Annotated in this window: 47 protein-coding genes and 3 pseudogenes; 22 read left to right on the top strand and 28 right to left on the bottom strand. The window is 62.8% G+C overall.

Translation table 11 applies throughout. From position 1 onward, the window contains the following. Positions 1 to 103: 103 nt before the first annotated feature. Positions 104 to 397 (bottom strand): hypothetical protein, encoded by a 294-nt coding sequence (locus tag X738_RS83920; RefSeq protein ID WP_084833955.1) that lies wholly within the window; start codon positions 395 to 397, stop codon positions 104 to 106. 154 nt (positions 398 to 551) lie between these two features. Next, entirely contained in the window at positions 552 to 1019 is a 468-nt protein-coding gene (locus tag X738_RS85570; RefSeq protein ID WP_156942748.1) for a hypothetical protein, read from the bottom strand. A 731-nt stretch (positions 1020 to 1750) separates the two neighbouring features. On the opposite strand from X738_RS85570, the gene X738_RS77845 reads away from it, so the two are divergent. Next, positions 1751 to 2296 (top strand): group I truncated hemoglobin, encoded by a 546-nt coding sequence (locus X738_RS77845; RefSeq protein WP_023803636.1) that lies wholly within the window; start codon positions 1751 to 1753, stop codon positions 2294 to 2296. 607 nt (positions 2297 to 2903) lie between these two features. On the opposite strand, the gene X738_RS77840 is transcribed toward X738_RS77845, so the two are convergent. The 3 genes from X738_RS77840 to X738_RS77830 form a co-directional block, all read right to left on the bottom strand. Then, complete coding sequence (locus X738_RS77840) at positions 2904 to 3797, bottom strand: LysR family transcriptional regulator (protein ID WP_023803634.1); 894 nt, start codon at positions 3795 to 3797, stop codon at positions 2904 to 2906. A 230-nt stretch (positions 3798 to 4027) separates the two neighbouring features. Next, complete coding sequence (locus X738_RS77835) at positions 4028 to 6274, bottom strand: xanthine dehydrogenase family protein molybdopterin-binding subunit (RefSeq protein WP_023803633.1); 2247 nt, start codon at positions 6272 to 6274, stop codon at positions 4028 to 4030. An 11-nt stretch (positions 6275 to 6285) separates the two neighbouring features. Continuing rightward, positions 6286 to 6759 carry a (2Fe-2S)-binding protein gene (locus X738_RS77830; RefSeq protein WP_023803632.1) on the bottom strand — a complete coding sequence of 158 codons (474 nt, stop codon included), beginning with the start codon at positions 6757 to 6759 and terminating at the stop codon, positions 6286 to 6288. 634 nt (positions 6760 to 7393) lie between these two features. Here X738_RS77830 and X738_RS77825 point away from each other — a divergent pair. Next, on the top strand, positions 7394 to 8041 hold the full coding sequence (locus X738_RS77825) for a glycine-rich domain-containing protein (protein WP_023803629.1): 648 nt from the start codon (positions 7394 to 7396) through the stop codon (positions 8039 to 8041). 328 nt (positions 8042 to 8369) lie between these two features. Here X738_RS77825 and X738_RS77820 read toward each other — a convergent pair whose 3' ends face one another. After that, the gene (locus X738_RS77820; protein ID WP_023803628.1) at positions 8370 to 8672 is read right to left on the bottom strand and encodes a DUF982 domain-containing protein; all 303 of its coding nucleotides are present in this window, start codon (positions 8670 to 8672) and stop codon (positions 8370 to 8372) included. A gap of 748 nt (positions 8673 to 9420) precedes the next feature. Between X738_RS77820 and X738_RS77815 the strand changes: the two genes are divergently transcribed. Beyond that, positions 9421 to 10158, top strand: coding sequence for a DUF1236 domain-containing protein (locus X738_RS77815; RefSeq protein WP_031256959.1), 738 nt, complete (start codon positions 9421 to 9423; stop codon positions 10156 to 10158). A 1186-nt stretch (positions 10159 to 11344) separates the two neighbouring features. Further along, positions 11345 to 11500 (top strand): hypothetical protein, encoded by a 156-nt coding sequence (locus X738_RS85565; RefSeq protein WP_156942746.1) that lies wholly within the window; start codon positions 11345 to 11347, stop codon positions 11498 to 11500. Between the two features lie 34 nt (positions 11501 to 11534). On the opposite strand, the gene X738_RS77810 is transcribed toward X738_RS85565, so the two are convergent. The 3 genes from X738_RS77810 to X738_RS87915 form a co-directional block, all read right to left on the bottom strand. Then, positions 11535 to 12209 carry a LuxR C-terminal-related transcriptional regulator gene (locus tag X738_RS77810; RefSeq protein WP_023803625.1) on the bottom strand — a complete coding sequence of 225 codons (675 nt, stop codon included), beginning with the start codon at positions 12207 to 12209 and terminating at the stop codon, positions 11535 to 11537. Next, positions 12209 to 13612 (bottom strand): sensor histidine kinase, encoded by a 1404-nt coding sequence (locus tag X738_RS77805; RefSeq protein WP_031256957.1) that lies wholly within the window; start codon positions 13610 to 13612, stop codon positions 12209 to 12211. Before X738_RS77805 ends, X738_RS77810 begins: the two co-directional genes overlap by 1 nt. A gap of 277 nt (positions 13613 to 13889) precedes the next feature. Then, on the bottom strand, positions 13890 to 14210 hold the full coding sequence (locus X738_RS87915; protein ID WP_236376641.1) for a DUF3606 domain-containing protein: 321 nt from the start codon (positions 14208 to 14210) through the stop codon (positions 13890 to 13892). A 354-nt stretch (positions 14211 to 14564) separates the two neighbouring features. On the opposite strand from X738_RS87915, the gene X738_RS77795 reads away from it, so the two are divergent. The 3 genes from X738_RS77795 to X738_RS77785 all read left to right on the top strand — a co-directional run bounded on the left by X738_RS77795 (position 14565) and on the right by X738_RS77785 (position 16007). Then, positions 14565 to 14864, top strand: coding sequence for a DUF1236 domain-containing protein (locus X738_RS77795; protein WP_027156174.1), 300 nt, complete (start codon positions 14565 to 14567; stop codon positions 14862 to 14864). A gap of 325 nt (positions 14865 to 15189) precedes the next feature. Further along, positions 15190 to 15489: a DUF1236 domain-containing protein gene (locus X738_RS77790; protein WP_031256955.1), complete on the top strand. Its 300-nt coding sequence runs from the start codon at positions 15190 to 15192 to the stop codon at positions 15487 to 15489. A gap of 59 nt (positions 15490 to 15548) precedes the next feature. Then, entirely contained in the window at positions 15549 to 16007 is a 459-nt protein-coding gene (locus X738_RS77785; RefSeq protein ID WP_023803620.1) for a hypothetical protein, read from the top strand. A 103-nt stretch (positions 16008 to 16110) separates the two neighbouring features. Here X738_RS77785 and X738_RS77780 read toward each other — a convergent pair whose 3' ends face one another. Beyond that, positions 16111 to 17283, bottom strand: a complete 1173-nt coding sequence (locus X738_RS77780; RefSeq protein ID WP_023803619.1) for an amidohydrolase — start codon at positions 17281 to 17283, stop codon at positions 16111 to 16113. A 110-nt stretch (positions 17284 to 17393) separates the two neighbouring features. Between X738_RS77780 and X738_RS77775 the strand changes: the two genes are divergently transcribed. Further along, complete coding sequence (locus tag X738_RS77775; RefSeq protein ID WP_023803618.1) at positions 17394 to 18248, top strand: AraC family transcriptional regulator; 855 nt, start codon at positions 17394 to 17396, stop codon at positions 18246 to 18248. A 66-nt stretch (positions 18249 to 18314) separates the two neighbouring features. Here the strand turns inward: X738_RS77775 and X738_RS0144460 are convergent, their stop codons facing one another. From X738_RS0144460 to X738_RS77765, 3 genes are read right to left on the bottom strand one after another with little or no spacing between them, the layout of a single operon-like run. Then, complete coding sequence (locus tag X738_RS0144460) at positions 18315 to 18869, bottom strand: nuclear transport factor 2 family protein (protein ID WP_023803617.1); 555 nt, start codon at positions 18867 to 18869, stop codon at positions 18315 to 18317. After that, positions 18866 to 19846 carry an alpha/beta hydrolase gene (locus tag X738_RS77770; RefSeq protein ID WP_023803616.1) on the bottom strand — a complete coding sequence of 327 codons (981 nt, stop codon included), beginning with the start codon at positions 19844 to 19846 and terminating at the stop codon, positions 18866 to 18868. Before X738_RS77770 ends, X738_RS0144460 begins: the two co-directional genes overlap by 4 nt. 59 nt (positions 19847 to 19905) lie before the next feature. Continuing rightward, positions 19906 to 20409 carry a nuclear transport factor 2 family protein gene (locus X738_RS77765; RefSeq protein WP_023803615.1) on the bottom strand — a complete coding sequence of 168 codons (504 nt, stop codon included), beginning with the start codon at positions 20407 to 20409 and terminating at the stop codon, positions 19906 to 19908. A 186-nt stretch (positions 20410 to 20595) separates the two neighbouring features. Between X738_RS77765 and X738_RS88585 the strand changes: the two are divergent. The 4 genes and pseudogenes from X738_RS88585 to X738_RS77750 form a co-directional block, all read left to right on the top strand. Further along, a pseudogene (locus X738_RS88585) lies at positions 20596 to 20715 on the top strand (LysR family transcriptional regulator); the annotation flags it as partial. Positions 20716 to 20745: 30 nt separating this feature from the next. After that, positions 20746 to 21444, top strand: a complete 699-nt coding sequence (locus X738_RS77760; protein ID WP_280811802.1) for a LysR substrate-binding domain-containing protein — start codon at positions 20746 to 20748, stop codon at positions 21442 to 21444. 179 nt (positions 21445 to 21623) lie between these two features. Beyond that, entirely contained in the window at positions 21624 to 22430 is an 807-nt protein-coding gene (locus X738_RS77755) for a copper homeostasis protein CutC (RefSeq protein ID WP_084833953.1), read from the top strand. Continuing rightward, the gene (locus X738_RS77750) at positions 22427 to 22942 is read left to right on the top strand and encodes a GNAT family N-acetyltransferase (protein ID WP_023803610.1); all 516 of its coding nucleotides are present in this window, start codon (positions 22427 to 22429) and stop codon (positions 22940 to 22942) included. Before X738_RS77755 ends, X738_RS77750 begins: the two co-directional genes overlap by 4 nt. 334 nt (positions 22943 to 23276) lie before the next feature. Here the strand turns inward: X738_RS77750 and X738_RS77745 are convergent, their stop codons facing one another. The 4 genes from X738_RS77745 to X738_RS77730 all read right to left on the bottom strand — a co-directional run bounded on the left by X738_RS77745 (position 23277) and on the right by X738_RS77730 (position 27837). After that, positions 23277 to 24074 carry an FAD binding domain-containing protein gene (locus X738_RS77745; protein WP_023803609.1) on the bottom strand — a complete coding sequence of 266 codons (798 nt, stop codon included), beginning with the start codon at positions 24072 to 24074 and terminating at the stop codon, positions 23277 to 23279. A gap of 127 nt (positions 24075 to 24201) precedes the next feature. Next, on the bottom strand, positions 24202 to 26550 hold the full coding sequence (locus tag X738_RS77740) for a xanthine dehydrogenase family protein molybdopterin-binding subunit (protein WP_023803608.1): 2349 nt from the start codon (positions 26548 to 26550) through the stop codon (positions 24202 to 24204). Between the two features lie 110 nt (positions 26551 to 26660). Beyond that, positions 26661 to 27155: a (2Fe-2S)-binding protein gene (locus X738_RS77735; RefSeq protein ID WP_023803607.1), complete on the bottom strand. Its 495-nt coding sequence runs from the start codon at positions 27153 to 27155 to the stop codon at positions 26661 to 26663. 250 nt (positions 27156 to 27405) lie between these two features. Then, positions 27406 to 27837: a DUF6841 family protein gene (locus X738_RS77730; protein WP_023803606.1), complete on the bottom strand. Its 432-nt coding sequence runs from the start codon at positions 27835 to 27837 to the stop codon at positions 27406 to 27408. Between the two features lie 295 nt (positions 27838 to 28132). On the opposite strand from X738_RS77730, the gene X738_RS77725 reads away from it, so the two are divergent. Together X738_RS77725 and X738_RS77720 are read left to right on the top strand one after the other, a co-directional pair. Beyond that, complete coding sequence (locus X738_RS77725) at positions 28133 to 29212, top strand: FIST signal transduction protein (RefSeq protein WP_023803605.1); 1080 nt, start codon at positions 28133 to 28135, stop codon at positions 29210 to 29212. An 8-nt stretch (positions 29213 to 29220) separates the two neighbouring features. Beyond that, complete coding sequence (locus X738_RS77720) at positions 29221 to 30561, top strand: ATP-binding response regulator (protein WP_023803604.1); 1341 nt, start codon at positions 29221 to 29223, stop codon at positions 30559 to 30561. A gap of 123 nt (positions 30562 to 30684) precedes the next feature. Here the strand turns inward: X738_RS77720 and X738_RS77715 are convergent, their stop codons facing one another. Further along, entirely contained in the window at positions 30685 to 31368 is a 684-nt protein-coding gene (locus X738_RS77715; RefSeq protein ID WP_023803603.1) for a response regulator, read from the bottom strand. A gap of 157 nt (positions 31369 to 31525) precedes the next feature. Between X738_RS77715 and maiA the strand changes: the two genes are divergently transcribed. Continuing rightward, positions 31526 to 32176: a maleylacetoacetate isomerase gene (gene maiA / locus X738_RS77710; RefSeq protein ID WP_023803602.1), complete on the top strand. Its 651-nt coding sequence runs from the start codon at positions 31526 to 31528 to the stop codon at positions 32174 to 32176. Between the two features lie 172 nt (positions 32177 to 32348). Next, positions 32349 to 33389: a zinc-dependent alcohol dehydrogenase family protein gene (locus X738_RS77705; protein WP_023803601.1), complete on the top strand. Its 1041-nt coding sequence runs from the start codon at positions 32349 to 32351 to the stop codon at positions 33387 to 33389. Between the two features lie 170 nt (positions 33390 to 33559). Here X738_RS77705 and X738_RS77700 read toward each other — a convergent pair whose 3' ends face one another. Then, positions 33560 to 34423, bottom strand: coding sequence for a DMT family transporter (locus X738_RS77700; RefSeq protein WP_023803600.1), 864 nt, complete (start codon positions 34421 to 34423; stop codon positions 33560 to 33562). 106 nt (positions 34424 to 34529) lie between these two features. On the opposite strand from X738_RS77700, the gene X738_RS77695 reads away from it, so the two are divergent. Next, entirely contained in the window at positions 34530 to 35933 is a 1404-nt protein-coding gene (locus X738_RS77695) for an aminotransferase-like domain-containing protein (RefSeq protein WP_023803599.1), read from the top strand. Positions 35934 to 36002: 69 nt separating this feature from the next. Here the strand turns inward: X738_RS77695 and X738_RS77690 are convergent, their stop codons facing one another. The 3 genes from X738_RS77690 to X738_RS77680 form a co-directional block, all read right to left on the bottom strand. Continuing rightward, positions 36003 to 36503: a MaoC family dehydratase gene (locus X738_RS77690; protein WP_023803598.1), complete on the bottom strand. Its 501-nt coding sequence runs from the start codon at positions 36501 to 36503 to the stop codon at positions 36003 to 36005. A 230-nt stretch (positions 36504 to 36733) separates the two neighbouring features. After that, on the bottom strand, positions 36734 to 37162 hold the full coding sequence (locus X738_RS77685) for a phasin family protein (protein WP_023803597.1): 429 nt from the start codon (positions 37160 to 37162) through the stop codon (positions 36734 to 36736). Positions 37163 to 37257: 95 nt separating this feature from the next. After that, positions 37258 to 38553, bottom strand: coding sequence for a DUF445 domain-containing protein (locus tag X738_RS77680; RefSeq protein ID WP_023803596.1), 1296 nt, complete (start codon positions 38551 to 38553; stop codon positions 37258 to 37260). A gap of 198 nt (positions 38554 to 38751) precedes the next feature. On the opposite strand from X738_RS77680, the gene rirA reads away from it, so the two are divergent. After that, positions 38752 to 39213 (top strand): iron-responsive transcriptional regulator RirA, encoded by a 462-nt coding sequence (gene rirA, locus X738_RS77675; protein ID WP_023803595.1) that lies wholly within the window; start codon positions 38752 to 38754, stop codon positions 39211 to 39213. A 264-nt stretch (positions 39214 to 39477) separates the two neighbouring features. Here rirA and X738_RS77670 read toward each other — a convergent pair. The 5 genes and pseudogenes from X738_RS77670 to hemP all read right to left on the bottom strand — a co-directional run bounded on the left by X738_RS77670 (position 39478) and on the right by hemP (position 43630). After that, positions 39478 to 40265, bottom strand: a pseudogene (locus X738_RS77670) (heme ABC transporter ATP-binding protein). A gap of 25 nt (positions 40266 to 40290) precedes the next feature. Further along, a complete protein-coding gene (locus X738_RS77665) occupies positions 40291 to 41391 on the bottom strand; it encodes a FecCD family ABC transporter permease (RefSeq protein WP_023803593.1) in 1101 nt (366 codons plus the stop codon). An 11-nt stretch (positions 41392 to 41402) separates the two neighbouring features. Next, entirely contained in the window at positions 41403 to 42239 is an 837-nt protein-coding gene (locus tag X738_RS77660; RefSeq protein WP_023803592.1) for a heme/hemin ABC transporter substrate-binding protein, read from the bottom strand. A 78-nt stretch (positions 42240 to 42317) separates the two neighbouring features. After that, entirely contained in the window at positions 42318 to 43397 is a 1080-nt protein-coding gene (locus X738_RS77655) for a hemin-degrading factor (protein ID WP_023803591.1), read from the bottom strand. Positions 43398 to 43408: 11 nt separating this feature from the next. Next, complete coding sequence (hemP, locus tag X738_RS77650; protein ID WP_023803590.1) at positions 43409 to 43630, bottom strand: hemin uptake protein HemP; 222 nt, start codon at positions 43628 to 43630, stop codon at positions 43409 to 43411. A gap of 204 nt (positions 43631 to 43834) precedes the next feature. Here hemP and X738_RS77645 point away from each other — a divergent pair. The 4 genes and pseudogenes from X738_RS77645 (at position 43835) to X738_RS77630 (ending at position 48003) form a co-directional block, all read left to right on the top strand. After that, positions 43835 to 46089, top strand: a pseudogene (locus X738_RS77645) (TonB-dependent hemoglobin/transferrin/lactoferrin family receptor). 5 nt (positions 46090 to 46094) lie between these two features. Further along, positions 46095 to 46538: a hypothetical protein gene (locus tag X738_RS77640; protein ID WP_023803587.1), complete on the top strand. Its 444-nt coding sequence runs from the start codon at positions 46095 to 46097 to the stop codon at positions 46536 to 46538. Positions 46539 to 46774: 236 nt separating this feature from the next. Next, positions 46775 to 47620: an energy transducer TonB family protein gene (locus X738_RS77635; RefSeq protein ID WP_245277858.1), complete on the top strand. Its 846-nt coding sequence runs from the start codon at positions 46775 to 46777 to the stop codon at positions 47618 to 47620. Between the two features lie 68 nt (positions 47621 to 47688). Next, a complete protein-coding gene (locus X738_RS77630) occupies positions 47689 to 48003 on the top strand; it encodes an antibiotic biosynthesis monooxygenase family protein (RefSeq protein ID WP_023803585.1) in 315 nt (104 codons plus the stop codon). 166 nt (positions 48004 to 48169) lie between these two features. Here the strand turns inward: X738_RS77630 and putA are convergent, their stop codons facing one another. After that, positions 48170 to 51781, bottom strand: a complete 3612-nt coding sequence (gene putA, locus X738_RS77625) for a bifunctional proline dehydrogenase/L-glutamate gamma-semialdehyde dehydrogenase PutA (RefSeq protein WP_023803584.1) — start codon at positions 51779 to 51781, stop codon at positions 48170 to 48172. Positions 51782 to 51877 lie beyond the last annotated feature (96 nt).

Genomic DNA, 51877 nt, shown 5'->3' with positions numbered 1-51877 from the left:
CAGGCGCATGGTCGCTGCCTATGTCGAGAAACTCACAGTGGACGACCTTGAGGCTAAGGGCTTCCTGCCGAAAGGCGCAGCAGAGTAGCTATGCTCGTCACCGTCAGCCGGGAGGAGTGGAGAGCGGCTCTCCGCATCGATGAACCAAGCACTGGCCATCGCGCGTCGGCACAAACCCTACCGCTGGGATTAACGACCCGTCGCACGCATTGCTGTACTTGCGGACGTAGAGGGCATAGGTGTTCGGGCCGGTGGTCAGCACCGCCGAGCCATGGTTCTGGATTAGCGCCTGCGTCTGTTGGCAGGTCATGGCGCGGGTGTCCGGCCTGGCCTGGGCGAGGGTTGTGAAGGCAAGCGTGACCGCTGCCGAGGTCAACGCAATCCGGCAAATGGACATGACGAGACTCCCGATGAGCCATTTGGTTGACAAACTCGCATGTCGCAGGGCAGCTGTGCAATGGCGGCTCCAAATCGGAATTCCCGACTGGGGCAAGACAGGATGGAAATCGATGCCCGCAACGAAACACCAGTGGAAGGCCTTCCGAGAAGAACTAAGCCAGCAGCTTGAAGATGAGCGCCGGTTTATCGCCAACGCCGAAGCAGGGAAAACCGGCATTTGGACCGTTGAGCCGGGCAAGGGAAAAGTCGACACCACCGCCGCTCATGTGGAGATATCGAGGCGGGCCGTCCAGGCCCTTGAGGGGGTAATTGCCAAGATCGATCAGGACCATCTGGCAGAGTAGCCCATGACCTTCTGGATTAACCTGATCGGACTTTTGTCGACCGGCCTCGCCGCGGTTTTTTGGCTTGTTGCGGCATCGATCCGTCTTCCCGACAATATCAACACGTTCATCCGAGAACTGCAGCGCGCTGGTCAGTGGAACGCCGCAGGCGGCATATCGGCCTGTGTTGGCTTCGCCTGTCAGGCGATACTTTTCTGGACAAATCTCAGCTGAGGTCACTTCACCGGCCCTATTGCGAACGCTCGACGGCCGGCGCGTCGTCATCGCGCCGGCCACTTTCAGCCCTCTCGTTCGAACGTTGGCTTCCAATCGCGATGGCGCGCCCGCTGCTGGCCTTCATAGTCTGGAATGCAAGTGAAGAACACCTGCCGGCGGTCTCGACCGGCAGCCTTGCAAGCTGAGCAAACAAAGAGCCCGACCAGGTCGTCATGCATCGAGCCGTGGTCACAGCCGAGCCTGTCAATCAGGGCCTAAATGTCGAGCTTCATCGATTTGCAGCACATCGGGTGTCCGCAATTCACATAGATGGTTTCGCGGGCGGCCAGGGTGTCGGCGAGGGTCTTTTGGGGCATGGCGATCTCCGTTGAAGGGTTCGCCGCAACGGGGAGGAATATAATCCTGATTTCGATGATAAGGGCAAGCGGATTGGTCGCAGCTCTGAGCGAAACAGCCCGCGACAGTCGCGCAGGTTCTCTTGAGGTTGAGCGGCAGGCATTTTAGGCCGCCTAGGAGGGAACAGGGAGACCTGTTTCGGTATCTCGAAAACCGCCATGGGATACGAAACAACGCACGGCGCAACGCTCTGGTCATAAGTGCGGCCGCGCCAATCGCCCCTCACCTAATGGTCATGGCTCTCGTCCAATGGAATGCGGTCGATCGGAATAATTCCGCCGGGTGGCTCGTTAGTCCCATAGAGCATGCCGGATACGGCAAAGTATCCGATGTCACTTCAACGAAGCTGCCAGACAGGCTGCTGCCGCTCTGGCTCAACTCGAAGGAGACCAGAGATGAAAACGGTTGTTTCGACCTCTTTCACAAGACGAAGCGTCGTCGCCGGGCTGGCCGTCGCCCCGATGGCTTTGGCGGCGGCCGATAATACCTCCGCGCAGGCCAACCAAACCACTCCTGAGAACAGTCTGTACGAGCGGCTGGGAGGCGTCTTCGCCATCGCAGCGGTGGTGGATCACTTCAGCGACGCCATCGTGAAGAACCCCATCGTCGGCCAGACGTCCGAGAACCCGCAGCTGCGCGAATGGCACACCAAGAACCTTGGAAGGCTGCCCGGCCTCAAGTTCATGCGCACGCTGTGGGTCTGCGACGTTTCTGGCGGGCCCTTCAAGTTTGTGGCCACCAAGCCCGGCACGACGCACCTTGGCCTTGAGGAAGCCCACCGGGATCTCCGGATCTCACCCGCGGAATTTGATGAGGTCGCAGCGGAACTCGGGCGGACCCTGGACCACTTCAAGGTTCCGAAGCCCGAGAAAACCGAGGTCCTGACAGCTTTCGCCGCCCACAAAGATGAGGTCACCGCCGGCTTCGTCAAGCAGGGCTGAAGCGCCTTAGGGTCGACTCAATCCCGCGGAGCCGGAGATGCGGAGTGTCGTTATCGATGATCGTGTAGCGGTCACCGCGCGGCGCAGCCGGCAGGCCATCGATGAAGAAGGGTGTGAAACCCATTTTCGGAGATTTTCGGCACTATGAACTTAGCCGTCATTTTCCTTGCTTTCCTTTTTGTCGCGGCACCGTTTTGGCACCGGCAGCGGCTGGACTGTAGTCGTCCGGAGAGGTCCGGAGACGTCCACGGTTATACGCTGTCCGATCCAGAAAAGAAGGCAATATCAAGCACTTGGATGGTCGCAGAAGTCCGAACTAGGCTGCATACGTCCGTACTGAATTGAGGCCTGTTAACCGGTTGGTCGCTGGTTCGAATCCGGCCCGGGGAGCCAACGCCCTTTCTACGCCAGGGCGCGCAGGAGCCCTCTGAACGCCCAGTAACGCTATGCGAGGCTGCGAGGATCTAATCTAAGTCGCGGTCGAATACTTTAGCCTTTGGCGGTGGCCAGGTTGGTGCTGAGTTCGAAGGCCAGTGTCGCGCCGGCCGATTAGACGGCATAATCGGCATGAAGTTAGAAATCACATTGATAAATGATCGGCCACCCCTTACCCCCTGTATCGGAGGGCGTCGACCAGAAGCGTGAAGGCGGCAGTATGCTGCCGCCGGCTTGGATAATAGAGGTGGTAGCCCGAATATGGCGGGCACCAGTCTTCCAGCACCCGGACCAGGCGGCCGTCCGCAATATGCTGGGATATCTGGTTTTCGAACGTGTACACCAAACACAAGCCATCGACTGCGGCATGCAAGAGCATCTCGCTGTCGTTGAAAATAACCGGTCCATTGACCCGGACCTCAAGTTCGACACCGTCCTGTTCGAACTCCCAGGCATAAAGGCCGCCCCCGGTGTTCTGGCGATAGCTTGCGCATCGGTGTTCGCTCAAGTCGCGGGGTGTCTGCGGGGCGGGATGATTGGCAAAGTAGGCCGGGGATCCCACGACTGCCATCCTGACGTCTGGGCTGATGCGGACCGCAACCATGTCCTTTTGCACCTGTTCACCCATGCGGATACCGGCGTCGAAGCGCTCTGCCACAATGTCGGTGAGACCTTCATCGACATGGACCTCAACCGTGATGTCGGGATAATTCTGCAGCAGTTTCGACAATACGGGCCACAGGACAGTTTGGGCGGCATGCCGGAACGTGGTGATGCGAATCGTGCCTGCAGGCTTGTCGCGAAGCGCGGTGAGCGCAGCAATTTCACTGTCGATATGGTCGAATGCCGGCCGCAGGCTGATAAGCAGCCTTTCGCCTGCCTCGGTCAGCGACAGGCTGCGCGTCGTTCGCGAGATCAACCGCACACTGATCCGTTGTTCGAGCATGCGCACCGCATAGCTGAGCGCGGATTGGGAGAGGCCGAGCTTCGCGGCCGCGCGTGTAAAACTCCCCTCCTCGGCAACCGCGATAAACACAGCCCATTCGCTGAAGTCGCCTTTTCTCACCTATAAACCTCATTTCTGTATCCATGAGGATTATGGCGGATAATCAGCATGCCTGTCTCGTCATATTTATGCTCCGCGCAGCCCCGACGGCACGAGTCAGCATCAGGACTGCCTGGTACTGCGCGGATTCCGAACGCCCCGATGGCAGCCGAGCGCCGACAAGGCGTTATCTGCCTTGCTCGCTGCCGGAACAGCAAGCAGCGAGCAGAAGCGGTCTGGCGTAAAAACGGCTACGTCAGATTGAACGGCAATTGACGCAGCGGTTTTCCCGTGAGCCGTGCTATTGCGTTGGCAAATGCCGGCGCCAATGGTGGCAAGCCGGGCTCGCCCATGCCCGTGGGCGGTTCGGCGCTAGGGACGATGTGGATGTCGAATTCCGGCACGTCCGTGATGCGCGCCACCGTATAGTCACTGAAGTTGCTCTGCTCGACGACGCCGTCCTTGAGCGTTATTGCAGAGCCTGCCAAGCACATCGACAAGCCCATGATCGCCGCGCCCTGTACCTGCGCCTCCACGGTCAGAGGGTTGACGGCCAGATTGCAGTGAACCCCGGCCGTGACCCGATGCAGTTTAGGCTGTCCATCGGCAACAGAGGCTTCCACTACGTAAGCGACCACTGAGCTGAAGGACTCGTGCACCGCCACACCCCAGGCCCGCCCCTCGGACAATTGCGTCTTGCCGTACCCGCTCTTGTCGACGGCCAGCTGCAATGCGTCACGATGGCGGATGTGCTGATCGCCGAAGAGCTGCATGCGGTAGGCTACAGGGTCTTGGTCGGTTGCACGCGCTATATCGTCGAGCAGGGTCTCCATCACATAAGCCGTATGGGTGGAGCCGACGCTGCGCCACCACAGAACCGGCACGTTGTCCTTGGGATGATGCACCGTCAGCCGCATTGGAAGCGGATAGGGAGCCCGCATGCCCTCCGTCGTGGCGGCGTCGATGCCGTTCTTCACCATGAACTGCTCGAACACGGTTCCGGTAAGTATCGACTGGCCGACGATGCTGTGATCCCAGGCCAGCACCTTGCCTTTATTGTCAAAGCCGATGCGGGCGCGGTGCAGGTGCAGTGGACGGTAGTAGCCGCCCCTCATATCGTCCTCGCGGCTCCAAAGCGTACGGATCGGTGCATTCAGCCCCGCCGACCTGGCGGCCTTGGCTATTTCGCAGGCCTCGACCACGGTGTCGGAGGTGCTGGAAAAGCGCCGACCGAAGCCGCCGCCCGACATCTGCACGTTAAGCACGACCTGTTCCGGCTTGAGGCCGAGCGCGGCTGCGGCAGCGGCGGCATCGGGTCCGGCACTTTGGCTTCCCATCCAGATCTCGGCACGATCATCGGCAAGCCGTACCGTGCAGTTCAGCGGTTCCATCGCCGCGTGGGCGAGATACGGGAACACGAACTCAGCTTCCAGCTTCAGCGGCGCCGTTTCCAATGGCACCATGTCTGAATCGAACTGGCGCGGGCCGGGCCGACTGGCCATCTCGCGATAGTGCGCGAGTTGCCGTTCGCTATCGACCTTTTCGACGGCAGATGTGTCCCACTCCACCTTAAGGGCATCGCGGCCCTGAGACGCCTGCCAATATCCGTCGGCCACGACGGCTACGCCCTCGGCACCGCGATCCAGCGGCACGCGCAGGACGGCCCTCACGCCCTTGACGGCGCGGGCTGCGCTGTCGTCCAGGGTGGCTATCTTGGCTCCGAAGACCGGAGGACGAGCCACCACGGCCGTCAACTGTCCCGGCAGCTTGAAGTCGATGCCAAAACTCTGTTGGCCGCTGCTCTTGGCTTGAGCGTCCAAACGCCGGGTGGGCTGGCCGATGATGCGGAAATCCTTGGGATCCTTCAGCGCAATCTTGTGCGGCACTGGCAAGGCCATGGCCGCTTCGGCAAGTTCTCCATAACCGAGCTTGCGGCCATCGGAGGCCAGAACCGCGCCGGCCTCGGTTCGCAGAGTGGACGCCTCCACGTTCCAGCGGGTCGCCGCGGCCGCCAGCAGCATGGCGCGAACACGAGCACCCAGTTCGCGATACTGCGTAAAGCTGTTCTTGATTGTGTTCGAACCGCCGGTAAGGTGTATGCCGAAGAGCGGATCGACATAGGCGATGTCATTGGTGCCGAGTTGGCTGCGCACCAGGTTCCAGTCCGCATCGAGTTCTTCGGCAAGGATCATGGGCAATGCCGTTTGGACGCCTTGACCGAACTCCAGCCGGTTGATTGTGACCGTAACCTCTCCATTGGGCGCGATGTGGACAAATGCAGAGGGCTGCTCGGTCGGCTTCAGACTGGCTGCCGCCTCATCGGCCTCGGACGACTGCGCGACGGCCAAATCAGGGAAAATGCCGACAGCCAGGCCGAGGATCCCCGTCAGCTTGAGAAAGCTGCGGCGTGGCATCGCCTGGACCGTCGTTGAACGGCCCCGTTCCAGGATGTGTTGCAGCGCACGAGGCAGCTCTTTGTGATCCATGTTGGGGAACATATGCGTCTCCTTCAGACGAGGGTGCTGGCGGCGTCGGCTATAGCGGCGCGGATACGGGCATAGGTTCCACAGCGGCAGATGTTTCCGGCCATGGCGGAGTCGATCTCTTCGGCGGTCGGCTGCGCGCCGGGCGACAGCGACGCGAGCAAAGCCGTCGCGCTCATGATTTGGCCGCTCTGACAGTAGCCGCATTGTGCCACGTCGTGCCTGACCCATGCAGCGTGGACAGCCGCGCCGACACGGTCGGTGCCGTCGGTTGTCTTTTCAATCGTGGTGATCCTGCCGCTTTCAACGGCGGAAACCGGTGTGCTGCACGAGCGGATTGCCTCGCCATCCAGATGCACCGTACAGGCGCCACAGAGCGCTGCGCCGCAGCCGAATTTGGTGCCGCTCATTCCGAGCGTGTCACGCAGGACCCAAAGGATCGGAGTTTCGGGGTCAACGTCAATCTCGTGCTCTCGCCCTTTGATATTCAGTGAGATCATGGCCGGTAGTTCTCCTGGGTTGCTCCACCCGAACAGGCTTGCCAAGCGGCCTGGAGCTTCCCGGCCGACTGAGACATTGGCAATTTGGTGACTAGCGCTAAAGCTAGCTCGCCGGGCGATGCTGGATTAGACGGCGCAATTTGCATGACCTTAGAAACGTGGTTTCTGAATACGTCGCACGGCGTGCGCAGGTCCATCATGTCGTTGGTCATCGGTGGTTCCTTCGAATCAGGTTGTGTCAGCAACCCAACCCTACCGAAGAACATCGNCATCATGTCGTTGGTCATCGGTGGTTCCTTCGAATCAGGTTGTGTCAGCAACCCAACCCTACCGAAGAACATCGATGACCGCCGCTACGCCGCTCGCTCGCTACAGCGCTGTTGAGGGCGCGCTCGCGAGCGGCTTCGCTACCGCCGACCTACACCACGCGGTGGGACACGACCGGTCGGTCGATTGGATCGACATGCCGCCGAGCTTGCGCGGAATGGCTGCCCTCTCCCCGGCGCAGTGGGCATAATTCCAACGGGATTCGCCGACGATAATGCGCAGTGAGAGAGGCGCAAACACGTACCCCGCCCGTGCATCCACAGAATGTGCTATAGTTATAGTCGTTCCACCGTCGATGAGAGGACAGATGAGCGGACCGAGCAATCCCAATCTCTGGCATCGCATTGAAGGCTACAATTTCGATCAACCCGGCATCAATCTACCCTTCTCGGCCAGGCTTGCCCGAGAAAACGGCTGGCCGTCGGAGTTTGCGCAGCGTGTCGTCGAAGAATACAAAAAATTCGTCTACCTGATGTGCGTCTCTGACGAGATGCTGACCCCTTCGCAGGAAGTCGATCAAGCCTGGCACCTGCACCTCGTGTACACCCGTAGCTACTGGGACAATTTCTGCCGTGGTGTGCTGGGCAGGGATATCCATCACGAACCGACCGAAGGCGGTGCTGCTGAAAACTCCAAATTCCACGATTGCTACAAGCGAACGAAGGACCGGTATCAGGAAGAATTCGGCACCATGCCGCCGTCCGACATCTGGCCGGGCGAGCAGCAACGCTTCGGGGACGCCGAGCGACACACGGTCGTCGAGACATCGCGGCTGCCATATGTCACGAAGAGCCAACTCGGCACCGCTGCCTTATGCCTTCTTCGTTTTGTGGGCAGGATGGAGTCTCGATTGGAATTCATCCGCGTGGATGTTGATTGTCGGAATGGCGGCATTCGTCGCCCTTACGCGCCTGCTTCCGGTCGGGCGGCCGCGAAGAAACAGACGGAACGCTAATGGCGGAGGCTGCGGCGGCGGCGGTGGTGGATGCGGTGATGGCTGTGGCGGCGGGTGTGGCGGCGGTGAATGAGCAGTTCCGGGCAGGTATGTCTCCTGCCCCGGCCATTCGCCTGGCTCGGCGCCACCCTAGGCGACCCCACCTCCCCCGCTCCCTGCGGCGCCGGCCATCTTTTCGCTAATGTAATGCATGTCGCGCAAAGCACGCCCTCGGGCAGGAACTGAGGGTGCGCAGCGGTTTGCAATAACGGCATGCGTAAACCCCAAGCGCGCCGCATGCGTCGCACGAGTCCATTCCAACGCAACGCGCCTCAGGCAGCTACATCGGTTAGGCAGTAACGCCACCGCGACCGGTTTTCTGTGCCGTCATCCAGGGCATTGCTGCAGAGACGTCCTCGAGGATCTTGGCCGATCTCGCGAAGCCGGCGAAGGCCTCGCGTGCAACTGAAATGGGAACCTGGCCATCATAGGCGCGCTGGCAGGCGCGGAACGCCGTGTCAAAGATTGGCCCTCTGCGATTGTTCGGCCATTCCTGCAGGAACTCGAAAGCATCAGCCAGGCATTCGATTTCTTCCACCATGAACTCCCCTTTCCTGACGAAAACAGGCCGGTCGAAAGTCCTGTCGTTCATTAGAACCTCCATTCAACTGAACGAGTGTTTGAGCTTCCAAGAGAGCCGTGAGCGACGGCTGCGGAAAATATGTGAAGCGCACTTTTTGCTGTCAAGGAACGGCCAATTCGGGACTGAAGCAAACCTCCTCGCAGGACAGGGACCGCATGCGGAACGTCGCTGTGTAGCGCTGCAACCCGCAGCCGAGGACGGGCGAACGCCATCGCTCCCGATGAAACCGAACTCTCGCAAAGGCCGTCGGCAGCATTCGTCACGCCGGAAGGCCCGGACAACAGCAGAAAGCCCGCGCCCTCGGGGAGAAGACGCGGGTTGACCGGAGCTACCGATCTCGCAGCATTGTATGAGGGGACAATACTACGCTGCTGGCACTAAATTTTCCTCGCAGGACAGTGTTCCAGCCTCACAGGCTGGCACAGGCAAAAAAAGCCCGCCATACCCGCAGGTGCGACGGGGCGATCAAGCGGTCAAGCACGGCTTGGGGGGCTGAGATGTGCCCGGTGCGCGCGGACCGAGAAAAATCATTCGCGTGCCGGCTGCCCGGCGTCTACCAACCGCCAGTTGGAAGGGTGGGCCGAACGGAGAGCCCGCGCCTCTGCTGGAACAAGGACACGGCCTATTCGGCGCGCTCGCTGGCTCAGTCCGGCGCGCGCCTGGACGCGGCTTCCGCGCCCGGTCAATTCGCTTGGAACAAAACATTCCAGAGGTGGTTTTCCCCATGAAGGGACAGACTTTTCGAAGGAGACGTCTCGTGAAAAAAGTTCTGATCACCAGTATGCTGGCCATAGGCGTTGGCTGTGGCGCAGCATTCGCTCAGGAACAGCAGCCGGCCCAAAGCCAGTCCGGCACCGACTGCCCGGCCGGCTCGGCCGGTTGCCCGGAAGGTGCGATGGGCGAACAGGGTAAGGCCGGCGCCACCACCGAGCAGCAGACTCAAGGCGAGGCCGGCGCCACAACCGAGCAACAGGCTCAGGACAAGGCTAAGACCCAGACCGAGCAGCAAACCCAGGGCGAGGCCGGCGCCACAACCGAGCAACAGGCGCAGGACAAGGCCAAGACCCAGACCGAGCAGCAGACCCAGGGCGAGGCTGGCGCCACGACCGAGCAACAGGCGCAGGACAAGGCCAAGACCCAGACCGAGCAGCAGACCCAGGGCGAGGCCGGTACCACCACCGAGCAGCAGACTCAGGGCACTACTCAGTCACAGGATGAGACGGAGACCGGCGCGATCAGCAATGTGACCGTTGAGCAGAAAACGCAAGTCACCCAGATCCTCAAGCAGGAAAAGGTCGAACCGGTTGCCGACGTCGACTTTGACATCTCAGTCGGTGTCGAGGTTCCGCGGCAGAGGGTTGAACTGCGTCCTCTGCCACGGCGAATCATCGAGATCGTCCCGGCTTACGAAGAGTACCAGTATTTCGTGTTGGCCGATGGCCGTATCGTCATCGTCGACCCGGATACATTCAAGATCGTCCTTATTCTGACCTGACGCCCTAGTTCGGGCTAATCGAGGGGTCCGCTGCTCCACGGCGGACCCGTCGTCTGCATCGACCAGTCTCCTGCCACCGAAGGCACGGCTATTACGCCTGTTCAACTGACAGGCTTTCTGCGTGTCGAGGTTCCTTCCAGCCGCTTCCCAACTGGATTACATCTGGACGACGTCCTCCCTGCTCAAAAGGCCTGAGATAGGACTTCGGTCTGGCCGGCTGCCGACCATGGGCTGGCCCAGGCAGTGCTTTGGTCCGGGACCGCTATGGCAAAAGCCTGAAATGGGGGAGTTTCTAGGAACCGAGCTCCTGCAGGCGTCGTTGCGATGTCGACACCGTGACAGGAGGCTGCAACGGACCCCAGCATTCACCAGGCACGATGGCTGCTTTTTCCGGTACTTGGCCTAGTGTTCGGGGTTGCAGCCGTTGGGCTTTTCATCGGCTGATGAGGTCCACCGATGAAGGCAACGCACTCGCGCAGTCATGAGTCCCTTCCTGCGCCAGCGAGACCCACCGGTTTCTCCCCTTGAGACTGGTGGGTCTTGACACAGCCCAATGATGGCGAAAGCGTGATAAATTGGTGCAGAGTACAGAGGATTGAGTTGGGCGAAGGAATGACTTGGGCAAAGGATTCCTGGGCGAATTCGAAATAGGTAGAAATGCAACCTGGAGCGTGACGGTCAAAGGATACTCTGGCGTGCTATTGGCAAATTCATTGGTCCCAGACGCAATACGGCCACAGCGCCCGAAGCATTGTGAGACAAGAGTTCTCGCCAGTGCGCGGCCTGCGCGTCCTCATTCGCAGCGCAGACTCAAATCTCTTCGAGGGCTTCGCGTCGCCATCTGCCTAAGCGCATCGGCCTTGGTTCTCGTAGTGAGCCCCTACCGTGTGGCACAGGACGGCCTGTCCCTGACGCTAAGCCCACAGGCCGCCTGGGCACAAGGGAACTCTGGGAAAGCTGGGAACTCTGACTCCGGCAACTCTGACTCCGGCAACTCTGACTCCGGCAACTCNCCGCAGACCCAGGAAATGCCGCAGACCCACAGGATACGGACCCGATCGGCAACGCGGACGAGGACGAAGCAAAAGCACTGAACGTCACGCCGCCGACAAATCCGGCTACCGCGCTAAATCCTGGCAACAAGCCCAAAACATATATCAACGCGACCACTGGAGACCGGGTGGAGGTGCGCGGGGCAAGCGTGGGTGTGGTGCATTCCAACGGGCTGAGCGAGCGCATCGACGGCGGCCATTATGAGATGCGCGATGCCATGGGCCGCACCATCATTCGGCGGCAGGCAAAGAACTCCGATCGGCCAAGACTGCTCCGGATGATCGAGTGAAGGCGCGTTCCACTGACCGCAAGGCTGTCTTGCTTCATGCAGGATGGCCGACAGGCGGATGCTGATGCTCGGTCGCGTCGCGCAATGTCATCGCGGCTTCGGTCCGGTTGCTCACATTGAGCTTGGCCAGAATCCGCGTCATGTGATGCTTTATGGTTTTCTCGTGCAGGTTCAGCTGAAGACCGATCCGCTTGTTGCTCAATCCCGCGGCAACGAGCGTCAGGATCTCTCTTTCGCGACTGGTGAGTTCGGCCAGCACGTCGGGTTTCTCGATCGCGGTTGATTGGCTCGACAAGTCGACCAACACGCGCGCCGACAATTGCGGGCAAACATACCGCTCGCCCATCGCCACCGTGCGCAGTATGGCGGCCAGGGTTCTCGACCCGACACCCTTCAGGACGTAGCCTCTTGCCCCGCTCTGCAAGGCGGTCATGACGTGCTGGTTTTCCTCCGAAACGGTCAGCATCACGATTTTCAAATCCGGGTGCCGCTCCAGAGCCGGCTCGACCGCGCTGAGGCCCCCTCCAGGCACCGAGATGTCCATCAGCAGAATATCGAGTTGCTGGTCTTCCGATATCCGCAAGGCGTCATCTCTACTGCTGCCTTGGGCAACGATCTCGAACCCGCCGATCTGCTCGAGGGTGCGCACAACGCCTTCCCTGAACAGCGGATGGTCGTCGACAATGGCGAGCTTTATGGCCGCTGCCATCACGCCTGTCCTATTTCGACTGTGTTGAGAACCATTTTCACCACCGTGCCATTCTGTGAAGATGTTACGTCAAATTGGCCGCCGAGGCTTTCTACCCGCTCACGCAGCCCGATGAGCCCCAGCCGTTCAGGGTGGATGATCTTCGGGTCGAAACCTGGGCCGGTGTCGGAAACCTCGATAGAAACGCGCTCCCCGTCGAAATGTTTCGCGACCGATTGACCGGCACCCCCGGCATGGTGGAAGCCGTTGTTCAGCGTCTCCTGAATGAAGCGAAAGATGCAGATCTTGGCCGCTGGCGACAAGGGTGTGTGGTTCCCGGTCATGGACAGCATCACTTTGACGCCGGTCCGCTCTTCGTGCGCTCGCACGGCAAGCTCGAGGATTTCCGTCAACTCGGCGTTCTCGACATGCGGCAGCATAAGACCCTTGCTGACATTCCTGATTTCTCGCATCGCATCGTCCAGATTCGCTTTGACCACCTGCAATTCCCGCGCGCGCGCCGCAGCCGGCGTGGCAGGATCGGCTAGCACGGGGCTGTCAATCCCTAGCGCAGCGAGGGCAACCAGTTGCGCCGGCCCGTCGTGCAGGTCAGCGCCGATCCGCCTGAGGTAACGCTCGTTAAGTGCCGTGGCGCGCTGCGAAGCACGCTGCACCCGCAGCCTCAACATTCTGTTTTGAGCAACCAGGCCGGAAAGTTCGGCAATGCGCTGCTTCAAGGAGCGGCTCTGCGAACGAATCGTGCGGCTGCCACGAAAAACGATCACCGAAAGACCGAGGAAAAAACCCGCGGTGACGGCTGCGACATCGAACCAGGTCCGAACCAGTGCCTGCCGGAGATCCTTCTCAAAATCGGTGGCGATCTCGTCGAATTCCAAAACAGCCACGACTTCGCCCGACCATGGCTGAAGCATCGGGTTATAGATTTCAAGAAGATGCAGGCCGCTGTCCCTCTCAGCCTGGTTGTCATAGTGCCTGTCCAATTCAGCAACCATGTCGCCGGCGAATGCGGCCCGGAGATTGTCGCTGAGTGGAAAGCGCTTCCCGACCAAATTTTTATTGGTCGAATAGAGGATGGTGCCATCGCGGCGCCATAGCTTGACCGATTCGAGCCTTTTGCCGAGCGCGCCTTGTCCCAGCGTTTCATCCAGCGCGTGCGCAACGCTCTCGTCCAGCATCTCGCTCCTGCGCATGTCGGGAAGCAGCGGCGCGATGACGCTGTCGACGTAAAGAGCGGTAGAGGCGGCCGAGTTCCGGGTGACCGCGGCTTCAATCTGGCTTGTCACGGACATTCCCACCACGATCATCGCCGACAGCGAAAACAGCCCGCCGGCGAGCAGAAACTGAGTGGCCAGCGACAGTGCATTCCACCGATCGAGCAATCTTGTCGGTCTGTATGGCGCCATATCTCCACCGGCCCGGTCGGCGGCGCGTCGCGCCAGCGGCACGATTCGAGAGAACCAGCCAATCTGTCGTCGAACGACGCTAAGTGACGCCATCTTTGATCTGCACCGATCAATAACAAGGAAACCTAGGGCTTGCGGGCTGGACGAAAACCGCAACCTTGCGGTTTTTTGCGCAAGCGCCACTGCCATGGTTGAGCGAGGCAGCAAATATGACGGCTCAACCACGTGCTGCCGGCACCGGTCGCCCCTGGCAGCGCGGCGGAAGGTGCGGCGTCTTTCACTTCCGGTCGCGCAATGCTCTCACCGCTTGCGTAAGGGTCATCCGATCGTTGCCGTTCTTTTTGATCAGCCTGCTGACCTGGCTGGGCGAAACGCCATTTTCTCGCGCGAAATGCTCCACCTCGTAATACTGGTCCACCGACAGGCGGTCGCGGTCGAGAAACGATCGATCTTTGTTGTTGTCGTCCATTTCCGTTTTCCCACTAAAGCTCGTTTGAACATTGGACGCAAACGAGGGACCACCCGCCAAATCGAGGAATGGCGGGTGGTCCCTTATCGGCGCAGGAAGGGACTTAGCTGCGCAGATATCTTCGTCCATCAGCCACATCGTTAAGTCGGTCGTTCATCAGCTGACGACTATTCCAATTGCCAGGAAGGCAATGGAGACAGCGAAGACCGGTGCAAGTAGCCAGCGGGCTTGGTGAACACTATTCTCCATCGATTCCTCCCGTGACGCACGGCGAGCAACGAGTGCTGGCAGTCGTGGTTCCGGGCCACACGCCATCATCGCCCTTTGCGCACGACAATTCAGACTTAGGTCCAGCGGCACGGCGTCACTGGTCGGACCGAAGCCCAGCCGCGGAACGTTTGCAGCTGTCTCGTTGTTGAAGGTGAGCTTGGCGCGACGAAGATGCGTCCCAGCGCAAGACAGCTCATCAGGAAGGAAAAACTTATGAGAATGCATCTTTCCACTGCAGCCGCAGGATTTCTGCTGCTGGCAAGTGTCGGCGCCGTGGCTGCCCAGGACGTGATCATCCAGCCCGAACAGGAGACCGTCATCAGGGAGTATGTGAAAAAGCAGCCGCTCGCCTCGGTGAACCTGCTTGGCGTGGAGCTCAATATCGGCTCGGCGCTGCCCGAGACGGTCGAGCTTCATGAAGTTCCCGACGTCCAATATCGCTACGTCGTCGTCGACAATCGGACCGTTCTTGTCGATCCAGGCACACGCAGGATCGTTAAAATCATCGATTGACTGAAATGGCCTGGGGAGGAGACGCCGGCCGCTTGGACGCGGCGGGCGTCTTGCCGTTCCGCTGTCGCCTACGGTTCAAAGCGCCTACGGTTTCATAGCGCCCATGGTTCATAGCAATTGAAGCGTGCAGTCGGTGCGCCCCGAAACCCGCGGCATCGTCCTTTGGGGCGCGACGCGTCAGACTTAGGTCCTACGCAAAGGCCTGCCGAATCGGACCGAAGCCCAGCTAAGGAACGTTTGCGGCTGCCTCAAGTTTGGGTAAGCAAGGCGCTGATGCCGTCCAGCGCAAATGGGCTTACAAGTCACAGACATAAAGGAGGCAGTTATGAGAATGCATCTTTCCACCGCAGCCGCGGGCCTTTTTCTGCTGGCCAGCGTTGGCGCTGTTGCCGCTCAGGACGTGATCATCGCGCCTGAACAGGAGACCGTGATCAGGGAATATGTGAAAAAGCAGCCGCTCGCATCCGTGGAACTCCCTGGGGTGGAACTCAATATCGGTTCAACGATACCCGAGACGGTCGAGCTTCACGAGGTTCCCGACGTCGAGTATCGCTACGTCGTCGTTGACAATCGCACCGTTCTTGTTGATCCCGGCACACGCAAGATCGTCAAGATCATTCAGTGACCTGAACGCGAGGGGAGGAGACGCCCGCCGCTTCGAAACGAGCGGCGGGCGACTATGCGATGGGCAGTGTCAAAATGCGAACAATCAGCAGACTTTTCGATTCCCGCGACCAGGCAGCGTGTGCCGTTGCCGCGCTTCAGGCAGCAGGAGTTTCTCAAGAACAGATCAGCGTCATCGGACCTTACGACGACGAAATCAGGGCTGTCCTGCGCGGTCCGGGCGGTGCCGCGCTTGGTGCGGCCGCTGGTCTGTTAATCGGCCTGGGTGCTTTTGAGGCCACCGGCATTGATCCTGTCGGAGCGGTGGCTGGCCTAACTCTTGTCGGTGGGGCCTGCGGCGGCTTTGCTGGTGGGCTTCTCCAGGCATCTGCCGATGTTGCCAGACAGCCGGGTGAGCCGAATGTTGAACAAGGCGTCATTTTCGTGATGGCGCAGGTCGATGAAAATCAGGCCGATACCGCACAGGCAGTGCTGGAAAATCCTGTTCGCGTAACGCAACTCGTGGCCACAGCCGGCTGAGATGTGTCGGGAGGTTAGCGCCTGACTCCTTCCCGGCTTATCGCCGACGAAACGCATTCACATCGGCACTTCCCGCTGAGCTATCAGTTTTCCCTGTGACGGTTCACGAGGCGGGAAGCGTCTGCTCGACCAGATTGACGTAGTAGCGCAGCACGGTCGGCACGATCTCGTCATTGAAAACGTAGCGGTTGCCGTGCAGGCCCTCGCCGGGCCCGACGTCGCCGACGCCGATCCACGCGTAGCAACCGCCTGCCTCGCGGATCATGAAGGCGAAATCCTCGCAGCCGAGGCTCGGGCTGAACTCGGTCGTGACGTTCTCGCTGCCGACGGTGGCGGCGGCTGCCGCGATGGCGCGGGCCGTGGCGTCAGCCGTGTTGATGAGCGGCGGATAGCCCTTCTTGTAGTCGAGCGTGGCCTTGACCGCATGGGCTGCGGCAATGCCGTGGGCGATCTCGTCGATCAGCTTCTCGCAATGATCGGAATGACCGGGCTCGAAAAACCGGCAGGTGCCTTGCAGCCACACCCTGCCCGGCACGATGTTGCCGACATTGCCGCCGTGGATCTGGGTGAGGCTGACGACCAGCGCGGTTTGCGGATCGACCGAGCGGCTGACGATGCGCTGAACGGCCTGGACAAAGGCGCCCGCGGCCAGGATCGGGTCGTCGCCGAGCTGCGGCATGGCGGCATGCGCGCCAAAACCCTCGAAGGTCAGCTCGAAATTGTCGACGGCCGCCATCTGTGCTCCAGCGCGAGCGGCGATCGTCCCCTGCTCCAAGCCCGGCCAGTTGTGGACGGCATAGATCGCCTCGACCGGGAAACGCTCGAACAGGCCGTCTTCGATCATGCGCAGGCTGCCGCCTTCGTTTTCTTCGGCTGGCTGGAAGACGAAGTAGACGGTGCCGTCGAAGGCGCGGGATTGGCTGAGCAGGCTGGCCACGCCGAGCAGCATGGCGGTGTGGCCGTCATGGCCGCAGGCGTGCATCACACCCTCGTTCCTGGACGCATAGGGCAAGCCGGTCCTCTCCACGATGGGAAGCGCGTCCAGCTCGGCCCGAAGACCGATGGCGCGTGTGCCCGTGCCGCTGCGCAGGACGCCGACGACCCCGGTGCCGCCGATCCCCTCATGCACTTCATCGAAGCCGAAGGCGCGCAGTTTCTCGGCAATGAAACGTGCCGTTTCGTTCTCGTCGAATCCGAGTTCGGGATTGCAATGGATATGGTGGCGCCAGGCGATGACCTCTGGTGTCAGAGCGGCGATCGGGTCATTGTGCAGCATGATGCTCTCCTTCCGCGCCGGCAAAGCGCGGGTTTGATCCGCTGGATCACGATTAGATGGTCGCACAACAGGCGTCTTGAACCAGATTGACCGCTGCAGGGACAAAAGCCGTGGACGCGACAGAGGCCAGGAAATACTGGCGCCATCCCTGCTTCCCTGAGCTTGGCCTGTTCAAGGCGCGCTTCACGCAGCATCGCTATGAGCTGCACACGCACCCAAGCTATGTGATCGCGCTGATCACGGCCGGCTGCGAACGCATCCGCATCGGGCGCCACAAAATAGTCGCTCCGGCAGGCACCATTGCCGTCGTCAATCCCGAGGAGTGGCATGACGGGGAACAGGGTGCGGATGAGGGCTGGGCCTACCGGACGTTTTATCCTCCGGTGCCGCTGATGGCGGGGCTCGCCCGCGAGCTGGGCAGGGCTGACGCTCCGGTCTTCTCACGTCCGAATATCGAAGACAGCGATCTCGCCGCAGCGTTGATGGCAGCACACCAGAGCTCGACGTCCCAGGACGCGGCGCAAGCCGAGACGTTGCTGCTCGTCGCCTTGAGACATCTCATCGTTCGGCATGGCGATTGCAGCGGGCGGGTAGAGGAGATCGAAAGCTCGGGATCGCGACGGCGGTTCTCACTCTACGAGGAGCTTGTCGAAAGCGACCTTGGCTCGCAGTTCGACCTGCAGCGGCTTGCCGACGCCGCGCGCGTCACCCGGTTCCAGGTCATCCGGGATTTCAAGAAAGCGATTGGCCTGACGCCTGCAGCCTATATCCGCGACCGGAGACTGCGTCACGCCAGCTCATTGATCGAACAGGGGCTCGGCCTCGCAGAGGCCGCCATTGCGGCAGGTTTCGCAGACCAGAGCCATCTTTCCCGTGCGTTCCGGACCATGCATGGCATGACGCCAGGCATGTTCAGGAGAGGCAAAGCTCCCGAACTAAAACGAGTTCACATCACATCGACATGAGATGATCGGGCAGTGGCCGGACCACCAATGTCGGCGCCAATCGGTTCCCGGCGCAAGCTTGCGTTGTCATTTCGCCGCCGCCTCCACCCGGTCCGCAGCGGCGGCCAGCACGGCGCGGTCGCCCTCCTCGTACAAGCGATGGATCGAGATGGCGCTGACGCGCCAGCCTTCGGGCGTCCGCACCAGCCGGTGCAGATAGCTGGCGCCGACCGTCCAGAACCGCGTGTCGATCCAGTGGCTAGCGCGAACATGGCTGCGCGCGACCGCGTCGTTGCCCGCGCCTTCGACAACGATGTTGGTGATAAGATGCTGGGTGGCGTCGAAGCCCGGCAGCAGGCCTTGCCACTGAGCAATCAGCGCGTCGCGGTCGCTGGTCGCGGCCTCGCCACCGAAAAGGCTGGTATAGTCGGTCGTGACGCGGGTCGTGAAATAGGATTTTACCCGATCCCATTCGCGCAAATCAGCATAGAGGCCGATCCCCGCCACCGCCTCGGCGATGGCGGTCTTGTCTTCGCTCGTCAGCGCAGCCGTGGACTGCATGGTGCTCAAGGCGGGCAGAGCGGCAAGCGTCGCGGCAAAAACTGCCGAGGCCAAAACAAACCGGCGAGTGACAGGGCTCATTGTCCCGCCTCCCCTGCACTGCCCAGCGTGGCGCGGAAATGCGCGGCAACGGCGTCGCTCGCCGACTTTACCGGCGCAGCGCGGTCGTAGAAGTCGAACTGGGTGACGTTGTCGAGCCACAGCTGCTGCTTCGTCCCGGTCAGCCGCGCATAGAATTTGCGCGCGCCCTGCGGGATGGCAGCCGCCTCGCTGTGCACCATCAGCAAGGGCTGATGTAGGCGCCGGGCAGCCTGGATCGCATCGAATGTCAGCCAGCCGCGCCAAAAGGCCGGGTCGGCCTCGTTGCGCCAGGCCGGGATCATGCCGCGACCAGCCTCTGTATAGTAAGGCATCTTGAACATGATCGCCCGCTTGTCGGTCAGGCTGGCGGCGGGCAGGAATGCCTGTTTGCCGGTGCGGCGATAGGCGGCCTCGGCCGCATCGCCCGCGGCTTCAAGCCTGGCAATGCCGTCCTTGCCGCCATAGGTCTGCTCGACCACCTCGGCATCGTGCAGCCAGGGCGCGACCAAAGCGACCGACTTGATCGCGGCATTTTTGGCGGCGGCAGTGACCATGTAGCCGGAGCTGGCGCAAATGCCGAGCCCGCCGATGCGGTCCTTGCTGATCTCGGGCCGGGCCGCGAGATAGGCGACCGCCGCCTCGATGTCGGCGACCTTGGCGCTGGGGTCCTCATACTGGCGGCGGGCGCCGCCGCTCTCGCCCCAGCCGCGAAAATCGAAGGTCAAGGCGACGAAGCCGCGGTGGGCCAGCTCGCGGGCGTAGCGGGCCGGCATCTGTTCCTTCACCGTCATCCAGGCACCGGTCACCACCAGCGCGGGTCGAGGTCTCGCCGGGTCCAGATCCTCGGGCAGATAGAGGTCGCCGACGATCTGCTCACCGTGCGCGGCGAAAGCAACGCGCTCGACGCGCGATGCGGCGAAGGCGCTTGAGCCGAGGGCGACGGCGGTTGCCGTGGCCAGCGTCAGGATTTTCAACATCGTAAATCTCCTTTGGCCTGGAGCGAAAAGCGCGGAGCGACGGATTAAAGGCCGCCGTCTCAGCGGTCATCCGCCAGTCGGCCGGGCAGTGGCTTCAGCTTGTAGTGCGTCCAGTAGAAGGTGTCCGACTGGTACATGTCGGTCAAGAAATTCTGCGCCTCGGCGATCTTGCCGTCCTTGATGCGAAACATCAGGGCGAAAAGCTGGTCGATCTCGGGACCCGAGCCGACGTTCGACCAGCCGCGATGGATGTCGACGACGAGATCGCCCTGCGCCTGGAAGAAGATCGGCTCAGCCCTGAATTTGCCGTCGGCCAGGCCACGGAAGAAGGCGACCACTTCCTCCGGCCCGCGCTTGTCGCCGGCTAGCGGATGGTGGCCGGGAATGCGCCACACGATGTCGGCCGCCAGGAAGGGCCGAACCGCCTCCGGGTTCCCGGTCGCATAGGCTGCGTAATAGTCCTTGATCAACTGGATGTTGCGGTCTTCCTGCGGGCCGCCGTTGGCGGGGGCGGCGGACACCGCCAGGAGAGCGCCGGCGGCGAGCGAAGCAAGCCTGGTCATTGGTCCTGTCTCCTTGCCTTTCGGGCCGTCGAGACAGCGAAGCCCGTTCGTCGGGCCAACATGACGCTTTTGGTTAACCGGAAAAACCCGTATAGTCCGACAAGGCTATTTGGAATATCCTCACAATGCGACTCGACCAGTTCAGCGGCATCGTCGCCTTCGTGAAGGTCGCGGAGGCAAAAAAGCTTCACCCGCGCCGCCGCCGAACTCGGCGTCGCCCCGGCCTCGCTCAGCGAGGCGGTCAAGGGCCTCGAGGAGCGTCTCGGGTTGCGGCTCCTCAACCGCACGACCCGCAGCGTTGGCCTGACCGAAGCCGGCGCCCATTATTTCGACCACGTGCGCCCAGCGGCTGAGGAGATCCGGGCGGCCGGCGCGGCACTGCGCGAGACCCGCGACCGCCCCGCCGGCACGCTGCGCCTGAGCCTGCCGTGGATCGCCGCGCCGCTGCTGATCGAGCCGCTGATGGGGCCGTTCATGGATGCCTACCCGGAGGTGCGGCTTAGCCTGATCTTCGACGACAATTTCGTCGATATCGCCGCGCAGGGCTTCGATGCCGGCCTGCGGATCGGCGAGCTTCTCGAGAAGGATATGATCGGCGCGCGTCTGGGCGGGCCGTTGCAGACGGTGGTGTTGGGCAGCCCCGACTACCTGGCGCGTAACGGCACGCCAAAACGACCCGCCGACCTCGCTGCCCACCGCTGCATCGCCTTCGCCTTCACCCGCACCCGCGCCATCTCGCCCTGGGAGTTTGTTGTCGATGGACGCCAGGTCGAGTTCACGCCCGACGCACGTCTGGTCGTGAACACACTGCCGCTCTGCATCACCGCCGCCGCGCAAGGGCTTGGCCTGGCCTTTGCCGTCGAAGGCCTCGCTGCGCCGCTTCTCGCCTCAGGCGCGCTGGTCAAGGTGCTGGAGCCTTTCTGTCCCACCTACGAACCGCTCCACCTCTATTATCCCAGCCGTCGCCTCGTCCCGCCAAAGCTGCGGGCGTTCATCGATTTCGTCCGCGCCAACGCCCACAATTTGCGGATCTGATGCGCCGCCGCAAAACCAGCCATGACGCATATCGGCGAGCCGGTCCGGCTCACCCCAGGCGCCGACCATCTGCCGGATGGCGGCGTTGAGGCGGTTGAAGGCGTTGATTGGCCGCATTGCAAACCGCAACAACCCGTCGCGTTGAGCCAATAGTTCCGGCTTTCGCGGCACGGGGCCCGATGCTAAGGGCTGCAAGTCTTGAATCAGCAACGGATCGCCCTGTGACCGACACCGAACGCACTCGCCTGCCGCTGATCGAAATCTGCGTCGAAGGCATCGATGGCCTGCTCGCCGCGCAAGCCGCCGGCGCCGACCGGATCGAGCTCTGCGCCAGCCTCGTCGAGGGCGGCGTCACACCGAGTTTTGGCATGGTGCGCGCAGCTCTCGAACTGGCGACGATCCCATTCCACGTCATCGTGCGGCCGCGCGGCGGCGATTTTCTCTACAGTGACGCCGAGTATCGTTCGATGCTCGCCGATATCAGCGCGCTGCGCGAGCTTGGCGTGGCCGGTGTCGTCGTCGGCTGCCTGAATGCCGACGGTACCATCGACGAAAAGCGGATGAGCGAATTGGTGCAGGCGGCAGGGCATTTGAACGTCACCTGCCACCGTGCCTTCGACATGACACGCGATCCGACTGATGCGCTGGAAGCGCTGATCCGCAGCAAGGTCGGCCGCGTGCTGACCAGCGGCCAGCGCGACACCGCTTTGGAGGGCGTGGCCCTGCTGGCGGACCTCGTCCGACAGGCGGGGAAGCGCATCATCATCCTCGGCTGCGGCGGGCTCGACCCGAACAACATCGCCGAGGTGCGGGAAAGAACCGGACTGACCGAAATGCATTTCGCCGCACTCAAGGACGTGCCGAGCGCCATGCGCTACCGCAATCCGCGGGTTGGCATGGGCGGCACCGACCTCGACCGCGAGTACCGCAACACGGTGACCGACGCGGCGCTGGTGGCGTCGACGATTGGGGCGGCGAAAGCATGATCGCGAAGGAAGAAAACAAACGGGCACGCCTGCCGATCGACCGGGTTTCGTCGCAGGACGAGCCTGCCATCCTCGCCCTCAACAACGAACACGCGGCCGAGTTGTCGTGGCTTGAGCCGGAACGCCTGTCCTTCCTGCTCGGCGAAGCGTTCTATGCGCGCCGCATCGGCGCGCTTGAAGCCTTCATCATGACCTTCGACCAGGACGCCCGCTACGACAGCCCGAACTTCCTGTGGTTCCGCGAGCGCTATCCGCGCTTCGTCTATGTCGACCGCGTCGTCGTTGCGGGAGAAGCGCGTGGCCGCGGCCATGCCCGGCGGCTCTATGAGGATCTGTTCGACCATGTCTCGCGTGCCGGCCAGACCATCGTCACCTGCGAGGTGAATGCCGAACCGCCCAACCCGGCTTCGGATGCCTTTCACGCAGCGCTCGGCTTCGTCGAGGTCGGCGACGCGGTGATCCACGGCGGCAAGAAAGCGGTGCGCTACTATACCAGGCCGACCACCGGCTGAGGCCAAAAGCCAACCGCTCGACCGGCCAATTGTCGATGCTGGCGCTGCCCCTCATCTGCCTGCCGGCACCTTCTCCCCGTATAGTGACGGGGAGAAGGGGCTGGCCGCAACTTCGGCACATTTTCTGCAACGCTGGAGATTGGCGAAATCCTTTGCGAAGGCGTCCTTCTCCCCGTCACTATACGGGGAGAAGTGCCCGGCAGGGCGATGAGGGGCAGCGCAACCCTGAGCGATTGCCCTGGGCAATACCTCGCATTTCCGCCCATCAGACCCGAGAACGACGAAAAAGGGGCGGCGAAGGTCCCTCTCCCCAGGACCGGCACGCTGCAGAAAATCAGGCGTTGGCGGCAGCCACTGCGCGCTTGGCCATCACCACGATCAGATTGGCGCGATAATCGGCCGAGGCGTGGATATCGCTCATCAAATCATTCGCCGGCACTTTCACTCCGTTGAGGGCGGCGGCGTCGAAATTCGTGGCAAGTGCCGCCTCGATTTCCTTCGAACGAAAGACGCCGCTGTCGCCGGCCCCGGTGACGGCAACGCGGACTCCATCCGCGCCGTTGGCCACGAACACACCGACGATCGCATAGCGCGATGCCGGATTGCGGAACTTTTCATAGGCCGCCTTGGCCGGCGCGGTGAAGGTCACCGCGGTGACGATCTCGCCGTCCTCCAGCGCCGTCTCGAACAGCCCTGTGAAGAATGCGTCGGCGGCGATCTCGCGCTTGTTGGTGACGATGGTGGCGTCGAGGGCCAGAAGTGCCGCCGGATAATCGGCGGCGGGGTCGTTGTTGGCGATCGAGCCGCCGATTGTGCCCTTGTAGCGTACCGCCGGATCGCCGATCCGGGACGCCATATGGGCGAGCGCCGGACACGCCTTCTTCAGCTTCTCGTCGCTGGCGACATCGTGATGCGTGGTGGCGGCGCCGATGGTGACGGTCTTGCCCGACACCTTGACGCCTTGCAGTTCCTTGATCCGCGACAGGTCGACAAGATCGGAAGGCGCGGCAAGCCGCGTCTTCATCGCCGGGATCAGCGTCATGCCGCCCGACAACAGCTTTGCATCGCCGCTCTTGAGCAGCTTGGCGGCATCGGCAACCGAGGCGGCGCGGTGATAGTTGACTGAGTACATGGGATTCTCCCGTGCGAGATAGTGAATAGTGAATAGTAAATGGTGAATGGTGAATGGTGAATGGGAAGAGCTTCGATGAATTCTAACTATTCACTATTCACTATTCACTATTCACTACTCACTCCTTTCAGTGTTTCGTCGCCCGGATCGCTGCCCAGACCGTGGACGGCGATGCCGGCATGGCGATATCGGTGATGCCGATGGCGTCGGTGATGGCATTGATCACAGCCGGCGGCGAGCCGATGGCGCCGGCCTCGCCGCAGCCCTTGATGCCGAGCGGATTGCCCGGGCACGGCGTGTTCGAGGTCGAGACCTTGAACGACGGCAGGTCGTCGGCGCGCGGCATGGTGTAGTCCATGTAACTCGCCGTCAAAAGCTGGCCGCTGGCATCGTAGCGGGTGCCTTCCAGCAAGGCCTGGCCGATCCCCTGGGCGACGCCGCCATGCACCTGGCCCTCGACGATCATCGGGTTGATGATGTTGCCGAAATCGTCGGCCGCGACGAACTGGACGACCTCGGTCACGCCGGTCTCGGGATCGATCTCGACCTCGCAGACATAGCAGCCGGCCGGGAAGGTGAAGTTCGACGGATCGTAGAATGAGGTCTCCTTCAGCCCCGGCTCCATGCCGCCAGGCAGGTTGTGGGCGGTGTAGGCAGCAAGCGCCATCTGGAACCACGGCACTTGTTTGTCGGTGCCGGCGACCTTCAAGGCGCCGTTTTCGATGACGATGTCGCCCTCGTCGGCCTCGAGCAGATGGGCGGCGATCTTCTTGGCCTTGGCCTCGACCTTGTCGAGCGCCTTGGCGACAGCCGACATGCCGACGGCCCCCGAGCGCGAGCCGTAGGTGCCCATGCCCATCTGCACCTTGTCGGTATCGCCGTGGACGATCGAGACGCTGTCGATCGGCACGCCGAAGCGCTGGTTGACCAGTTGCGCGAAGGTCGTCTCATGGCCCTGGCCGTGGCTGTGCGAGCCGGTCAGCACCTCGATGGTTCCGGCGGCGTTGACGCGCACCTCGGCACTTTCCCAAAGGCCGACACCCGCTCCAAGACTGCCGACCGCCGCCGACGGCGCCAGCCCGCAGGCCTCGATATAGCAGCTCATGCCGATGCCGCGCAGCTTGCCTCTGTTGACAGCGTTGGCCTTGCGCTGGGCAAAACCGGCATAATCGGCAGCGGCCATCGCCGCGTCCAGCGAAGCGGCATAATCGCCGGCATCATAGTTCATGATGACCGGGGTCTGGTGCGGGAACGAGGTGATGAAGTTCTTCCGGCGAAGTTCCGCCGGCGACACGCCCAGCTCGCGTGCGGCGGTCTCCATGGTGCGTTCGAGCAGATAGGTGGCCTCCGGCCGCCCTGCCCCGCGATAGGCGTCGACCGGCGCGGTGTTGGTGTAGACGGCGCGCACATTGGCGTGGATCGCCGGGATGTCGTACTGGCCCGACAACAGCGTCGCGTAGAGATAGGTCGGCACACAGGACGAGAACAGCGACATGTAGGCGCCGAGATTGGCGATGGTGTCGACCTTCAGCCCGGTGATCCTGTTGTCCTTGTCGAAGGCCATTTCGACCGTCGAGACATGGTCGCGGCCATGGGCGTCGGTGAGAAAGCTCTCGGTGCGGTCGGCCACCCATTTGACCGGCACGCCGGTCTTCTTCGAGGCCCACAGACAGATGATTTCTTCCGGATAGATGTAGATCTTCGAACCGAATCCGCCGCCGACATCCGGCGCGATGACGCGCAGCTTGTTTTCCGGCGCGACATTGTAGAAGGCGCTCATCACCAGGCGTGCCAGATGCGGGTTCTGCGAGGTCGTCCAGCAGGTATAGTGGTCCTCGGCCTTATCGTAGTGACCAAGCGCTGCGCGCGGCTCCATGGCGTTGGGCACCAGCCGGTTGTTGACGATCTTCATGCGGGTGATGTGGGCAGCTGCCTTGATTGCCGCGTTGGTCGCCGCGCTGTCGCCGAGCTCCCAGTCGAAAATCAGATTGCCGTCGGCTTCCGGATGGATCTGTGGCGCACTCCTTTCGAGCGCCTTCGGAGCGTCGACGACTGCCTTCAGTTCTTCGTAGGTGATGTCGACCGCTTCGGCCGCATCGCGCGCCTGGCCTTTGGTCTCGGCAACCACGACCACCACCGCGTCGCCGACATAGCGGACCCTGTCGAAGGCCAGCGGCGACCACGCCCCCATCTTCATCGGCGAGCCGTCCTTGGAATGGATCATCCAGCCGCAGATGAGATTGCCGATGCCGTCGGCTTTGAGCTCCTTGCCGGTCAGCACGCCGATGACGCCCGGCATGGCCTGGGCCTTTTTGACATCGATCTTCTTGATCTCAGCATGCGCATGCGGGCTGCGCACGAAGGCCGCATGCTTCATGCCGGGAACCACCATGTCGTCGACATAGCGCCCGGCGCCGGTAATGAACCGCTTGTCTTCCTTGCGCGCTACACGAGCGCCAACACCTTCAATGCCCATCGCAGAAATTCCTCCCGAAAAAGTAGGGGAATAGGGGAGTAAGGCAGTAGGGCAGTAGGGATTTGAGCCGACTTCCCCTACTGCCTTACTGCCCTACTCCCTTACTGCCCTCATGCAGCTTGCCTGGCCTTGCCCTTCGAAGACATCGTCTCCGATGCGGCGAGGATCGCCTTCACGATGTTGTGGTAGCCGGTGCAGCGGCAGATGTTGCCTTCGAGCTCGGCCCGCACCGTGGCCTCGTCGATGCCTTCGGGATGGCGGTTGACCATGTCGGTCGCCGCCATGATCATGCCCGGCGTGCAGAAGCCGCATTGCAGGCCGTGATGCTCCTTGAACGCCGCCTGCATCGGATGCAGGTCGGCGCCGTCCGCCAGACCTTCGATGGTCACGACGCTTGACCCGGAGGCTTGCACCGCAAGCATCGTGCAGGATTTTACCGCCTTGCCGTCGACATGGATCACACAGGCGCCGCATTGCGAGGTGTCGCAGCCGACATGCGTCCCGGTCAGGCCGAGATTCTCCCTCAAGAAATGAACCAGAAGCGTCCGGTCTTCGGCAGCACCGCTGACCCGCTTTCCGTTCACCGTCAATGATATCTCCGACATGAAACCTCCCTGGGTGCTACCTTGGTCGTTTTGGCGTCGGTGGTGCCCGAGCCCTCCATCTGTCCGCTATTCTTATACCGCATAGAGCACGGGAAATAGTGCCGCGGAATGCCGAGATTGCGAGAATGCAGTTCGGCCGAAAATCCGCCTATTGTACTTTCGGTCACGCAAAGACAGGCAAACGGCGGAGCGTAACGAACCATGGTCGCCTGGCGATGCCGCCTTGCGGCCGAGCCTGGCCAGGCCGATTTCAGGCGATGCCGTGCTTTCTGAGAACCTCCTGCTCGTCGCCTGACACCCAGCCAAAAATTTTAGGCTCTCCGGCCAGCTTCTGCACGAGGTAGTGGACGTCGAAATCGATCGTGACGTCGGTTTGGCCTTTGCGCGCGAAGATCGACGTCCAGGCGACGTGGGCAACGCAATGATGCTCGTCAATCGGCGAAATGCGAACATCGCGTATTCGCATCTCCTTGGTGCCGATCGCTCGATAGCGAGCATAGCCTTGTTCCATAGCCTGCTTGAGCTGGTCGTCGTTCTTCCCGACCATGATGCCGGCAGGCGACGCTGCAATGAAGGCGGAAGCATAGACCGATGTGACTTCGTCCATGTCGGCATCACCGGCGAGGGATTTCCGGAAAAGCCGCTCGTACCGTTCGAATAGCTTCCTGACCTGGGCGTCCATGGATAACTCCCTTCCGCTGTGGTTCTGGATCTGACGTTTCTGAGCGCCGATGCCGTCAAAAACAGCAGAAAATTCAAATCCGTCATGTTGGCTCATTGCCAAAGTAGCACTTGAAGACAACAATGACGTCGACGCCGGCGCGCCAGGAGCACAAAAAAAGAGCCGCGCACAAAAAGAGCGTCGGAGGAAATAGAGGAGGAAGCCGCTGGCCAGTTCACGGACGCGCTATGCATGCGGCCTATCGGTTCTCACCACCGACGAACCCGACGCGGATGCGTTCGCCCGGGCGGTGGCAATGGAAGCCGCGGCCATCGACGCTGGGTTTGGCCTGCTGTTTTTCTCGCAAAGCCTGCTTGATGCAGTCGCCCTTTCGGAAGCGCTGAACAACCACGCGCCGGCGCTCCGCTATGCCGGCTGCTCGACGGCCGGCGAGATAACGCCCAAAGGCCTGGAGGACGGCCAGGTCATGGCCATGCTGCTTCCCTCCGCATCTTTTTCGGCAGCCAGCACCATGGTCGAAAATCTGTCCTCATCGGGCATGGACGGGATCACCGGCGAAGTCGAGGCGCTGAGGCGTTCGTTGCGCGGCCGCGTCGGGCACGAGCGAGCCGACACCACTTTCGCGCTCTGCCTCATCGACGGGCTGTCCTATGCCGAGGAAGCGGTCACCTCCGCCATCCATTGGGGACTCGACGATATTCCACTGATCGGCGGGTCGGCAGGCGATGATTTGAAGTTCGAGACGACGCGGCTGATCTCGAACGGCAAGGTTGCCTGCGACTGCGCCATCATCGTGCTGATCACCACGGAAATTCCCTTCCACGTGTTCAAGACCGACAATTTCGTCCCCACCGACGAGAAGCTGGTGGTGACCGCGTCCGATCCCGATCACCGCACCGTGCGCGAATTCAACGCCACCAATGCCGCCGAGGAATATGCCGCCTCGGTCGGCGTCATCCCGCAGATGCTGACGCCGCTGAGTTTCGCTTCGCATCCGGTGGTGGTGAAAGTCGGCGGCGAGTTTTACTGCCGCTCGATTCAGAAGATGCACGCGGACGGCTCGCTGTCGTTCTTCTGCGCCATCGACGATGGCGTCGTCCTGTCCATCGCCCGACCCAAGAACATGGTTGAATCGACGCGTGCCGCCTTCAGGGATGTCGAGGAAAGGCTTGGCGGCATCGACATGATCCTCGCCTTTGACTGCGTGCTGCGCAGGCTCGATGCGCGCAACCGCCAGGTCTTTCGGGAGATGTCGGAACTCTACAAGGTCAACAACGTCATCGGCTTCGGCACCTATGGCGAGCAGTACCGGTCGATGCATCTGAACCAGACGTTCACCGGCATCGCCTTCGGAGAGCGGCAGGCGGCGGAGTAGGAGGTTTCATGCCGCTCAGGGACATCAACGACCTGGAGAAGCTGAAGAAGATCAACGCAGCCCTTGTCAGCCGCGTCGAGCGCTCGATGGACCAGCAAGGCAACGCGTTCTCGCTGTTCCAGACCGCGATTTCGCTCGAGAATCGAGTGCGTACGCGCACCGAGGAACTGCACTCGACACTGCGCAGATTGGAACAATCCAACATCGATTTGAGCGCGGCCAAGGAAAACGCCGAACTGGCGAACCTGTCCAAGACCAGGTTCCTGGCAGCCGCCAGCCACGACGTGTTGCAACCGCTGAACGCCGCGCATCTCTCCGTCTCGGCGCTGGCCGAAGTGCAGACCAGCGACGAAGGCAAAAAACTGGTCCGGCAGGTCGAGCGGTCGCTGGAGACGATGGAGGATCTGCTCCGCACCCTGCTCGACATCTCCAAGCTCGACGCCGGCGTCGTGCAGCCCGAGATCGGCGACGTCAGCCTGGAGGTGCTGTTTTCGTCGCTGCGCTCGGATTTCCTGCCGGTCGCCGAGTTGAAGGGCCTGACGCTAAAATTCCGGCCGGTCAACGCCGTCGTGCGCTCGGACCGCACCTTGCTGCGCCGCATCCTGCAGAACATCCTTTCCAACGCGCTGCGCTACACCCGCTCCGGCGGCGTGCTGGTTGGCACCAGGCATCGCGGCGACACGATCCGCATCGATGTCGCCGATACCGGCTGCGGTATCCCCGACGACCAGCGCGAGGCCGTGTTCGAAGAATTCCACCGCGGCACGATCCCGACCGATGCCGGGCTAGCCGGCGGCGGGCTGGGACTGGGTCTGGCCATCGTGCGCCGCATCGCCGCCGCACTCGGCCATCCCGTGACGTTCTCGTCGAAAGTCGGACACGGCACGATTTTCCACATCGACGTTCCCGTCGGGATCGGCGCCAGCGTCGATGCCATTGCCAGCAGCGCCGACATGGAGCGGCCGCGCGGCTACGGTCTGTTCGGCACGAAGGTGCTGCTGGTCGAGAACGACGTCGAGGTGCTGCAGGCGATGACATCCCTGCTCGAGCGCTGGCAATGCCTGGTGCGCCCCGCCACCTCGACCGATGCCGCGCTCGAGATGCTCGGCGATACGGACTGGGTGCCGGACATCGTCATCGCCGACCAGCATCTCGATGGCGGCGACCTCGGCACCACGACCATCGCCGAGGTCCGCGATTATCTCAGCCGCGCCGTGCCGGCGCTGATCGTCACCGCCGACGGTTCGGAGACCGTCGCCAAAGCCGCCCGCGCCGCCGGCATCGAGCTGATGCGCAAGCCGCTGAAACCGGCGCAGCTGCGCGCCCTGCTGGCGCATCTCTTGGCTTGATCCCAAAGACACGGGCAGAAGACCGCGAGCGACAGGAAAATGGTGCACTGTCACCGTGATTCCCGTCCTTGGCCGGAAAAGGTAAGTTCTCGGTGACGGTTTATTCACCCTAACGGGTGCGCCTTAAAACCCCGCCTGGCCGCGAAACAGCTCGGCGCTGTCGAGCTTCGAAACCTCGATGACGGCTTGCGTCCGGCTGTAGACGTTGAGCTTGCGCAGGATCTCGGAGACATGCGCCTTGACGGTGGTTTCGCCGACCTGCAGCTCGTAGGCGATCTGCTTGTTGAGCAGGCCCTGGCGCAGCATCTGCAGCACCCGCAATTGCTGCGGCGTCAGTTTGGCAAGCCGCTGCACCATCTCGGCACGGTCGGTGCTGTCGGCGTCCGGCGGCTGGCCCTCATAGGTTTCGGGCACGTAGATCGCGCCTTCCATCACCGAGCGGATGGCGGCGGCCAGGTCGCTCTTGCGCGCCGATTTCGGGATGAAGCCGGCCGCCCCATAGGACAGCGCCTCGGAAATGATCTTGGGCTCCTCATGCCCCGAAACGATGACCACCGGCAGGCGCGGATAGCGGGTCCGAAGCTGCAGCAGTCCGTCGAAGCCGTGCACGTCGGGCATGCTGAGGTCGAGCAGCGCCAGATCGAACGGCTTGGCGTCCGCCAGGAGCTCGAACGCCTCGGTGATCGAGCGCGCCTCGACAGTGTCGACGTCCGGATAGGCCATTTGCACAGCGCTGTGCAGCGCCTCGCGAAACAGCGGGTGGTCGTCGATGATCAGAAACCGGGCGCGATCGTTGACTGCGGTCATGGCGTTCGTTTCAGTTCAGGGCAGGATAGAATAGCCCAGCGACCATGGCCAGATTATTGGCAAATAGTACATCGCCATCCCTGGCTGAAGGGCGGAGATGGCAATTTCAGGACCACCACGCCTTGCCCGGTCGTCCAAATCGGCCGAATGTGCAGGGATGAGCGACCTCATCCTGCATAACTACTACCGCTCCTCCACCTCCTACCGGGTGCGGATCGCGCTGGAGATGAAGGGCCTGACCTACCAATATGTGCCGCATCATCTGCGCCACGGCGAGCATCTCGAGCCAGCCTATCTCTCGGTCAATCCGCAAGGACTGGTGCCGGCGCTGATCCTGGGCGATGGCACGCTGCTGACGCAATCGCTGGCGATCATCGAATTTCTCGACGAGACCAGGCCCGAACCGCCTCTTTTGCCACAGGACGCGCCTGGCCGGGCCCGCGTCAGGATGCTGGCGCAGATGATCGCCTGCGACATCCATCCGGTGAACAACCTGCGCGTGCTGACGTCGCTGCGCACGCTGTTCGGCGCCGGCGACGAGGACGTCGCCAACTGGTTCCGGCACTGGGTGAACGAAGGTTTCCAGCCGCTTGAAAAGATTCTTGTTTCATCGCCTGAAACAAAAACGTTCTGCCATGGTGACACGCCGGGGCTGGCCGACATCTGCCTGGCCGCGCAGGTCACCAGCAACGCCCGTTTCGGCGTCGACATAGCGCCCTACCCGACGGTCACACGCATCCACGCCGCCTGCATGGCGCTGCCGGCCTTCCAAAAGGCCGCGCCGGAGAACCAGATCGATGCCGAGTAGAGCAAGTTGGATTAGGGTGTTTGAGATTCAGGTCAGGCCGAGCCGAGAATGGTGGTTTCCGAGAACCGGAGCGGAGCGTACTTTTGGGTACGTGAGCACCGGAAGCGCAGGAAACCGCCGTTCGCAGGCCGGCATCACCTGAATATCAACACATCCTAATGAGGAATTGCCGATGAAAGCCGTTGTCTTCGAAAAATTCGGCGAGGTGCCGACGATCCAGACTGTTGCCGATCCGGAGCCAGCACCGGGCGGCGTTGTCATCAAGGTCGAGGCGACCGGGCTCTGCCGCAGCGACTGGCATGGCTGGATGGGCCACGACGACGGCATCCGTCTGCCGCATGTGCCGGGCCACGAGCTTGCCGGCGTCGTGGTGGCCGCCGGCAGTCAGGTGACTCGCTGGAAGACCGGCGAGCGCGTCACCGTGCCGTTCGCCGTCGGCTGCGGCCGCTGCTTCGAATGCAGCTCCGGCAACCATCAGGTCTGCGAGCACCAGACCCAGCCCGGCTTCACCGGCTGGGGCTCGTTCGCCGAATATGTCGCCATCGACCATGCCGACACCAATCTGGTCCGCTTGCCGGACGTGATGGAATTCGCCACCGCCGCCAGCCTTGGCTGCCGCTTCGTCACCTCGTTCCGCGCCATTGTCGACCAGGGCCGGGTGACACCAGGCGAATGGGTGGCCGTGCATGGCTGCGGCGGCGTCGGCCTGTCGGCGATCATGATCGCCAGCGCCATGGGCGCCAACGTGATCGCCATCGACCTGACCGACGAGAAGCTGGACTTCGCCAAAAAAATCGGCGCGGTGGCGACGATCAATGCCGCCAGGACGCCGAACGTGGTCAAGGCGGTCAAGCAGATCACCAATGGCGGCGCGCACATGTCGATGGACGCGCTCGGCCATCCGACGACCTCGTTCAACTCGATCGCGAACCTGCGCCGGCGCGGCCGCCATGTGCAGGTCGGGTTGATGCTTGGCGATCACGCCAGGCCGCAGATCCCGATGGACAAGGTGATCGCCTTCGAGCTCGAAATCCTCGGCAGCCACGGCATGCAAGCCTACCGCTACCAGGCGATGATGGAGATGATCCGCACCGGCAAGCTGAAACCCGAATTGCTGGTCGGCAAGCGGATCAGCCTCGATGAGGCGCCCGCGGCCTTGATGGCGATGGGCGGCTTCGAAGGCATCGGCATCGGCGTGGTGACGAAGTTCTAGCCGTGCGGCTCCCCCTTCTCCCCTTGTGGGAGAAGGGGGCCGCGAAGCGGCCGGATGAGGGGTGCTCCAGCTTGGCACCAACAGCACTCCGGCCAGCACCCCTCTTCCGTCTTGGCGCTGCGCGCCAATCCACCTTCTCCCACAAGGGGAGAAGGAAGAAAGGCCGCCGCCTACCGCGCATATTTCTTCGCACCGACCACGCAGAGCACGACGGCGGCGGTGACGGCGATCATGGCGGGGCTGACTTGCTCGTGCAGCAGCATTGCCGCTAGCCCGAGGCCGAAGAAAGACTGCAGAAGCTGCAACTGCCCGACGGCGGCGATGCCGCCTTGAGCCAGCCCGCGATACCAGAACACAAAACCAATCAGCATGCTGAACAGCGAGACATAGGCCAGGCCGATCCAGGCGGCCTTGCCGACGTTTTCGAGCGACGGTGGCATGGTGATGAGCGTCAGCGCCAGCATGACCGGCAGTGACAACACCAGCGCCCATGAGATCACCTGCCAGCCACCAAGTTTGCGCGACAGCGTGGCGCCTTCCGCATAGCCCAGTCCGCACACGATGATTGCCGCCAGCATCAGCATGTCGCCAAGCGGCGAGGCCGAGACACTTTGGGTCACCGCAAATCCGGCAACCAGGGCGCTGCCAAGGCATGAAAACAGCCAGAAGGCCGGTTTGGGGCGATCGCCGCCGCGAATGACGCCGAAGATCGCGGTCGCCAGCGGCAACAGGCCGATGAAGATGATGGAATGGGCCGAGGTGACGTGCTTGAGCGCCAGCGCGGTCAGCAGCGGAAAGCCGACCACGACGCCGAGCGCCACGATGGTCAGCGACAACAGATCCTGCCGTTCCGGACGCTTCTGGCGAAAGACGAGCAGAAGCGCCAGGCCGAGGATGCCTGCCGTGGCAGCGCGGGCGACGGTCAGGAAGGCCGGATCGAAATCCATCACCGCAACCCGCGTTGCCGGAAGCGATCCGCTGAAAATCAGTACTCCTACGAATCCGTTGATCCAGCCGCCCGCCGTCTTGTCCATCGCATGCCCCTGATGTTCTCGCCCTCTATCGGGCCGGACCTATGGCGCCGCCAGAGACAATGAGGTACAGTTCGACAAAACTGTCATGGTAGATTGAGCAGTACGGATGGACGAGCAGACGACGGCAAATGTGGGCAGCGGGACGCTTGTCGAAAGCGTCATGGCGACGATCAGGCACAGGATCGCCGCGCGCAGCCTGACACCGGGAACACGATTGCCTTCGATCCGGGCTTTCGCGAAAACCATGCAGGTTTCGAAATCCACAGTGGTCGAAGCCTATGAGCGTCTTGCCGCAGAAGGCATCATCCGCTCGCGTCCAGGTTCGGGCTTTTATGCCGCCGGACCGTTGGCTCCCTTGTCGCTGGCCGAGATCGGCCCCAGGCTTGACCGTGCCGTCGATCCGCTCTGGGTTTCGCGCCAGTCGCTGGAAGCCGGCGACGGCGTGCTCAAACCCGGTTGCGGCTGGCTGCCGGCCGCGTGGATGCCGGAGGCCGGATTGCGCCGGGCGCTACGGACAATGGCACGCGGCGATGATGTCACGCTGACCGATTACGGCACTCCGCTCGGGCTGCCGCCGCTGCGTCATCTGCTCGCCCGGCGCATGGCAGAGCACGGCATCGAGGCGTCTCCCGACCAGATCATGCTGACGGAATCGGGCACCCAGGCCATCGACCTCCTGTGCCGGTTCCTGCTCGAACCGGGCGACACGGTGCTGGTGGACGACCCCTGCTATTTCAACTTCCATGCCCTGTTGCGCGCTCATCGGGCCAAGGTGGTCGGCGTTCCCTATACGCCGTCGGGACCGGATATCGAGCTGTTCGCGCAGGCGCTGATCGAGCACCGGCCGCGCCTCTACATCACCAATTCCGCGCTTCACAATCCAACGGGTGCAATTCTGTCGCCGGTCGTCGCCCACCGATTGCTCAAGCTCGTCGACCAATCGGATCTGACGATCATCGAAGACGATATCTTTGCCGACTTCGAACACACCCCGGCACCCAGGCTGGCGGCGTTCGACGGTCTTGGCCGCGTCGTCCATATCGGCAGCTTCTCCAAGACGCTTTCGGCGTCGGTGCGCTGCGGCTTCATCGCGGCTCCGCGCGACTGGATGGAAGGGCTGACCGACCTCAAGATCGCCACGTCCTTCGGCAGCGGCAGGCTTGCCTCCGAACTGGTGCTGACGCTGCTGAAGGACGGCAGCTATCGCAAGCACGTCGATTTGCTGCGCACGCGGCTTTCACGCGCCATGGCTGAGACAGGCAGCCGCCTGAAGGCGATCGGCATCATGCCGTGGATCGACCAGCCGACCGGCATGTTCTTGTGGTGCAGACTGCCGGAAGGCGTCGATGCAGCGGAAATAGCCCGCCGCGCCTTGTCGGCCAATGTCGTGCTGGCGCCCGGCAATGCGTTCAGCCTGTCCCAAACCGCCAGCCGTTTCCTGCGCTTCAACGTCGCGCAGTCGGCGGATGAGAGAATTTTCAGGACGCTTGAAGAGGCGATGTCGCGTTGATTTTCCCGCACTGTCCCTTCTCCCCTTGTGGGCCCCCTTGTGGGAGAAGGCAAGATGGCGTTTCGCCCCTCACGGCCCCGCCCGCCTGCGCCGCCGCTCATAGAGCATGACCAGCGTTTCGGCGGTCAGCGCCGGCTTCTTCTCACCTTCGATCTCGACGATGTTGACCGCCTTCATCAGATACTGGCCGGGGCCCTTGTCCTCCATGGACAACAGCGTGATCCGCAGCCTGATGCGCGCGCCGGCCCTGACCGGCGCCAGGAACCGCACCTTGTCAAAACCATAATTGAAGACGGCTTGCGTGTTTTCCGGCACGATGCCCATGTCGAGCGCCAGCGCGCCGATGATCGACAGCGTCAGATAGCCATGCGCGATGGTGGCGCGGAACGGGCTCTGCCGCTTCGCCCGCTCTGGATCGACATGGATCCATTGGCGGTCGCCAGTGCATTCGGCGAACTGGTCGATGCGGCTCTGGTCGACCGTCGTCCAGTCCGACACGCCAAGCTCCTGCCCTGTCATCGTCCTGAGCTGTTCGTAGGTCGGCGGCGGCCTCAGCCGTATTTGCGTCATTCCTGCTTTCCCGATCGCTTGCCCTGCCTCCGGACCACGAACCGGCCGCCTCTGTCAATTCGCTCAGTGTGTTCCGCCGCGATATCCTCGGCCGGATCGCGCCAGTGCCGGTGTAGAGCTGGCAACAGGATTATCGAGCAAGAGGAACTTTGTGCGCCTCGGCGGGACCAACACCAAGGCTTTCGCCAGCCGGGATGACGACAGAAAAGTCCAGCGGCTTGGGAAACAGCCTACTTCTTGTCGTAGCCGCTGCGGATTTCCTCCATCGCCTCCTTGATGCGCTCGCGCAGGATCTCGACCGATTCGGTGCCGGATTTCCTGGCCAGCTCGGCCACCTCGCCGGCATTCTTCAATGCGGTTTCGAAGGATTTCCTGGCGAACGCCGTTTGCTTGGCCATCAGCTCCCGAGGATCGCCCGGCGCCCTGTAGTCCTGTGCCATGTCGGCGATCTCGTGCAGCGTGTCCTGCAGCATCTCGCGTTGTCTGGAGAGCAGCGACGACGCTCCGGCAGCACTTGCCCTGGCCGACTTTTCCAGTGCTTCGAGGTTCTTTCGATGATGGCTGAGGATCGCCTCGACATCGACGTTCGGCAGCTTCAGGTCGCGGCCGAACCTGCCGAACATGTCGATGAAGGTGTCGGATTCCGGTCGCTTTGCCATGGTGGTTTTCCTCTGTTGCTGCGAATTCGGCAGCTGAAGAGAAACAATAGAACAGCGGAGCTTCGCGGTCCATTCGGCCGCGCACACATCGCGCCTCAGCCGACGAGGAACAGCCGTTCCAAAGTGTGCAGCACGACGCCGGCCAGGCCGCCGATGACCATGCCGTTGAAGCGGATATATTGCAGGTCCCTGCCGATGTTCATTTCGATCAGCCTGGTCAGTTGCGCAAGGTCCCAGCGCTTGACCTGATCGGCGATGAATTTCGAGACGCCGCTCTTCTGGCTTTCGACGAACGACGACAGCGCAACGATAAACCCCTGGTTCATGTCGGCCCTGATCTGGGCGTCGCCGGCAAGATGGCGGCCGACCTCGACGAACATGCTGGCGAGATGGGCGCGAATCATCGAATTCGGCGCCTTGGCGTCCTGCTCGATGAACACACTGAGGCTTTCCCACATGTCGTCGGCCAGCGCCTTCAGCTCCGGCCGGGCGAGGAAATCGCGCTTCAGTTTCTCGGCGCGCTTGGCATATTGCTTAGACGTCCTCAGCCGCTCGACGAAGCTCAGGACAAAACGGTCGAATTCGGCGCGCATCGGGTGATCGGGATCGGCCCGCACCTCGTCGAGCAACGAACCGGCGGAGGCGACGATCTTCTTCAGCAGATAGGTGTCGGCGCGAAACAGGTTGAACAGCGACGGCAGTTCCTCGCGGATCTTCTCGCGCATCGTCGCCAGCGCCTGCTCGTCGCTCAGGAAACGGCCGACGACCTTGGTGAATTCGTCGAACAGCCTTTGGTGGCGGCGGTCGTCGGTCAGCGCCGACAGCAACTCGGCGGCGAGCGGCGCCAGCGGCACCTTTTCGATCTGCTCCAGAATGCGGCTGCTGACGAAGCCGCGCAGGCCGGATTGCTCGACGGCCGCCAGTGTCTGCGGCACCAGCCGGCCGACGAAATGCGACAGATCGGCGGCGCGGTTGGGGTCGGCCAGCCAGTCGGCGACGAGCGCGGAAAAATCGACCTCGGCAAGCTTTTCGCGCACCGGCTCGGGCGCCAGGAAATTGGCCTCGATGAAGCGGCCGAGATTGTCGGCGATGCGGTTCTGGTTCTCCGGGATGATCGCGGTGTGCGGGATCGGCAGGCCGAGCGGCCGTCTGAACAGCGCCACCACCGCATACCAGTCGGCCAGCCCGCCGATCGTCGCCGCCTCGGCGAAAGCAGCGATGAAACCCAGCCACGGATAGTGGCCCTCGAACGACTTGGCCACCGCAAAGATGAGCACCCAGAGGGCGAGCGCTGCGGTGGCGACGAATTTTGTGCGCCGAAGCGCCGAAAGTTTGGCCTCCGCGTCGGCATCGAAGCGGGCGGACGCCCAAGCCGGTGATGATTGTGACATGGATGAACTGCTCCTGGTCTATGTCGCGGAGTTAACTTAGTAATCCGCCCACCCGAATGCGCGCCATATCAGGGTCGTGGTTTGCACGACCGCCCACACAAAGCTGATAAAAATATTCAACTATTATGCGGTGCTTGTCTGGAATTATTCCAAGGTATAGGCCATATTAGGGTTGAGCTACTGCTTCGTGAGGACACAATGCGGCTGACACGCCAGACCAACTACGCCATGCGCATCCTGATGTATTGCGCCGCGAATACCGACCGGCTGAGCCGCATCCCGGAGATTGCGGCCGCCTACTCGGTGTCTGAACTTTTTCTCTTCAAGATCCTGCAGCCTTTGGTCGAGCATGGTCTGGTCGAGACGGTGCGCGGCAGGAACGGCGGCGTCAGGCTCGGCCGCGCGGCCGAATCGATCACATTGTTCGACGTCGTGCGCGTGACCGAAGAGAGCTTCGCCATGGCTGAATGCTTCGAGAACGACGCTGCCGAATGTCCGCTGGTCGACAGTTGCGCACTGAATTCGTCGCTGCGCGAGGCGCTCAATGCCTTCTTCGCCGTGCTCGAGCGCTATACGATCGCCGACATGGTGGCAGCGCGCCCGAACGTGCGCCACCTGCTCGGCATCGACATGCTGGTGCAAAGGGCGCCGGCCGCCTGATCCGGGTCGAGCCATAGCCGAACAGCGCTTGCGCTGCCCCTCACCTGCCTGCCGGCATCCTCTCCCCGTATAGTGACGGGGAGAGGGAGGCTCCCGTCAATGATTTCGCCAATCGCCAGCGTTGCAAAAGGGCGCCGGCTTTGCGGCCAGCCCCTTCTCCCCGTCACTATACGGGGAGAAGTGCCCGGCAGGGCGATGAGGGGCAGCGCCGACCCCTGCAAGTTGGAACGCGTTGGTTGCAGCCCGGCTGACTATCAGACCGACCTAAGCCGCTGACTGCGGCAGCACGAACGGCATATCTCCGGCCGGCAGCACGCCGACCCTCAGCCGGCAATCGAACACTTTTTCGATCAGATCGTCACTCAGCACGTCCTGCGGTGAGCCGGTGGCGGCAAGCCTGCCGCGGTGCATGACGAAGATCCGGTCGGCATACATCGCCGTCAAATTGAGGTCATGCAGGATCGCGACAACGCCGCCGCCCCGCCTGGCGAAATCGCGGGCGATGTTCATGATGATCAATTGGTGCTTGATGTCGAGGCTGGAAACCGGCTCGTCGAGGAAGAGATAGCGCGGTTTGCCGTCGAGGACCGGCGCCCAGACCTGGCAGAGCACACGGGCCAACTGCACGCGCTGCTGCTCGCCGCCCGAAAGCTCCCGGTAGAAACGGCCGGCAAAGCCGTCGAGATCGACGCGCGCCAGCGCCCGATCGGGCAGGCGCTCGTCCTCGCCGGGCAGCGCGCCCGAGCGCCCGCCGAGCAGGCCGAGCCTGACGATCTCGCGCACCGTGAACGGAAACGACAGGGTCGTCGCCTGCGGCAGCACGGCGCGCAGCATGCGGCCTCGACCGGCTTCATCACCGACAGGTCGCGACCGTTGATGGTGACCTCTCCCGAATAGGCAAGATCGCCGGACAGCGCCCTCAGGAAGGTCGTCTTGCCCGAACCGTTGGGACCGACGATGGCCGCGATCTCACCGGGCCGCATGTCGAAATCGACATTGGCGACGATGCCCTTGCCGCCGATCGCTACCGAGACATCCCGCGCTTCGATCATGCAAACCCCTCTCACAGGTCGCCTCTCATAGGTCAATAACCCCACGCTTGCGCAGCAGGATCCAGAAGAAGAACGGGGCGCCGGCGATCGCGGTGACGATTCCGATCGGCAGTTCCGCCGGCGCCACGATGGTGCGGGCGACGGCATCGGCTAGCAGCAGCAGGCAAGCGCCAAGCAGGGCCGAGGCCGGCAGCAGATAACGATTGTCCGGGCCGATGGCCAGGCGCAGCAGATGCGGCACGACGATGCCGACAAAGCCGATGCCGCCGCTGACGGCGACAGACGCCCCGACCGCCGCCGAGACGCCGATGATGGCCGTGTATTTCAGCCGCTGAACCGGAATGCCGAGATGGCCGGCGGTGGCTTCGCCCAGCGCCAGCGCGTTGAGGCCGCGCGCCACGAACGGCATCGCCGCCAGCGCCAGCACGATCACAGGCCCAACGGAGCCGATTTTTTGCCAGGTCGCGCCGGCGAGCGAGCCGAGCTGCCAAAAAGTCAGGTCGCGCAACTGCCGGTCGTCGGCCATGAAGATCAGGATACCAGTCAGCGCCATGGCAAGGGCCGCCAGCGCGATGCCGGCGAGCAGCATGGTGGCGACCGAGGTTTGGCCGCGCCGGGTGGCCACCTGATAAAGCACCAATGTCGTCGCCAGCCCGCCGCAGAACGCCGCCAGCGGCAGAGCGAGTGTGCCCAGCATCGAAGTTATCGGCGCCAGCACTGTGGCGCCAAGCACGATGACGGACACCGCGCCGAGGCTCGCTCCGGCCGAAACGCCGATGAGACCGGGGTCTGCCAGCGGGTTGCGGAACAGCCCTTGCATCACCGCGCCGGAGACGGCCAGTGCTGCGCCGATCAGCACACCGAGCGTGACGCGCGGCAGGCGGATATCGTAGACGATCAGGCGGTCGCGCGCGCTCAGCGCCTCGTTGCCGGGTGCTGCACCCAACAGCCAGTCGCCGACGACGCTGACGGCCGAGGCATCGGATGCGCCTGAGGTCAGCGACAACAGGACGGCAACGGCAAGTCCGAGGAACAAAGCCAGGATGACGATGCGCGCGCGCCCAGAGCGGTCGCCGTCGGATGCTGTCGCCATAGTGCTCGAACCAGCGATCGATTGATCCACCATCGGGCGCCCGCTCAGTCCGCGGCCTGCCCGCCATAAAGCGAGGCGGCAAGGTCGTGGATGACGTCGGCGGTGCGCGGCCCGAAGCCGAGCAGATAACCGCCATCCATGCGGACCACCTTGCGCGCCGCGCCCGCCGGTGTCGACCGGATGGACGGGTGCGCGAACAATTCATCGTCCGATACGCCGGGGCCGGCATTGTTCATCATCAGGATCACGTCGGGCCTGGCGGTGATGACAGCCTCGTCGGACAGTTGCTTGTAGCCGGAATAGCCGTCGATCGCATTGACGCCGCCCGAAAGTCTGATGATGCCGTCGGCCGCGGTGTCGCCGCCGGAAGCGAGGATCTTGCCGCCCCGCATTGACAGAACGAACAGGACGCGCTTGCGGTCCTTGATCGCGGACGTCTGCTTTTCGGCGGCCTTCAGCTTGGCATCGATCTCGGCTGCCAGCGCATCGGCCTTGGCGTCTGCGCCAATCGCCTTGCCGACGATGCGGATCTTTTCGAGAATGCCTTCGTGGTCGTAGCGCTCGGGCACCTCGATGAACGGGATGCTCGTCTTCTTCAGCACGTCGACGGTTTCCTTCGGCCCGCTGCCGTGCAGCGCCAGGATGCCCGACGGATTGACCGACAGGACGCCTTCCGGCGACAGCTGGCGCATGTAGCCGACGTCAGGCAGCTTGAGCGCCGCTTCGGGATAACGGCTGGTCGAATCGCGAGCGACCAGCCGGTCCTGCTCGCCGAGCGCAAAGACGATCTCGGTGATCGAACCGCCAATGGCCGCTATCTTCGACGGGTCCGCAAAAACCTCCGTGCCTTCGGCGGCGCGGGCCGGCAGTGCAAAGGCCACGCAAAAGGCACATCGTGGCCCCAAGCGCCATTCTAAAAACACGCGCCCGTTTAAGCAAAGCAGCCATTGTCGTTGTCCTTAGGCTGCGGTCGGGCTTGGAATGCGCGGCAGGTTCTCTGCCAGAAACCGCCATTCCTCGCGCTCGCTTTCGCCTTCGTGGCGCTTGCCGAAGAACTGGATGATCATCTTGCCGTCGGCGCCATAGGCTTCGAGAGACGTGACATGGCCATCCTTGGTCGGCTTGCGCACGGCCCAGACCTCTTGGATGCGGTCGGTCCGCAGATGCAGGTGGAAGGTCTCGTCCAAGACGTTGATCCACGGCCCCATCGGCTTGATCGACTTGATCGGGCCCGAATGGATCTGGATGCAGCCGCGATTGCCGACAAAGCACATGATCGGCATCTCGCCCTCGGCCGCATGATGGAACATGGCGCTGACGGCATCGAGGTCGAGCAGCCAGGCGTAATCCTGGCCAACCATGCGCAGCGCCTGGCGGCGGTCGAGCTTCAGCGTCTTCAGCATGCCGAAGAACTGATGCACGTCGGTCAGACGGCTCCAGCGGTCGCGCAGATCGTCGACGTCAGCGGAAGCGGCGGAAGCCTCGGCCTCGCTTTCAGGCCCGCCTTCTGAAATCGACCCTTCCTCTGAAATCGCGACGCTCGACTCCTGGTTCGGCGATTCCAGCTCGGCCACCAGCTTCTGATAGGCATAGAGGTTCGACGCCGGCCGCAGATGCACCTTGTGCACCGCCTCGCCTGCCGCATCGAAGAACTGCAGGCTGCGCCTGATATCGCCGCCGTCGCGCTTTTCGACGGCAAAGCCGTGCGCCCAGGCTTTCGGGAAGATGCGCAGGTCGATGTTCTCGCCGAGCACCATGGCATTGTGGTTGCCGGTCACGACCTTGTCGTAGACGCCGATCTTCTCGTGCACGGCGCTTTCATTGCGCGTCAGCGCCATGACCTCGCCGACGGCCTCGAGGCCGGTCAAAAGATCATTGACGCGCGGCTCGACGCGGAGGACGCCGTCGCCGCAATGCGCGGCGACCAGCTCGGCCTCCGAAATGCCAAGCTGGGCGGCGAGATCGCGCTCGCGCGTCTTCGGATTGTCTGCCCGCGCCCGCCGGATCTCGTGCGGCGCGGGCCTTACGCGCTGGTCCATATTTTTATTACCTACTTGTTGAGGATGAGCTTGCCCTGGCGGGTGATTTTTAGCCGGTAGAGCGCTCCGTGATGCTCGATGCCGATCTCGTGCTCGCCCTGGAACAAGGCGTTGCTGGACAGGGTCCTCACCGTCAACGCAACCCGATCGAAACGAGCCGAATTGTCGTCGGAACGGCGGACGCGATCGCGAAAGTCATTGGGCCGAAAGTCTTTGGGATTGTGCGTGTTCATCTGGTTCGATCCCTTTCCTGGGCCGGGCCTGGTCGGCTGGCGCGGCGGTGCGTGAAATGCCGATTCATTTCTTGACTTGAATACTCATGTTTACTAGTCAGTGCAATACCGGACTACATGAGTCAAGATTAAGAAGCCGGACACGACGAAAAATGCCGGCGCGTCAAGCCGGCCAGCATCGAACCAGGATTTTTGGAGTTGGGCATGGGGTTGGGGAATTGGGGACGGCTGGGTCTGGCGAATAGCAGCCCAGACCCGGGGCATAGAGGTCCGGCGCATCGATCGATGGCAACGGGCATGGCGGCATTGCTGGCGGGCGCTGCGGCGATCGCTTTGCTTACCCCGTCGGCCAATGCTCAACAGGCCGCCCAAACTGCAACAGATCGGCAGCAGGCCGAACAGGCGCAGGCGCCTGAACAGCCGGCCGCGGCAGGCGCAACGCTGCTCGACCAGATCCTGGTCGTCAGCCGCACCGGCGAGACGGCGATCGATTCCCTGGGTTCGGTCAGCCATGTCGATCAGGAGCAATTGCAACGCCGCATGGCGACGACGCCCAACGACATGCTGTTGGGTGTGCCGGGTGTAGCGGTCCAGGCCGACGCAAGGCGCGTCTCCTCCAGCATCAACATCCGTGGCTTGCAGGATTTCGGCCGCGTCGCGGTCATCGTCGACGGTGCGCGGCAGAATTTCCAGCGCTCCGACCACGGCCCGCAATCGACCTTCTATATCGACCCGGAACTCATCAAATCCGTCGACGTCATTCGCGGCCCGGTCGCCAACACCTACGGCTCGGGGCCATTGGCGGCGTCGTCCTGTTCGAGACCAAGGACGCGGACGACTATCTTCGCGACGGCGAGACATGGGCGGCGGCCGCGGCCGGGCGCTATGAGAGCAATGGCGAAGGCTGGACGACCAGCGCTGCCGGCGCCTACCGTTTAAACGAAAACTGGGATGTCCTCGGCAACATCGTCTATCGCGACTACGACGACTACAAGGATGGCGGCGGCGATACGGTCGACGGCACCGGCTTCGACGTTTTGAGCGGTCTGCTGAAGACAACCATCCGCCCCAACGAAAACAGCGAACTGAAGCTGGGCTGGAATGGCACGAGCGACGGCTGGAACGAGGTGGGCGGAGGCACGCTGGTGAATGACGTCGACCTGGAGGCGAATACCTTCACGGCGCGCTACAACATCACCGATGAAGACAAGAGCTGGCTCGATCTCCACGTCAACGCGTCCTACAACAAGACCAACATGGAGATGACGAGCCTGGTTCCGCAAAACCGCTTTGATCCAGTCACCGGTCTTCCCATCGTCCTGCCGGCGGGCTCGATGTCGACCTTCGATGTCGGCACTTCGGGCATCGACATCTGGAACACCTCGCGGTTCGAGACCGCCGGCATTGCGCACGAACTGACCTATGGCGGCGACTGGGTTGGCGACGATGTCGAGACGGGTGGCGCCGCAGGCGGCGCCAGTTTCTATACCCCTTCGGGCAAGAGAAGCGTTTCCGGCGCCTACATCCAGGACAAGCTCACCTGGGACTGGCTCGAAATCATCGCCGGGCTGCGTTACGACAGCTACAAGCTCGAAAGCGATGTCGGCGAAACCTCCGGCGACCGGCTGTCGCCGCGCATCACCGTCGGCGTCTCGCCGTTCGAAACCGCCAGCCTTGCGGGACTGCAATTCTACGGCACCTATGCCGAGGGATATCGCTCTCCGTCGCTGTCGGAAACCCTCATCAGCGGCAACCATCCGGCAGGCGTCAGCTTTCCCTTCCTCCCCAATCCCGATCTGAAGCCTGAAACCGGCAAGACCGTCGAATTCGGTATCAACTACAAGCGCGATGACATCCTCGAAGCCGGCGACGCGTTTCGTTTCAAGGCCGCCTACTTCAACAACGACGTCGAAGACTACATAGCAGATGTAACGCTATCGGCATTCGACCCGACCAGCGGCTGCCCGTTCGGCCCCGGCATCCCGATCTGCGTCCAATACCAGAATTTCGCCAAGGCCAAGATCAACGGCTTCGAGATGGAAGGTGTCTATGATGCCGGATGGGGCTATGCCGGGCTCTCAGCTTCGATCATCGATGGTCACACGATTTCCTACGATGGCGAGCGGGCTGAACTGCTTACCATCCCGTCCTCACAGGTCACAGCACAGCTTGGGTTGCGATTCCTGGAGGACAAGCTCACCGTTGGTGGCGAAGTGCAGTACAATGGCAAACCGAAAGGCAATCCGATCGCCGACGATTATACGCTGGTCAATGTCTTTGCCAGTTACCAGGCGAGCGACAATTTCAAGATTGATTTCCGTGCCGACAACCTGTTCGATGTCAAATATGCCAACCCGCTCAATATCACCACGTCTGGCCAGCCTCCGGAGCCTGTCTTCGCGGCCTACGAGCCCGGCGTCACGCTGAAGCTGGCGGCGACAATGCGATTTGGAGGCTGACGACAATGATAAGCTTGACGGCATCGCTTCGCCTGCTGACCTCGGTGCTGGCCATGCCGCTTGCGATGGGTCCGGCGTGGGCGCAACAGTCTGCGCCGGCCCCAGCTCTCACGCTTGAGCTCAATGGCGCGCAGGCCTCCGAAAAAGGCTGCCGTCTGACGTTCGTGGTCAACAACACGCTCGGCGCCGACCTCTCGAAAGCAGCGTTCGAGATCGCGCTGTTCAACGAGGCCGGCGTCGTCGACCGGCTGACGGTGCTCGACTTCAAGGACCTGCCGGCGGGCAAGACCAAGGTGACGCGTTTCGACCTTGCCGGCGCCGACTGCGCCAAGGTCAGCCGCGTGCTGATTAACAGCTCGACTGAATGCGCCGGCACCGGCATCCAGCCGGACGCTTGCATGCGTGGACTGAAGACCGAGACCAAGACCGGCATCGCCTTCGGGGTCTGAGAAGGCAGCCCGCGCTGGCCGACCTGTTGCCGCTGGGCGCAAATGATGTTGATTTGACAAGTCCGCGCCGGTCGCGGCAGGTCTCGCCGCGAGCCATGCAGAACATCAGTCCCCTCCCCGACGCCGATGGCGAACTGGCGATTGCGCCGACCGGACCGCTTGCGCCGGCCCGACCGTCAGCCATGAGCCGCAAATGGACGGCGGCGATCGTCGCCTCCTGCCTGTTTCATGCGGCGGTGGCGGCCGCTTTTCTCGTCGCACCTGCCGGCACGTTTGATGCCGGGGACGCAATCGAGGTGGAAGGCGCCGATCAAACCGGCGCCAACGTGGTCGGCAGCGCCTTGGATAGTCAGGGTGCGTTGAACGTCACCCTGGTGCCCGACCCGCGGCCGGCCAAGCCCGAGGTCAAGCCCCAGATCAAGCCAGAGTCGCCTGCCGACCGGCCCACCGGGGACCGGCCCATTAGGGAAATGGCCGCGCAACCACCCCCGCCCTTGCCGCAGATTGTCGAGCAACCCACTGCCACGCCAGACATGCTGATGGCCGAAACCCCACGGCTGGACGAGCAGAGCGTGGTTCCGAAGATCGAAACGCCGGCAGAGCCGGCTGCTCCGGCCGAAAGCACCGAGGCCCCTCCTGCCGATATCGGACCGCCGCCGATCCCGACCGCAAGGCCAAGCGCGACACCAGGTCTTGGCGGAGCCGGCGAGACGAACAATCCCCGCGGCGGGGCGGATGGCGAGGAAAGCAACGCGGTGACTTCCAGCAAGGGCAAGGAGCAGGCAGCGGCAGGCAACGCGATCGAATCCGGCTACAGCGGTGAAGTCCAGAAGAAGCTTGCCCGCGCCAACCGTCATGTTTCGAAAGCGATACAGGCGAGCGCTCGCAACAATGCCAGGGTCGTTTTCGTTGTCATGGCCGACGGCAGCATCAGCGATATACAGCTTGCCGAAAGCTCAGGTTCTGCGGAGCTTGATCAATTCGCTTTGACACTGGTGCGCAAGCAAGCGCCTTTCCCTCCCATTCCAACCGAAACCGGCAAGTCAAGCTGGGTGTTTAAAGCGCGGATTGGTCCATTTTAACAGCCTGCGCCTCATCGTTTCAGGCATTCCAACACGCATCATGATCTGCAGTCACGAAAGGACGGCCAATGTACATCGCCATGAATCGCTTCAAGGTCCAGAATGGCTCCGAGGAGGCCTTCGAGGACGTCTGGAAGAACCGTGATTCAAGTCTTTCGGAGATGAAAGGCTTTAAAGAATTTCATCTGCTGCGCGGTCCGGTCAACGAGGCCGAAGGCTACACGCTGTTTGCCTCGCACACCGTGTGGGCGAGCCATGAGGATTTCGTCGCCTGGACCAAATCCGAGAACTTCCGCGCCGCGCACCGCAACGCCGGCTCCACCAAGGTGCACTATCTCGGCCATCCGCAGTTCGAGGGCTTTTCGGTCGTCGAGGGCGCGTGAGTAGTCTCAGGCGACCCATGGTTCCCTTGGGCTTTTGCCGAACGATCGGCGCCTGACGAAATAGGGCGCCGTCGGCGAAGCTGCCAATCTCCCCCCTTGTGGGGGAGATCGGCCGTCATCTCGGCCTTCGCCAATCGTGGGAATGCAGGAAAGCCCCGGCCGTCCCTTACGCCGCGGCCAGCAGGCTGGCATTGCCGCCGGCAGCCGTGGTGTCGACGCAGACGGCGCGCTCATGCGCATAGGCGGCCGGGTTGAGCACTTCGCTGACCAGCGGCACGATCGGGCCGGCGCGGTCGGCGATCACCTTGCGCACGATGCGAGCGGCCTCGGGCGTGCCGGAAAAGGCAACGACGTCGACACGCAGCGCGCGTGCCTCGACCGGGTCGGGCCGGCCGTCGATGGCCGCCAGCGGCAGGCCTTTGCCGGTCAGTGATGAAAGTGCTGCCGGCGCACCCGGCGCGACGGCCAGCACCGCATTGCCGGCGGCGAGCGCCTGGATGGTCTGGGCAAGCAGCGTGTCGGCGTCCGGTCCCAGGCACAGCACGCGGCCGCGCGGCGACAGCGACAGCGTGTTGGCCTCGCCGGTCGGCCCGGGCAAATCGACCTGGCCGAAATCGATGCTTGCGGCAGCACCGATGGCCGCGGCACCCTTGCCGCGCAAATGCTTCCTCAGCACGGCAACGCGGTCCGCCCGCGTCGACCAGCCGCCGAGCGCCGGGTCTGGCAGATTGTCGGCGAGTTCGGTCGCCGTCACCTTGTGGCCGTCAAGAACAGGCGTGCCTGCCTGCGGCCCCTTGCGGAACCGCCTGAGATAGTGCGGCCCGCCGGCCTTCGGCCCGGTGCCGGAAAGTCCTTCGCCGCCGAACGGCTGAGAGCCGACCACGGCGCCGATCTGGTTGCGGTTGACATAGATGTTGCCGGCATGGATGCCGTCGACGAAATGCTGGGCGCGGCCTTCGATGCGGGTGTGCAGGCCGAAGGTCAGGCCATAACCCTTGCGGTTGATCGCGGCGATGACCCCGTCGATATCGTCGGCGTCGAAGCTGGCGACATGCAGCACCGGCCCGAACACCTCGCGCTCGATGTCCTCGATGCCCTTGACCCGAAAGACATGCGGCGCCACGAAGCGGCCATCCTTCGGCGCTTCGAGCTTGGCGATCAGCCGGCCTTGCAGGCCCATCTCAGTGCAATAGTCGCGGATCGATTTTTGTGCCTCCTCGTCGATGACTGGCCCGACATCGGTCGAGATCCGCCAGGGATCGCCGAGGCTGAGCGCTTCCATCGCGCCTTTCAGCATGTCCAGCATCTTCTTCTCGACGTCCTTCTGCACGTAGAGCACGCGCAGCGCCGAGCAGCGCTGGCCGGCGCTCTGGAAGGCCGAGGCCAGGATGTCGCGCACCGCCTGCTCGGGCAGCGCAGTGGAATCGACGATCATCGCATTCAACCCGCCGGTCTCGGCGATCAGCATGGCGTCGGGCGCGGCAGTCTCGGCCAGCTGCTTTTCGATCAGCTTGGCGACGTCGGTCGAGCCGGTGAAGCAGACGCCGGCAATGCGCGGATCGGCGGTCAGCGGGCCGCCGACCGAGGGGCCGTCGCCGGGCAGAAGCTGGATGACGTCTTCCGGCACGCCGGCTTCGCGCAGCAATTCGACCGCGCGGAAGGCAATCAGCGGCGTTTGCTCGGCCGGCTTGGCGATGACCGAATTGCCGGTGACGAGTGCTGCCGCAATCTGGCCGGTGAAGATGGCGAGCGGAAAATTCCATGGCGAGATGCACGCGATCACGCCGCGCGCCTCGGTTCCCGTTTCGGCATTGGCCGCCTCGATCGCGTAATAGCGCAGGAAATCGACCGCCTCGCGCACCTCAGCGACGCCGTCGGCCAGGGATTTGCCGGCCTCGCGTGTGGCGAGCGCGAAGAATTCGATGGCGTTGGCCTCATAGAGGTCGGCCGCGCGGTTGAGGATGGCGGCGCGCTCGGCGACGGCGCGCTTCGCCCAGGCCGGTTGCGCCTCCATGGCGATGCGCATGGCGGTCGCAACCTGTTTGGCGGTAGCCTCGCTGACCGTGCCGACCACTTCCTCGGGCTTTGCCGGATTGACCACCGGACGCTGATTGCCGTAGCCGGCGGCACGGGTGATCGGCCTGGCGTGCCAGCGGTCCGGCCCGGCGAATTCAGCCCTGGCCTTGTCGATCGCGGCCAGCGTCACCGGATCGGTGATGTCGAACCCCTTCGAATTGCGGCGGGCAGCACCGAAGATCGCCGACGGGCTGGGAATCGCCGGATTGGCGGCCGGCCTCTGTTTCTCGACGGTTTCGAGCGGGTCGCGAGCAATATCCTCCGGCTCGACCTCCTCGTCGGTGAGTTGGTGGACGAAGGAGGAGTTGGCGCCGTTTTCGAGCAGCCGGCGGACCAGATAGGCAAGTAGGTCGGAATGCGCGCCGACCGGGGCATAGATGCGGCAGCGCGTGCCCTCGGCCCGCCGCACCGTCTCGTGCAGTGCCTCGCCCATGCCGTGCAGGCGCTGGAACTCGAAGGAGTCGCGATCGCCGGCCATCGACAGGACGGCGGCGACGGTGTGGGCGTTGTGGGTGGCGAATTGCGGATAGATGCGGTCGGTCATCGACAGCAGCTTTTTCGCGCAGGCCAGGTAGGACACATCGGTGTTGGACTTGCGTGTGAAGACCGGATAGCCGTCGAGCCCAAGCGCCTGCGCCCGCTTGATCTCGGTGTCCCAATAAGCGCCCTTGACCAGCCGCACCATGATGGTGCGGTCGTGCTTCTTCGCCAGTGCATAGAGCCAGTCGATGACGAAGGCGGCGCGCGGACCGTAGGCCTGGACGACGACGCCAAAGCCGTTCCAGCCGGCAAGCTCCGGCTCGGCCAGCACCCGCTCGGTGATTTCGAGCGACAGGTCGAGGCGGTCGGCCTCCTCGGCGTCGATGTTGAGGCCCATGCGCGAATGGCGCGCCGCCAGCGCCAGCGACAAAAGCCGCTCGGCCATCACAGGCAGCATCTTTTCCTTCTGCGTCGCCTCGTAGCGCGGATGCAGCGCCGACAGCTTGACCGAGATGCCGTGATTCTGGCGGATGTCGGGGCCGTTGGCGCCGGCATCGAGCGACGAGATGGCGTCGGCATAGGCCTTGAGATAGCGCAGTGCGTCGGCCTCGGTGCGAGCCGCTTCGCCCAGCATGTCGAAGGAATAGAGATAGCCTTTCTGGGTCATCGGCCGGCCGCGCTTGACGGCCTCGGCAATCGTGCGGCCGAGCACGAACTGCTCGCCCATTTCGCGCATGGCGGCGGCGACCGCCCTGCGGATGACCGGCTCGCCCAGCCGGCGCACCATGGCGCGCAGTGTGCCTTCGATGCCGTCCTCGCCTTCATCGAGCACCCGGCCGGTCAGCATCAGCGCCCAGGTCGACGCATTGACGAAGATCGAGCTCGAGCCGCCCGAATGCGCCGACCAGTCGTGCGGCGCGATCTTGTCGGCGATGAGGTCGTCCATCGTCTCGGTGTCCGGCACCCGCAGCAGCGCTTCGGCCAGGCACATCAGCGCGACGCCCTCCTTGGTGGACAGGCCGTAAGCGGACAAAAAGACTTCCATCAGCCGCGGATCGGACGAGCCGCGCACCGCCCGCACCAGATCGGCGGCGCGGGCCGAGATTGCCTTGCGCTCTTTCGTCGAAAGGCCCGTCGCCTCGGCCAACCGCTTCACGGCCTCGTCTTCGTCAGGCAAGTAATTGGCACGGATCTGCTGGCGGATGGCTTCGAGCGCTGGCATGACGGTCCTGTGGAGCGAGCATCAGTGAGCGGTCCGGCGGTCACCGGACCGAATGACGCAAGCTAGCACAAAGCGTGGTTTCGATCGGTCCAAAGA

The organism is Mesorhizobium sp. L48C026A00, from assembly GCF_000502375.1.
Taxonomy (GTDB): Bacteria; Pseudomonadota; Alphaproteobacteria; order Rhizobiales; family Rhizobiaceae; genus Mesorhizobium; species Mesorhizobium muleiense.
Note: the sequence above shows the minus strand (reverse complement) of the source record. Positions and strands in the feature narration are given on the sequence as shown.

Bases quoted from the DNA above. Each gene is read 5' to 3' on its own strand.
- X738_RS83920 (WP_084833955.1), bottom strand. From the start codon at position 397: ATGTCCATTTGCCGGATTGCGTTGACCTCGGCAGCGGTCACGCTTGCC.
- X738_RS77845 (WP_023803636.1), top strand. From the start codon at position 1,751: ATGAAAACGGTTGTTTCGACCTCTTTCACAAGACGAAGCGTCGTCGCC.
- X738_RS77835 (WP_023803633.1), bottom strand. From the start codon at position 6,274: ATGTTCCCCAACATGGATCACAAAGAGCTGCCTCGTGCGCTGCAACAC.
- X738_RS77830 (WP_023803632.1), bottom strand. From the start codon at position 6,759: ATGATCTCACTGAATATCAAAGGGCGAGAGCACGAGATTGACGTTGAC.
- X738_RS77825 (WP_023803629.1), top strand. From the start codon at position 7,394: ATGAGCGGACCGAGCAATCCCAATCTCTGGCATCGCATTGAAGGCTAC.
- X738_RS77820 (WP_023803628.1), bottom strand. From the start codon at position 8,672: ATGAACGACAGGACTTTCGACCGGCCTGTTTTCGTCAGGAAAGGGGAG.
- X738_RS77810 (WP_023803625.1), bottom strand. From the start codon at position 12,209: ATGGCAGCGGCCATAAAGCTCGCCATTGTCGACGACCATCCGCTGTTC.
- X738_RS77805 (WP_031256957.1), bottom strand. From the start codon at position 13,612: ATGGCGCCATACAGACCGACAAGATTGCTCGATCGGTGGAATGCACTG.
- X738_RS87915 (WP_236376641.1), bottom strand. From the start codon at position 14,210: ATGGACGAAGATATCTGCGCAGCTAAGTCCCTTCCTGCGCCGATAAGG.
- X738_RS77795 (WP_027156174.1), top strand. From the start codon at position 14,565: ATGAGAATGCATCTTTCCACTGCAGCCGCAGGATTTCTGCTGCTGGCA.
- X738_RS77790 (WP_031256955.1), top strand. From the start codon at position 15,190: ATGAGAATGCATCTTTCCACCGCAGCCGCGGGCCTTTTTCTGCTGGCC.
- X738_RS77785 (WP_023803620.1), top strand. From the start codon at position 15,549: ATGGGCAGTGTCAAAATGCGAACAATCAGCAGACTTTTCGATTCCCGC.
- X738_RS77780 (WP_023803619.1), bottom strand. From the start codon at position 17,283: ATGCTGCACAATGACCCGATCGCCGCTCTGACACCAGAGGTCATCGCC.
- X738_RS0144460 (WP_023803617.1), bottom strand. From the start codon at position 18,869: ATGAGCCCTGTCACTCGCCGGTTTGTTTTGGCCTCGGCAGTTTTTGCC.
- X738_RS77770 (WP_023803616.1), bottom strand. From the start codon at position 19,846: ATGTTGAAAATCCTGACGCTGGCCACGGCAACCGCCGTCGCCCTCGGC.
- X738_RS77765 (WP_023803615.1), bottom strand. From the start codon at position 20,409: ATGACCAGGCTTGCTTCGCTCGCCGCCGGCGCTCTCCTGGCGGTGTCC.
- X738_RS77755 (WP_084833953.1), top strand. From the start codon at position 21,624: ATGCTAAGGGCTGCAAGTCTTGAATCAGCAACGGATCGCCCTGTGACC.
- X738_RS77750 (WP_023803610.1), top strand. From the start codon at position 22,427: ATGATCGCGAAGGAAGAAAACAAACGGGCACGCCTGCCGATCGACCGG.
- X738_RS77745 (WP_023803609.1), bottom strand. From the start codon at position 24,074: ATGTACTCAGTCAACTATCACCGCGCCGCCTCGGTTGCCGATGCCGCC.
- X738_RS77740 (WP_023803608.1), bottom strand. From the start codon at position 26,550: ATGGGCATTGAAGGTGTTGGCGCTCGTGTAGCGCGCAAGGAAGACAAG.
- X738_RS77735 (WP_023803607.1), bottom strand. From the start codon at position 27,155: ATGTCGGAGATATCATTGACGGTGAACGGAAAGCGGGTCAGCGGTGCT.
- X738_RS77730 (WP_023803606.1), bottom strand. From the start codon at position 27,837: ATGGACGCCCAGGTCAGGAAGCTATTCGAACGGTACGAGCGGCTTTTC.
- X738_RS77725 (WP_023803605.1), top strand. From the start codon at position 28,133: ATGGAAGCCGCGGCCATCGACGCTGGGTTTGGCCTGCTGTTTTTCTCG.
- X738_RS77720 (WP_023803604.1), top strand. From the start codon at position 29,221: ATGCCGCTCAGGGACATCAACGACCTGGAGAAGCTGAAGAAGATCAAC.
- X738_RS77715 (WP_023803603.1), bottom strand. From the start codon at position 31,368: ATGACCGCAGTCAACGATCGCGCCCGGTTTCTGATCATCGACGACCAC.
- maiA (WP_023803602.1), top strand. From the start codon at position 31,526: ATGAGCGACCTCATCCTGCATAACTACTACCGCTCCTCCACCTCCTAC.
- X738_RS77705 (WP_023803601.1), top strand. From the start codon at position 32,349: ATGAAAGCCGTTGTCTTCGAAAAATTCGGCGAGGTGCCGACGATCCAG.
- X738_RS77700 (WP_023803600.1), bottom strand. From the start codon at position 34,423: ATGGACAAGACGGCGGGCGGCTGGATCAACGGATTCGTAGGAGTACTG.
- X738_RS77695 (WP_023803599.1), top strand. From the start codon at position 34,530: ATGGACGAGCAGACGACGGCAAATGTGGGCAGCGGGACGCTTGTCGAA.
- X738_RS77690 (WP_023803598.1), bottom strand. From the start codon at position 36,503: ATGACGCAAATACGGCTGAGGCCGCCGCCGACCTACGAACAGCTCAGG.
- X738_RS77685 (WP_023803597.1), bottom strand. From the start codon at position 37,162: ATGGCAAAGCGACCGGAATCCGACACCTTCATCGACATGTTCGGCAGG.
- X738_RS77680 (WP_023803596.1), bottom strand. From the start codon at position 38,553: ATGTCACAATCATCACCGGCTTGGGCGTCCGCCCGCTTCGATGCCGAC.
- rirA (WP_023803595.1), top strand. From the start codon at position 38,752: ATGCGGCTGACACGCCAGACCAACTACGCCATGCGCATCCTGATGTAT.
- X738_RS77665 (WP_023803593.1), bottom strand. From the start codon at position 41,391: ATGGTGGATCAATCGATCGCTGGTTCGAGCACTATGGCGACAGCATCC.
- X738_RS77655 (WP_023803591.1), bottom strand. From the start codon at position 43,397: ATGGACCAGCGCGTAAGGCCCGCGCCGCACGAGATCCGGCGGGCGCGG.
- hemP (WP_023803590.1), bottom strand. From the start codon at position 43,630: ATGAACACGCACAATCCCAAAGACTTTCGGCCCAATGACTTTCGCGAT.
- X738_RS77640 (WP_023803587.1), top strand. From the start codon at position 46,095: ATGATAAGCTTGACGGCATCGCTTCGCCTGCTGACCTCGGTGCTGGCC.
- X738_RS77630 (WP_023803585.1), top strand. From the start codon at position 47,689: ATGTACATCGCCATGAATCGCTTCAAGGTCCAGAATGGCTCCGAGGAG.
- putA (WP_023803584.1), bottom strand. From the start codon at position 51,781: ATGCCAGCGCTCGAAGCCATCCGCCAGCAGATCCGTGCCAATTACTTG.